This window comes from uncultured Sphaerochaeta sp., from assembly GCF_963676625.2.
Lineage (GTDB): Bacteria > Spirochaetota > Spirochaetia > Sphaerochaetales > Sphaerochaetaceae > Sphaerochaeta.
Window position 1 is genome coordinate 115,343 of sequence record NZ_CAXXYB010000009.1, and the last position, 57,671, is coordinate 173,013.

Sequence of the window (57,671 nt, forward strand, 5' to 3'; positions counted from 1 at the left end):
CCTCTGGCAGCAGCCTCAAATACCAAAATAGGAGTCTGGTTATCGTCCGAGGTGCCGGGGATCTTGCCACCGGGGTGATTATCAGGCTAGTCAATGCAGGCTACAAGGTATTGGCTCTGGAGACTGACAAACCTACGGTCATTCGCTGCACGGTAAGTCTTGCCCAGGCAATGTTTGACAAGACCACCACAGTGGAAAATATAACCGCGGTACGTTGCGAGAATATGGATAAGGTATTTTCAATCATCAAGGAAGGAAAGGTCCCTATTCTTGCCGACCCTGAAGGCGAGGCCATACGGCAACTGAGACCACTGTGTGTCGTCGATGCAATTCTGGCAAAGAAAAACCTGGGAACGACAATGCAGGATGCTCCTTTGGTAATAGCGTTGGGGCCTGGCTTTACGGCGGGGGAAGATTGCCATGTAGTTATCGAAACCAAACGGGGCCATACCCTGGGAAGTATCATTACAGAAGGGAAAGCCATTGCCGATAGCGGAATCCCCGGAATAATCGGAGGATTCGGTGCAGAACGGGTAATACGCAGTCCTCAGGCAGGTATTTTCCATTCAGATAGGAAACTGGGAGATATTGTCCAAAAAGGAGATTGCATCGCCCAAGTAGATGACCAACCTATTTTGGCAACCATAGATGGAATGCTACGTGGACTTCTCAATAAGGGGCTTCCTGTTACAAAAGGATTCAAGGTAGCCGATATCGACCCAAGGGGAAAAGAGGCGCAATTCACCACTTGCAGCGATAAGGCAAAGGCAATAGCAGGAGGAGTTCTGGAGGCACTGGATCATTTTAAAAATGGGTTATGATACTGATTTACTGAAAGACAATCCTGTTCTTCAAACCACAATGATCACCCTCTTTACAAAGGAACTGAATTTACAGATTATGTGCCTATGAATATCCTGAGGCGGTATGTTCATACATACAGGACGCCTTTTATCCTTGCAATCATCGCGGTTGCCTTGGAGTCATTATGCGACTTACTTGGCCCCACCTTCATGGCAAGAATCATAGATGAAGGAATACTGAAGAACTCCATGGAAGCTGTCTACCATTGGGGTCTTTTAATGCTTTTTATCAGTGCCCTGGGAGCACTGTTCGCACTAAGCCGTAATTTTCTTTCCAGCAAGGTTTCGCAAGCCTTTTGCGCTGATCTTCGCCATGACCTGTTTTCCAGTATTTTACATCTCTCCATACCCAGCTTTAATACTCTGGAAACCGGTTCCCTTATTACTCGTATGACAAGCGATGTACAGCAAGTAACCCAGGCCGTCAATGGAACAATGAGAGTTTTCATCAAGGCTCCGGTAACTACTGTAGGCAGTATTATTCTATCTACGATGCTCAATGCTCGTTTGAGCTGCATCATCTATGGTATTGTCATCATTCTGTTTCTTTTGATTTATCTGGGAATGCACATTTCCTATGACCGATTCACAAAATTGCAAAAGGCATTGGATGCAATAAATAGCCGTGTAGAGGAATATCTGCTCTCAGTACGTCTGATCAAAGCTTTTGGCACCTATACAAATGAACAAGCTAAATTCGAAAACATCAACCAGCAGTTGCAATTCGATAGCGTACAAGCACAGATGATCATTACGTTTCTCACCCCTCTGCTAAGCTTCATAGTAGGACTCGGAACTTTGGGAATCCTGCTGTTGGGAAGCAAGCTCTTTTCCCTTTCCTTGGTCAATGCCGGGGATATCACGGCATTCACTGTTTATATCACCCAATTGCTTGGGTCTATATTGATGATGACCAATGTCTTTAATATTCTCATCCGTACGAAAGCCTCCCTCAAACGTATCGAGGAAGTCTTCAGCAAAGAAGCACTTAGTGAAATTTCCCAGACCAATTCTGATATGCCGCCTGTAACAGAACTATCTTTTTCTCATGTAAACTTTTCCTATGTAGGTCAAAAAAATTCAAAAACCCTCGAGGAAATTTCTTTTTCCATACAATCAGGGCATAGTCTTGCCATCATCGGCCCCACCGGAGCCGGAAAATCGACTATCGCCTCTTTGTTATTGCGTTTCTATGATGTACAGGAAGGCAGCATCAGAATAGGGAATACCGATATCAAGGATATCGACAAGCATAAGTTGCGCCAAGCCATAGCCTTCGTAAGCCAAGAACCCAGCCTTTTTTCAGGTACCCTTGAAAAGAACCTCACCTGGGGCAAGAAAAATGCAAATAAACAAGAAATGAAAGAAGCCCTTTTTTTAGCGCAAGCTCTCTTTGTGCAGGATATGGTGGACAAAGAACAAAGCCATATAGGAAGTGGAGGAGCCACTCTTTCAGGAGGTCAAAAACAACGCATTGCCTTGGCCCGTGCCTTACTGAAAGACAGCCCCATCCTTTTACTTGATGATACCACCAGCGCTTTGGATACAATCACTGAAGCAAAAGTACGCACTGCCCTTCTGTCCCATAAAGAAAACAAGATACTCATTTTCATAACCCAACGCTGTTCCCTGGCTAGCAAAGCCGACAATATCCTGGTGTTGGAAAATGGAAAGCAAATGGGCCTGGGTACCCATGCACAATTGCTTTCCAATTGCTCCGTCTATCGGGAGATCTTTGTATCCCAAAATGGGAGGGAAACTCATGGCGCAAGCTGAAATTCCCAGAATTGACGGAAATCGAGTCGGTGGAATGAACCGTTTCGGCTCCAATTTAAAACCAAGAGATAAAAAGCATACCTTGCATAGGCTTTTGCAGCTGTTTTTGAATTATCGTCGTACCCTGATTTTTGCCATTTCACTCAGCTCCTTTTCTGCATTTTTTACCGTAGCCATTCCCTATCTGGTCGGAAAAGTCTTTGATACCTTTTCTGCGACGACAAGAAGCGTCGATCACCAATTGCTCAATCGATTATTGTTGGCTCTTTTGGTGTTGTACATAACCAATGCTCTGGTAACTAGTCTCAGCCATTATTCGATTTTAAGGATTTCCCAAAAATTGGTGAAAAGCCTACGCTCACAATTCTTTGCCAAATTGCAGCGGCTTCCCCTTGCCTTCTTTGATACAACCTCCTCTGGGGATACCATGAGCCGTATTACCAATGATATTGACATGATCAGTCAATCGCTTGCACAGGCAACAACTCAATTGCTTGAAAGTTTTTTGACACTTTTAGGCTCCCTTTCGGTAATGTTCATACTCAATGTACCGCTTTCCCTTTGTATAGTATGCTGTGTTCCCTTTGTATTTCTCCTGACCAATTTCATCTCTCATAAAAGCCGATCCTATTTTCTTAGCCAACAAAAGAACCTTGGGCAAATCAACGCACTGGTGGAAGAGAGCATCCAGAATCTCAGGATTATCAAAGCCTTTTCCAAGGAGGATGACATTGACAAGGAATTCTCTCAGCTCAACTCCCGGCTATGCAGTTCAGGGACTTCTGCACAGACATATGCAGGCCTCTTGATGCCACTGATGAATGTGCTGAACAATTTCACCTTCGCTATAGTAGCCATAGTCAGCGGAATGCTTTGTACCAAGGAGGGGATGCTGATAGGAACAGCCATAACATTCCTTACCTATTCCAAGCGATTTGCTTCCCCCTTGAATCAAATGGCCGGTTTATTCAACACCATACAAGGAGCCCTGGCAGGAGCCGAACGGGTTTTTGATGTGCTTGACCGTTCTGAAGAAAAAACCGATGAGAAAGATGCAATTGCTTTGACCCATATAGAAGGAAATGTTGTCTTCAAGCAGGTAGATTTTTCATACGATGCACAAAAGCAAATATTATTTGATATTTCTTTTCAAGCCCAAAAGGGACAAGTCATCGCCTTGGTAGGTGAAACCGGATCAGGGAAAACAACAATCGTAAATCTACTTACCCGTTTTTATGACGTGGATAGCGGATCAATTACCTTGGATGGAATTCCCATCCAGCATATACGACGGGAAAGCCTCAGGCATTGTTTTACGGTAGTATTGCAGGAAAGTTGCCTATTGATGGGAACCATTGCCGATACCATCCGCTATGGCAGACCTGAGGCGACAGACGAGGAAGTTCTTCAAGCCGCACGACTAGCTCATGCGGATCATTTCATACAAAAACTTCCGCAGGGTTATCAAACAATGATTGCACCTAACACTCAACTCTTGAGCCTTGGAGAAAGACAACTGCTTGCAATTGCCCGTGCAGTGCTCTCCAATAGCCCGATTCTTATCCTGGATGAAGCAACCAGTTCCGTGGACACAAAAACAGAAAAAGAAATTCAGATAGCCCTGACGACCTTGATGGCAGGACGCACTAGTTTTCTTATAGCCCATAGACTCTCGACCATCAAGGAAGCTGACCAGATATTGGTAATTTCCCAAGGTAGAATTTGCGAGATGGGAAATCATGAGACCTTGATGGCACAAAAAGGACAATACTATGAAATGGTGCAAAGCCAAGGCGCTTGGTAAATAAGGGATTGCAACTAGTCCGCTCAACTATTTCTGGATTCTCCTGATAGGAAAATATAAATAAAGCTGACCATTTTCTTTCGGACTCATATATTCCTGCACGGCACCTACAAGAGAAAGCCCTTGCCTCGAGATATAGATAAGTCCCTCTGAAAATGCCAATTGGTAATCTCCAATAATTTTTATCGTTAAATATTCAAAAGCAGGAATAGTCCATTTAGTCCAGGTTGCCGATGCTTCTTCATTGTTACCCACTTGAACCCCAGCCAGATACAATCCCTTTGTGAAATGATCCTCCCAAGGTAAAAATGATACAGAAAAATCTGACATAGCACCCCAGAATCCCAAGAGGTTGCCTTCAGCATCCTTACTAGCCAATGATGAGATCTCATCAAAATGCGCATTCGCACTAGCCCAGACTGTTTGCACCATATCCTTGCCATCTTGTGTGGAACCAAGTTTTCCGATCACGGAAAAAGATGGCTTCGTACATCTCTCAAAATTCATTCAAAAGCCTCCTGCTGGTAAACAAAAGTAAATCTTAGGTTCATCACCCCGGTTATAGTACCTCTTGCAAGGATATCAATTACAGAAAAAATATTGAATCTTTAATTACAAGTATAGAATATCTGAATCCCACTGATTAACAATACTTTTTATTCTTTTCTTTATAATTATTTACATAGTTTCCATTGCTTTTTAACTGACATGCGACATCTCCTGCCTGCAACTCATAACTATTGAAATAATATGAAAGAGATCCCTATGGAATTTTTGTAAAAAAATAATCTTTTTTTGTCTTTATCTTCAAATTAATTCACCTTGAAAATAGTATTTCTGGTAGTACGGAATACTGCTTTTTTCAAGTGCTTTGTAATGCCTTTCAATGGTCCGTTGCAGTTATTCATTATCTGTGTTATAATTAGGTTACAGCGAAAATGTTAATGCCTTTTTAGGGGATAGCGTAAGCAATAGTATTGCTTGCAAAGTCGTGTCCCAAAAACAGCCCGAAATGTACGTACCGTGCATTACCTCCAAGGAGTTTTTCTTATGCCTTTTTCAGAATCACAACAACAAATCATCGATCGTTTCGATACAGTCATAGATCATGCCCATTGGCACGATTGGAAATGGCAGATCAAACATTGTATCCGCGATATAGCTACGTTTGAGACCTTGTTGAATTATTCCTTTCCCGAGAAACAACGAAAAGACATTGAAAAGACCATACAAAAATTCCCCATGTCCATCACCCCGTACTATCTTTCACTGATCCAAGTCGACCCAAATGAAAACGATTCCATCGAGAATGACCCAATTTTCAAGCAATCGGTTCCCTCAGTACAGGAACTGAAAATCATGGATTGGGATATGAAAGATCCTCTTCATGAAGATATTGACAGTCCTGTCCCCGGGTTGACCCATCGTTATCCTGACAGGGTTCTCTTTCTGGTCAGCAATACCTGCGCCATGTACTGCAGGCACTGTACCAGAAAACGAAAAGTCGGGGATATCGATAGCATACCTGATCGTGAACGCATCGAAGCGGGAATTAAATATATCGCTGACCATAAAATTGTCAGGGATGTCCTGCTCAGCGGAGGGGACCCTCTTCTGCTCAGTGATGAATATCTTGACTGGATCCTTACTGAATTGAGAAAAATAAAGCATGTCGAAATCATACGGATCGGTACCAGGGTTCCAGTTGTACTTCCTTATAGGATTACCGATGAATTGGTAGCCATGCTCAAAAAGCATCACCCTTTGTTTCTCAATACGCAATTCAATCATCCCCGTGAAATGACCGACTCTTCCAGAAAAGCGCTGGCAAAACTTGCTGATGCCGGTATTCCTCTGGGAAACCAATCAGTATTGCTCAATGAGGTCAACGATTGCCCTCGAATCATGAAATCCTTGGTGCATAAGTTGGTACAAAACAGGGTACGTCCTTACTATCTCTACCAGTGTGATCTTTCCGAAGGACTTTCCCATTTCAGGACTTCCGTAGGAAAAGGCATAGAAATAATGGAAAGTCTGCAAGGTCATACCAGTGGGCTCTGTGTTCCTACCTATGTCATCGATGCACCCGGAGGTGGCGGAAAAATTCCGGTAATGCCCAATTATCTCATTTCCTGGTCCACCAACAAGGTCATCCTGCGCAACTACGAAGGTGTAATAACTACCTATCAGGAACCAAGGACCTACGTTCCCACCACGTGCGATCGAAATTGTGAGAAATGCAGCCTAGAACTCAAGCTCCAGGATGCCGATGAATACAAGGCAATAGGAATAGAGCGACTGCTTTGCGATTATGAAGAGAGTTACTCCATGACTCCCGAGGGTCACGAGAAAGCAACTCATGGGTATCAACAAGAGGAGGCTGTCATTGTATGATGTAACACTCACGCTTAGTGGAGCCCTGCTACAGCATGGACATAATAACAGCCGAGTATATCTTATGGATATCCACGATGCAGACCCTCTCACGCTCATCGGCGAAATGAGTAGTCTTGCAAAGAAGAATGGGTACGGCAAGATTTTTACGAAGGTTCCGAAATCAAAGACTGAACCCTTCCTGCAGGCAGGTTTTTCCAGGGAAGCCTTGGTCAAAGGACTTTATGGCGGTCAAGAGAACGGTTTGTTTCTCAGTAAGTATATGAATCCTTCGAGGGCCAATGAAGAAAACAGCTTACAATATGCCAAAGTGCTTACCATGGCACAGGAGAAAAAATACGCAACCTTGGCCCCATTGAAAAAGGGAACGAAAATCAGGCTTTGCACATTGGAAGATATTCCACGTATGTCTTACATATACAAGCAAGTATTTTCTTCCTATCCCTTCCCTATTGATGATCCTTCATTCATCGAAGCCTCTCTTAAAGGCAGTACCGTTTTTGCGGGAATCGAAAAGAACGGAATGCTGGTTGCCCTATCCTCGGCCGAATGTAATTTTGCACAAGATCATCTGCATGCAGAAATGACCGATTTTGCAACGTTACCTGACTTCAGGGGAAACGGGTATGCTTCCCATCTCTTGCGTTTTCTCGAACACGAAACCAAAAAAAGAGGAATCAAGACAGCCTTCACCATTGCCAGGGCAATATCAAAGGGAATGAACATTACCTTTGCCAAGTCCGGGTATGTGTACGGGGGAAGACTCAAGAACAATACTGATATAGCCGGTACAATTGAGAGCATGAATGTCTGGTACAATGATTTGACGGAAAAAGCCGTATAAACTTTTATATATCCTACCCCAGAAGTTTTAATAACCTCTGGGGTAGATTTTGCGCTACTACTACATAGCCAATTTACCACATAACCTGATCAAACTAGCGAATCTCTATGATTTTCCCTGGGTTCATGATCATCTGGGGGTCAAAGGCTTTCTTCAAGGTACAGAACAAATCATATTCGGCATCGGGGATTACTTCCCTGAGAAATTCCCGTCGCTTGATACCTATACCATGCTCACCGCTAATTTTTCCTCCTAACTTCCCTACGATAAAGGCATAGAGTTCTCGCAATAGCTTTGGTTCGATATCATGCCAATGCCCAAGGGTAGTCTTGGGGTCTTTTACTATCGTCGCATGGAGGTTGCCGTCGCCTGCATGCCCATAGCAAGGAATGGTCACCCCATATTTTTCGGACAGTCTGGTAAGTTCCGGCAATACCTGGGGAATGAATCCAATGGGAACCACGATATCTTCCAAGCTCTGGACAGGACTATAGACCTTCAAAGCCTCGGCAATGTTTCTTCTCACTGCCCAGATACGCTCTTGGGTATTCTTGTCCTCTGCAATGTAGACTTCCATCGCCCCGTTTGCCTCACAGATATCCCCTACTGCCATCAACTCCTGTTCCACCTGCCTATCATCGGTACCATCAATTTCAATAAGCAACATCGCACCGACACCTTCAAGAGGCAGTGTTTCATTCAGATAAGTACAGGACATGTCCAGGGAAGTCCTGTCCATGAACTCCATGCTTGTAGGTATCAGTCCCTTTTTCATGATCACCGAAACGACTGCTATTGCTTCCTCTGGAGTCTTGAACGGTACAAGAAGATCGGATTTCGCCTTGGGCATTCCCAAAAGCTTGATCGTTGCCTTGGTAATAATTCCCAAAGTCCCCTCCGACCCTATATACAGTTGTTTCAAATCGTATCCACTGACATCCTTGGTTACCTTTCCACCAAGTGTAACTATCTTGCCCTCAGGGGTGACCACTTCCAAACCCAAAACATACCTACCGGTAACGCCGTATTTGACAGCCCTTCCCCCTCCAGCATTCTCGGCGATATTACCACCTAAAAAACACGTTTCGAGACTCATGGGGTAACCGGCGAAAAACAACCCATGGGAAATAAGCTGATTGTTCAATTCATTGGTAATTATTCCAGTCTCCGCGGTCACAGTCAAATTGCTCTCATCGATTTCGAGAATCTGGTTCATTCTCTCCACGGAAAGGACAATTCCCCCAAAAATGGGAATTGCTCCCCCGGAAAGCCCTGAACCGGCACCTCGGGGAGTCACGGGGATATGCAACCGGGTAGCCAATTGCATAATCTGGGCTATTTCCTGCGCTGTCCTTGGTTTGACCACCACTTCAGGCATATGTCCATAATCAACGGCGGAGGTCTCGTCATGTCCATAATTTTCCATTCGTTCCAGATCACTGATAATATTGCCCTTACCCACAATCTGTGACAGTTCTGCAACAATTTCTGGGGTTATCTTTGTATATGTATTCATTTCTCTCTATCCTGTGTGCCAAGGCGCCTTAGCAATTCTGGGATGATTGCAAACAGATCCCCGACTATCGCAAAATCGGCAACCTGAAGCAGATTTGCATTTTCATCGTTGTTGATAGCTACAATGCACTCCGCAGTTTTTATTCCTGCCAAGTGCTGGACTGCTCCCGAAATGCCGATACCTATATACAGCTTTGGAGAAATCGTCTTTCCCGATAACCCAACTTGATGTGGATAACTTTTCCATCCACGATCGACTGCATCGCGAGAAGCTCCGACCTGGCCACCGAGACAACTTGCCAGCTCGTCTACCAGATGAAAATTGTCCCGCTTCTTCAACCCTCTTCCCCCGGCAACCACAATATCAGCTTCTTCCAAGGAGACTTCATTGCCGATTTCTTCACGAGTCGAAAGAACTTGCACCCTCTTGTCATACCAGGCAGGATTCCATGTGATGTGGACCAATTCCCCTGTCCGTTTTTCATCCTTGGCAAGCGCCCTGCAGGACTTTGGCCGTACTGTTGCCATCTGGGGTCTATGATTGGGAGTCTTGATGGTAGCCATGATATTCCCACCGATGGCAGGGCGTGTCTGCAAAAGATTTCCTGTTCCCTTTTCAATGGCAAGTTCCGTACAATCGGCGGTAAGCCCCGTCTTTATCCGGACTGCCAGATAGGGAAGAAGGCTACGTCCTGTAGTTGTTGCCGCACTAAGCAATACTTGCGGTTTATATTCACTGATCAAATACGCCAGTACGTTGGCATACGTTTCGCATACAACATCACCAAGACAAGGATCCTCTACATAATAGACGATGTCGGCACCATGGTGAAACAGTTTCGACAATTCTGCTTCTGTACACTTATTTCCCAGGATGACCGCACATAATTTACAACCAACTTCATCTGCCAAAGCCCTGCCTCTTGCCAGCAATTCAAAGGAAACATCCTTGAGTCTCCCCTCATGTTGTTCCGAAAGTGTCCATATATCGTTCATTTGACTTTCCTCATGGTCAGCAAATCCTTACTGGATAGGAATTGCAGCAGTTCATCCACGGCACCCGGTATGGCTTCTTCCTCAGAAGCCGTCACAACCTTACAGGATCTGGTAAGTTTGGGACTCTCAATTTTCACTACCCTGGTTGGAGAACCCAACAGTCCAAGATTCGTGGAATCAAGATTAAGGTCCAAGGCTCCCCACAGAGGAATATCCATGGCCATTGCTCGTTTTTTCCCCCTTAGTGTAGGCAACCGGGGAGAGGCAATCTCCTTTACTACCGTCAAAACAGAGGGAAGCATCGCCTTTACCTTTTGATATCCTTCCTCCACCAAACGTTCCGCGACAATATAGGTGTCAGTCAACTCTTCGATAGCAGAGGTATAGGTTACCAGGCTCATGGAGAGCCAACTGGCAAGGCCTGGTCCAACCTGACCGGTGTCTCCATCGGTAGCTCTCTCCCCTGCGATAACCAGATCAACATTGCCAAGTTTTTTTATTGCCTCTGCCAGCGTATAGGAAGTAGCCCAGGTATCGGATCCTCCAAAAGCCCTATCCGATAGATGCACTGCATCATCACAGCCCATGGCGATGGCTTCCTTGAGCACCTTTGCAGCATTGGCAGGTCCCATGGTAAGAACGGTAATTCTTGCACCCGTTTTTTCCTTGATGCGCAAGGCTGTCTCCAAGGCATAGAGATCAAGGGGATTTACTATGGCATCGGAACCAGAACGAATCATGGTACCGGTTTCGCGATCCATCTTGACATTGCTGGTTTCCGGAACTTGCTTGATCGGAACGACTATATACATGTTTCCCTCCTCCAATTCACTGACCTGAAAGCGTATGTTTCAGTATCCTCTTCAGGTATGGTAATATATTTTCTGAAAAGAACTTGCTATCTATATTCCTACCAAAATTCACATAAGTCCCATTCTTTTCGTGTCTGGTTCATGAAAAGAATTTTCAAGGCAATGGTCGTCAGGCTTTGCCACCATGAAGAAAAACCAGAGAGAAACTGCAGATTTGGGCAGCCAGCTTCCAACATGATGCAATCATAGCATCGGTTATTATAATTGGCAATTTCTAAAAATATTTTTCATATACATCAAATTTTTACTAAAACATAATTTTATTTTTTCTTGACAAAAGATAACTTGGAGCCTCAAAATCATTCATATACACGGCAATTTTCTTCCACTACAAGAAATCACAAATCAAGGAGAAGTTCAATGAAAAGAAATGTAATTGCTTTCCTGCTCATTTCACTGCTTGCCACCGGTACTTTGTTTGCAACGGGAACAGTCGAAACAAGTTCTGCCGATTCCGCAAAAAAAACAGTTTTGCAGTTCTGGACCTGGCGTCCTGAGGATGTTGAGTTCTACGATAACCAGATTGCAAAATTTGAAACTGAGAATCCTGACATCCAAGTGGTACAGACTGCCTATAAGAACACAGAATACAATACCATATTGGCAGCTTCCCTCTCAGGAGGTTCAGGGCCTGATGTCTTCCAAGGTAGGGCCTACGGCGGCTTGGCCACCTATGCTGACTCTGGATTTCTGGAACCCTTGGAACAATGGATGCCTGAACTCAAAAACTACTCGGCAACTGCTTTGTTGGGAGCTACCTCACCAACGGACGGCAAGGTCTATGGAAGCCCTGCGGTAAGCCAGACCGTATTCATGTATTATAATATCGATGTATACAAGAAACTGGGACTCTCTGTTCCCAAGACCTGGGACCAACTCATCGCCAACTTTGATGCAGTTGCAAAGGCAGGTTACACGGCCCTGGGCAACGGTGCCAAGGATGGTTGGACCCTTGAGACAATGCTGGGAGGCATGGGACCCGTCTTCTACGGCGGAACAGACTTCTTCAATGCAGTTGTTACAGGAAAAAAGAATTTCCAGGATCCATCTTTCATCAAGATGGTGGAAAAGATGAAATCCCTTACTGCCTATATGCCCAAGATGTACATGGGTATTGGGTATGATGATATGAGATCGAACTTTATTAATGAAGTCTCACCTCATTTGATCGCAGGCTCCTATGAGGCAGCCTATTTCAGGGCACAAAATCCAAATCTCAACTTTGGCATCTTTGGCATTCCTGGGGAAAAGGCAACAGATCCTGCCTATGTCTCAGTATATGCAGACATGAACTTTGCCATGAACGCCCATAGCCAGAATAAGGAAGCTGCCGTAAAATTCATGAAATTCCTTTCTTCAAAGGAATTCGGGAAGTCAATCGTCTCGGACATGAAGATGGTAACCTCTGTACCAGGGGTTGATGCTTCCTCCGATCCGTTCATCGCCCAGGTCCTTGAGCTGCAGAAAAATGCAACTCCATATCTCTTCCTTGTAGGTTTTCGGTATAACCAGCCAACAGGATCTTCCTTGTGGCAAGCTGCCGCACAAGGAGTAATGGCAGGAACGATTAGCCCCGCCGATGCTGCAAAGCAAATTCAAGATGGAATAGCTTCATACTACAAGCCTTTCCAGAAATAGATCTATCCTAGGGAAAAACCATACAGGCCTGTTGAAAACTACCTGTATGGTTTTGAATCTTCATATAAGGAATTACCATGAACCAACGCAAAATACAGAAGGCCTCGTGGATTGCCTTGTTCATTACACCGGCTTTGTTGGTTGTGGGGATATTCATCCTCCTTCCTCTGTTTTTGACGCTCTATAACAGCCTTTTTTCCTGGAACCAGCTTATCAGAAGCGATTTTGTCGGACTGGATAATTTTCATAAGCTTCTTGGCTCCTATCCTTACAAGGAACGATTTCTCAATGCCTTGGGAAACAACCTGACATGGTTCGTATCCACGATGCTCATCCAAAATTCCTTGGGCCTGCTATTCGGCTATTTATTAAGCAGGAATATTCCCTTCGCCCAAGTATTCAAGAAACTTTTCTTCATCCCGGTTCTCTTTTCTATAGTTGCTGTCGGTTTCTTATGGGGTATCTACCTCAAACCCTCCGGGCTCTTGAATAATTTCTTGCAACTCATAGGACTTGAAAATCTGCAACGCGCCTGGCTTGGTTCAGAACAACTGGCAACCCCTTCCATTATCCTGGTAAACATCTGGCGCTGGGTTGGTTTTCCCTCTCTTGTGTTCTTGGCAGCCATTGACGGGGTACCCCAGGAATGCCTGGAGGCCGCTTACCTTGAAGGCGTCGGGGAATGGAAGCTTTTCTGGAAAATCATATTTCCCCTGATTATCCCGGCGATTACCATCATTACGGTTCTTACAGTCATAGGAAGTCTCAATGTCTTTGAACAAGTGTATATCATGACAGGTCTTGATGGTGCTCCCAACTATTCGACAGATACCATCGGAACTTTATTTTACAGGACGGCCTTTGGCTCCGTAGATGCCGGGGTACCTTCAATCGGGATAGGATCCGCCATCGGGTTGATCATTTATTTGCTTACGTTTGCAATTTCCTTGGTCTCTGTGTTTTTTACCAAGCGAAAGGAGGTCCAGTTATGATAACCGATTTCCATTACAAAGGAGCCTCACCTGGCAAACGAATATTCATCACTGTCATGATCATTATCATGTGCCTCTATGGAATACTTATCATCTACCCTTTATTCAATATGTTTACGTCTTCTTTCAAGACCAATAGAGCCATTCTCTCCACTCCCTTCTCACTTCCTTCCGAATTCTCTTTGCAAAATTTCAAAACAGTCTGGATTGACAAGGGATTCTCCCATTTCTTTTACAACAGCATCCTGGTTACCCTGGTCTCCATGTTTTTTGTCATTCTATTTGGATCAATGGCTGCCTATGGGATTGCCAGATATACGTATAAGGGAAATACACTGGTCTACATGCTTTTTCTCAGCGGCATCATGCTCCCCTTGAAAGCGGCAATCATTCCGTTATTCCTGATTATCAAGAGTATGGGACTCATTAATTCACGCTTGTCTGTCATCATGATTTTCATGGCAATGGGACTTCCTTCCACCGTCTTCATACTCTCGGGGTTCATGAAATCTGTTCCTGTTGAGCTGGAATATGCCGCCAGAATAGATGGTTGCAATGATTTTACCATCTATTGGAAGATTGTCATGCCCATGGTAGCCCCTGCCCTTGCCCTGGTTACCATCTACAATGCAGTACCTATCTGGAATGATTTCTTCTTTCCCCTGGTCTTTTTGCAATCCAATGCGATGAAGACCCTTCCTGTTGGATTAAGTACCTTCTTTGGACAATATAGCACTAATTGGAACCTTCTCTTTACAGGACTATCCATCGCAATTCTGCCGATGTTGATACTATATCTTTTCATGTCCAAGTATTTCATCAAGGGCATGACAGCAGGGGCAGTAAAATAAAAGGAGTCCTTACGTGAATTCTATGTTACCAACCACCGAGCAAAGAAATCCTGCTTCCTATAAAATCGATACAAAATCTACGTTGGAAATTTTACAGATCATTAACAATGAAGATAAAAAAGTACCTGTTGCCGTGGAACAGATGCTCCCGACAATCGCAAGCTTGGTTGATGATATCGTTGTTTCCTTCAATGATGGCGGAAGATTGTTTTATATTGGGGCTGGAACCTCAGGCAGACTGGGCGTCCTGGATGCCTCGGAATGCCCTCCTACGTTCGGGGTTCCTGTCGATATGGTGCAAGGACTTATCGCCGGGGGGATTCCTGCCTTGACCTCGGCTGTAGAATCAGCTGAGGATGACTTTGAAGCTGGAGTCACGTCCCTCAAGGCAAAAGGCTTTTCCAAGAAGGATGTATTGGTAGGAATAACGGCTTCCGGGCAAGCTCCCTACGTAATAGGGGCCATGGTTTATGCGAAGGAACTTGGTTCAACGGTAGGGGCAATCTCCTGTAACGAGGAATCACAAGTTTTCTGCTATGCAAAGCATAAAATCTTTCTCTCAGTGGGTCAGGAGATCATAACAGGTTCGACTAGGATGAAATCAGGGACTGCGCAGAAATTGGTACTCAATATGCTTACAACTGCAGCCATGATCCGTATCGGAAAAGTATATAACAACCTTATGGTGGATTTGATGCCCCTGAATGCAAAGTTAGTCGATAGGGCAAAACGACTCATCGATGAAATTACCGATTGTGGACCGGAAAAAGCGGCAAAGCTGTATGCAGAAGCCAATGGAAACGTAAAGATTGCCATAATAATGTCCAGTCTGCAGATTACGGCATTGAAAGCAAGCGAATTGCTTGGAAAGAATGCGGGAAGTATCAATAGGGTGCTGGATTCCAGGAAAATCCAATAGGCTTGGGTTCCTTTTCATGTAGGCTTTTTCCACATAACAAAAGGGATTCTAACTGTAAACGGTACAATCCCTTTTTTATCTCTCTAAGTTTTTTTTAAAACAGTACTACATAACCAACAAAGGCTTGTCACCCTTTTTTTGAACATACCCTATGATTGGGAATCCCGTCTTCTTGCTATAAGCCAATCCATCTTTTTTTGGCATGCTAAAAAGCAAGCCTCCTGAAGTCTGGGGATCAAACAGGACATCCTTGAGGCTTTGCCTCACCAAAGGATTCATATCAACACAAGGACCGATATAATCGCGGTTGTTATACATACCTTCTGGATTCAACCCAAGATTTGCATAGTCCTCTGCATAGGGAAGCACTGGTACCTTTTCACTTTCAATAACCAACTGCACCTCACTGGCCACAGCCATTTCCTGACAGTGTCCGAGCAAAGAGAATCCGGTAATATCGGTAGCAGCATGAACGATATGGGACAAAGCTTCATCCCTGGCTCTTTTATTAAGAGTCGTCATACTCTCAAGAGCAGCCTGGGCAGCGCTTTCACAAGCCATTTCTGCCTTTACCGCAGTATTTATGATCCCTACCCCCAGGCTCTTGGTAAGAACAAGGAGATCCCCTTCTTGGGCACCCTTGTTCGCCCAGACTTCTCCTTCCTTGGCAAAACCCGTGACACAAAGCCCATACTTTGGAGTTGGGTCTGAGATGGTATGGCCCCCGGCAATCACCGCCCCGGCCTCGGTTGCCTTGCTCAAGCCACCAAGAAGGATCTGTCGCATCACATCAAGATCAAGACAAGAAGGAAACATCATCAAGTTCATGGCAATCTTCGGCTCACTGCCCATGGCATAGATATCACTCAAGGCATTGGCGGCTGCCACTTGCCCAAAAGTATACGGGTCATCAACCATAGGCGGGAAAAAATCAACCGTCTGGATTACCAAAGTCCCATCATCCAACCGATAGACCAACGCATCATCACTATTTTCAAAACCACCCACCAGATGCTCATCATGCATTGAAGGCAAGCTTTCCAGAACCTCATGCAATTGGGCAGGTGGAAGTTTTGCAGCGCAGCCCGAGGTTTTTACCATTGAGGTCAATTTAACCATGATTACTCCTTGGCCTTGAAATATACCTGAATCTTTTTTGCCTCGTCGATACCATAGATGCCTTCCAAGGCCTCATCGACAAAACCAGTATCCCAGGTTTTTGCCTCATAGCGGGCACAAGTCCCGCAGGAGGAAGACAAAACCCTGGGAACTGGCATCAAGGTACAGTCAAACTGTTCTTTTTTTGCAAATTCCCTAAATTGGATTGCACCAAAATGGGTGAAAAAAGTCGCATAATAAACCATCAGATCCTACTGAGATAAAGGGTCCATCCCTCTCCCTCTTCCTTGGTTTCCACTGAATATTTTGCTGCATTGGCATAGCGGGTAACATTTTCCAAAGCTGCCCGGTTATCGACCAAAACAGTCAATTTTTCCGGTTTTCCATCCAAAACTTTTTTTGTCTCAATAATCGGCTGTGGGCAGGAAAGCCCTCGTGCATCAACTTCCATATTGTTTTCCTCCTAGTTCTTTGCTTTTCGCATCACGGATGCGGCAATCAGTGAAATAACTACAAAACCAACGATTACGGCAACCTTTCCATTGGTTGTAGCACCGGCACCAGAGGAAGCAAGCCCAAAATTGTGGGCAAAAGCAGCTCCTACCAGCATTCCAAGTACGCTCATGGCACTATCACTGCTTCCCTCACCGGCAAGGATTGTCTGTCTGAGTGGGCAACCACCGATCAAGACCGAACCATACCCTACCAAAGCCATGCCCAGGAAATTCCAAAGGGAATTGGTATGGGCTATTGGTTGATTTGCAAAGGAGACATGGAAATCCCCAGTGATCAAATTAAATATCAAGGCAGCCAGGAATACAAACAAAGAACCAATGAACAGGGTATTGTCCTTGAACAAGAAGAGATCGCGGATGCCTCCAGCCATACAGAATCTGTTGCGCTGGGAAAGGATCCCGACGACCAAGCCACCGGCGAGAGCGAGTAAAATAGGTGCATGCAGGCTACCAGGACCTTTTTCGCTGAATTTCAGCAAAGCAGGAATAAAGAGAAGGATTGCCAACAGAGCCAATGTAGCAAAACTAATTGCAGAACCTTCCACCTTGCTTTGCTTGTAGCTTCTTCCCAAGGAAAATCCTTTGCTCAACAAAAGAGAGCCAACAATAATACCACTTGCGAAGCCAAAGAAGCCGACGACGGCATTCAGGTCGCCACCTGCAAGGCGGAGCAATAAACGGAAAGGACAACCAAGGAAAACCAAGGCTCCGATCATGACAAAAAACGAAATTACAAACCTTGTGAACGGAGAAGATCCCCCACGTGGTTTGAATTCTCCCTTGACCATACTGATGATCAAAGACCCAAGCAAGAGACCCATTACCTCTGGCCGAGCATATTGGACGGCTGCAGCGGAGTGCAAGGAGAGTGCTCCTGCAGTATCTCGAATGAAACATGCTATACAAAAGCCCATGTTCTTCGGATTCCCCAACAAAACAAGAATTGCTGCAATACTACCTATGATAGTTCCGGCAATCGCAAGATTTCTTTTTTCTTTCGTGACAGTCATTGCTTTCCTCTTCCCCTTTTAGAAACATTCTGCAACAATTTAACCATTATTCTCGCAAAACTGCAATGGAAATTTTTAAAATTGTATGGTAGGCTATTCCCATGCATGGAATTTATTTGGATAACGCTTCCACCTCTTGGCCAAAGGCACCCACTGTCGCTTCGACAATGAGTGAATATATCACCACCTGTTCAAGCAATATTGCCAGGGGTGGATACGAAAGTGCTTATGATACAGCCTTGGTTGTCCATCAAACCAGGGAATTGCTGGGATCTCTTTTTGGCTTTTCGCATCCTGAGTGCACGGTATTTACCACAAACGTCACCCAATCGTTGAATATGGTCATCAAGGGGCTATTCACCAAGGAAGACCATATCCTGGTCAGTTCCATGGAGCACAATGCTGTCATGCGGCCGCTCGTGCAAACCGGCATCCCTTTTTCGAGAATTCCCTGTGACCTTATGGGACGCTTGAATATAGACTCAATCCACTCCCTGGTACAAAAGAATACCAAGGCAATCATCATCACCTTGGCCTCAAATGTATCGGGAACGGTCATGCCAATAGAGACGGTTGCCTCGCTATGCAAGGACCTTGGGTTGCTTTGTATCGTGGATTCTGCCCAGGGAAGTCCGGTAATTCCCCTTTCCATGGAAGGTATGGGTATAGATGCCATTGCCTTCACCGGCCATAAGGGTTTGCTGGGCCCCCAGGGAATCGGGGGGCTCTTGCTTACCCCGGATCTTGCAAGACGAATCGATCCATTGGTAACAGGGGGAACCGGCAGCATGAGCGAAAGCGAAGAGATTCCCCCCTATCTTCCTGACAGACTTGAGGCAGGAACCCTGAATCTTCCGGGTATCATTGGTTTGCACGCAAGTTTGCAATATTTCTTAAAACATAAAGATGAGTTGATCGCCCGGGAAATGGAGGCAACTTCGCAGTTGCTTGAATTCTTTCTCTCCTGTCCACAGGCAAAACTCAAGGGGTTACCTACCATAGAGGGAAGGACAAGTGCAATCAGCATTGATTTTCCTGCCTTTGACAATGCAATTGTATCGTATAAACTACAAGAATTGGCAGGCATCGAGACCAGGGTGGGCTTGCAGTGTGCTCCCAGCGCCCATAAAACCTTGAAAACCTTCCCAAGGGGAACAGTACGTTTTAGCCCTGGATATTTTACCCTTACTGCTGAAATAAACGAAACCGTTGCAGTTTGCAAACGGGCATTGAAGGAATTAGGAGAATAATCGGAGATGAAACAATATTACCAAAAAATGCTTGAGGCTTTGCAGTCAGGCGATTTGATACGAAAGACAATTCTCACAGGAGAATATACAGGAACTGAATTATTATATTCAGAAGGAAAAATGATAGCCTCCCTACCCGAATTGCCGGTTTCTATGGATACTATGCAAGTAATGGAAGAACACCTCGGGACTAAAGTGCATCTAGTACTTTGCGGAGGAGGGCATGTCGCCAAAGAACTATATGAGCTTGCCAGGCTGATGGAAATGGAAGTCTCCATCCTTGACGAGCGGGAAGAATTCTGTAATGAGGAGCTCTATCCCAAGGCAGAACTTCACTGTGCCCCATTCATCGAGACCTTGGAAACTCCACAACCGTGGATCAAGCCATATTATGTAATTGTCACCCGTGGACATGGTTTCGATCAGGTATGTCTTGAGAAAATCCTGACCCTCCCCCATTCCTATATTGGGATGATAGGAAGCAAGAGCAAGGTAAAGATTACCTTTGAAAACCTTCGCTCAATGGGATTTTCTGAGGAGATCCTGTCTACAGTCCATGCGCCTATAGGACTTGCCATCGGGGCAGTGACGGCAAGCGAAATAGCCATCAGCATCATGGCAGAGATAATCAGTGTCTATAGAAAGGACGAACCAGGAGTCAGGATCGATCCTAGGTTATTGCAAAAGCTAACCCAGCAAGAGGGATATATTCTTGCCAGGGTCATCGAAAAGACAGGTTCGGCACCTTGTGATGTAGGGTTCCAGATTGCAGTGTTTCCTGACGGAAAAACCTTTGGCACCGTGGGTGGTGGCATGGTGGAAGCAATGGCTATACGCCATGCAGGGACGATGCTTTTGTCCAAAATCAAACAAGCGGAGATTGTTCATTATGAGCTGGACAATACCAAGGCAGGCTCACTGGGCATGATTTGTGGCGGGAATGTGAAAATACTTTTTCAGGTTCGATGATATCCTGGCTCCACCATTTCATAAGCAAAAAGTTCGTTAGTCAATTCTTCATCAAACGAATAATCCCAACAACCCATTCGATGGAATATCGTACCTCCAAACCCCTTCTTGAAAGTATTGAGGCCATGCATCGGATGGGATTGTTGCTCTGAAGGTGCAATTCCAAACATGTCATATTGGGTACAACCCCAAATTCTTGCCTGTAGAATTGCATTCCACTGCAAAGCATAGGTGCTCATGCTATTTCTGTTCCTTGAAGAAGAGGCCCCAAATAAATATGTTGCCCTGTTTGCCGAATGAGTCAGGAACATGGCTGAGAGAGGAACTCCATCCAATTCCGCAAGAAAAAGGGAAAAACCTGCTTCATTTCCACGCACACCAAAAAAAGAACTGAAGTAGGAACTATCATGCAAATTCAACGAATTTCGGACACAGGTCTCCTTATATAATTCGTAAAATAAAGGCAAATCCTCAAAAGTTCCTTTTCTGACCACAACACCTTTTTTTAGGGCAAGCCTAATGTTGTAACGAGTTTTTGGATGCATTCGTGATAAAATATCGCTTTCACTTCCCTCGATGTCTATGAATATTGTGTCAGGCGGCAATTGATCGGTACAGGACTTTCTAAGCAGTTTTTTCTCGGTTCCCCAATTAAGCCTGAGTTCTTGCAACATGCGTTGCAAATTTTCCTCTTCCCAAGGTCGTTTCCAAGGCAAGTCATATCGGAGCAAGACGCAGTTTCGAGGAAGCCTATCCCTCAACTGTTCTGAAAGCTCTTCCAGGAAGGAGCCCATTTGTGACTCCAAGGGACTTAATACTGGTCCATAAGGTACATAGGCAATTGAATGTTCACAACTGATGGGAGAGAGCAAGATAAGTATATCATCCAAGATAAACGAAGACCCCGGTAATCCCAGGATATCGCTTGAACGGGCTTTTATATCATATGCCAAGGGTTTGAATCCTTGGTTCCTTTTCACTTGCGACCAGAAAGAACTCTGGTGCAACAAAGGGGTTTCATACAGGAAAGAAGGGGGCTTCTCCTGCAAAGTAAGGTTCATCACATCCTCCCATGCCATGGTACTGTTCTCAGTACCATAGCATGTATTCCCCTGAGGATAAACCCTAGTTCAATTTTGGTCGAATACTATCAATGGTGAACACCATCCATTCACAAATATTGGTTGCATGATCTCCCAGTCGTTCCATTTCCTTGGTCAGATAGAAACATTTATACAGGGCTACCCTCTCTTCATCCGAAGTACTCTGGTAGTCAAATAAAAGCTTGTTGATCATATCCCGCTTGGCATCGATGGTATCATCCATCTTGGCAACCAGTTTTACAGGATCTGAAGTCTGGCTATCCATGGCATCAGCAACACTGCGTGCCATCTTTGCCCCTGAAAGCGCCATTTCACAAATAAGCGATACGATGAAATCAACTTCCTTGCTATGGGGCAGGGAACTTCCTACCTTGGCAAGATGGGAAGCATAGTCACCCATTCGCTCTATTTCTCCCGCTATCTTTAAATCAGAAATCGTCTGACGCAGGAAATGGGCATAGGGGCGTTCCGTGACCAATAACATGATTCCATCATGCTCTGCGTTATCGCGCAACGTATTTATAGCCTGATCATGGGCAATGATCTGATTGGCAAGGGCTCCATCTCGTTTTCGGGTAGCTTCTACAGCCAAAAAGATGGCCCCTTCCACTTCATTGAGCATCTGTACAAGCAACTCATGATAATAATGCAATTTTTCTTCCAACTGCGTTGTCTTCATATCATTTTCCCCTATCAACCGAATTTTCCGCTAATATAATCTTCCGTCCGTTTGTCCCTTGGGTTGAAAAACACATCCTTTGTGTTTCCGTATTCAACGAGAAATCCGCACCTTTGTTCATCCACCAAGAAAAACGCCACATCATCACTGACTCGGGAAGCTTGCTGCATATTATGCGTCACAACCACGATTGTATATTGCTCTTTCAAGCTTACCATCAATTCTTCGATTCGTGCAGTAGAAATCGGATCAAGTGCACTGGTAGGTTCATCCATCAAGACAACCTCAGGACCTGTAGCCAGGGTTCTGGCCAGACAAAGACGCTGTTGCTGACCACCAGAGAGACTCATGGCGCTCTTATGCAGCCGATCCTTTACATCATCCCACAAAGCACTTTGTCTCAGGCTTTGTTCCACCAAGTCAGATATGTCCGATTTGTTATAGCGTTTGAATAAACGTGGACCATAGGCAACATTGTCAAAAATACTCATCGGAAAAGGGTTTGGTTTCTGGAATACCATCCCCACTCTTCGCCTAAGTTCCATAGGTTCATACTCTGTATACAGATTTTTGCCCCCGAAAAGGACGGTACCGGTTGTGGTGACATTTCCGATAAGATCATTCATTCTATTGAGAACCCGAAGAAATGTGGATTTACCACAACCAGAAGGGCCAATAAAAGCGGTAATGGCCCGCTCCTCTATCTTCAGATTTACTTCCTTGAGAGCCTGGGTCTGACCATAGAACAAGTCAAGGTTCTCCACTTCAAACAAACTCATTGCATCTCCTTCTTGGAAAACAAGCGAGCAATACGATTGGTCAACAGTACAATTACCATCAATACCAAGGATGCGGCGAAAGCTCCGTCCAAGCCTCTTCCCTCACTTACGGTAAGATAGATGTGCATTGCCAGTGATCGTGCAGGACTGAGCAACCCTTTCGCTACTTCCGTCCCACTTCCGATGGTATAGATAAGTGCTGCGGTTTCACCTGCAGCCCTTCCTATCGCCAGAATGATTCCACCTATAATTCCTTCCCTTGCATTGGGAATACTGATTTTCAATATTGTTTCGATCTTTGTTGCTCCAAGAGCGATGGAACCATCGAATAAACTCTTGTCCACGCTTTTGATTGCTTCTTGACTGGTTCGTATTATTGTGGGGCAAATCATCAGGGCAATGGTCAGGCTACCACTGATCAAGCTGAAACTCCAGCCAAAAGTCTGGACAAAAACCAACAATCCAAATAGACCAAAGATAATGGAAGGGACACTGGCCAATAAGTCTATTCCACTTTGAATAAGAAAAAGTAACTTTCCCTTATGTGCATAGAGACTGAGATAAATTGCAGCTCCCAATCCTACCGGGGCAGAAAAAACAATGGAGAGAATGATCATAAAAAAGGTATTTACGATAATAGAACCTATTCCTCCATATTTCCCTCCCTGGATTGCAGGTGTGGACATGAACCGAAGCGTCAGGTTATTTGTCAGGTGAGTACTTCGGATACTCAGGAGGTCGACACCTTTCAAGCCGTATACCTTGTCCGCCGTAGTTATGAAATATCCTCCATCCGTCTGGCTCACTTCATCAAGACTGGTACATCGCTGCACGGTGAGATTAGCTCCATTGAGGGAAGACCAGTTTACGATTGTCCCGTCTTCCAGCTCTTTCAAATTCTCGAAATCTATGATGCCAACCTTCTTGTTGGCCACAAGCGCAGTCACTTTTTCATTCACTGCGATTACGGTGGTCAAGAGTGACACCTTGCTGAAGTGACTGGGTTTTGCAGAAGAGGCAAGTGTAAGATAGAGACTTCCCTTCGGATGTTTGAGATTTGCATCAGCAGCTGTTACGATTTTTGCAGATTCAGAAATAGACTCTTCTGAAAGAGAAAAAATGGAAGAGAGCATAGGCAATGCAGCTTTATCTACATAAAGCAGGATATCATCATCATATCCACTGATTGTCCGCATGGAGAAAAGTCGACCATCCAAGATGGTTCTTGCCTGATCCCAGGTCAGACGCTTTATATTGGAGTCACCGCTATAAATCGCGATTGCCTGATTTTTCGTTTCACTATAGGGACTGATTGAAACATCTTCCTTCACCAATCCCCTGAAGGTTAAATAACCTATGAGAAACACCAAAATAAACAATGTGGAAAATGCAAGGATCTTTATAGTAGTCAAGGCGATGGTATTGGCTCGTACCCGTTTATCTGGCATCATTCTTATCCTTTCCCAATTTCATGACTAGGACATTGAGGCCCAGGACACAGACAAACAGAAGTATGGCCGTGGCAAAGAGAGATTGTAAATGGGTCCCTGCCGCATAACTCATATCAGTTACGATATTCATAGTCAACGTCCGCCCCATATCCGCCAGATTCTTTGGAAACAACGGAGAATTTCCGCCTACCAGCAATACTGCCGTCGTCTCCCCGACCGCCCTTCCCACTCCCATGACCAAGGCAGTGACAATTCCAGAACGACTTGCAGGAAGGACTACACCCTTGATCGTCTGCCAGGAGGTAGCTCCCATTGCTATGGAAGCCCATTTCAGGTCCTCCGGAACATTTCGAATCGAAACTTCACTTACGCTGATAATCGTAGGAAGAATCATTACAGAAAGAACGATTGCACAGGCCAGGAGGCTATACCCATTTCCACCAAAAAATAAGCGGATAAGGGGAACGATGACAACCATTCCCACCAATCCATAGATTATGGAAGGAATGGAAGCCAACAATTCGATTGCACTTCGCATAAGACGGGCACTTTTTCCCTTTGCAAACAAGGCTAAATAGATTGAGGTTGACATGGCAATGGGAAGGGAAAATATAAGGGCAAGGAGCGTCACTATAGAAGTGTTGAATAAGAAAGTCAGGATACCGAAACTTGGCGTATCGGCAGTCGGACTCCAGTTAGTCGAAAACAGAAATTGTACTAAAGGAACCTTTGAAAACATTGGAAGCCCCTGGAAGAGTATGAACCCTCCCAGAAGCAATACGGCTACAGAGCAAACCAGTGCACTGGCTGTAATGACCAAAGTCGAAGCCTGATCTATGGTTTTTCTTTTTCCCATGATCTTAGAGGCTTACGAATCCAACTTCACTTACGATAGCCTGTCCCTTCTTGGAAAGCAGGAAGTCAAAGAAGCTCTTCTGGACACTGCCAGCTACAAAGTCACCCTTTGTCACTACATATAGTTCGCGTCGGATAGGATAGGTACCATTCTTGACATTGGCTTCGGAAGGATTTACTCCATCGATGGAGAGAATCGTTCCACCTTTTTCTGTTACCAGATGATTGAATGCCATTCCGATATATCCGATGGAATTGGTTGTGGAAGCAATCTTTGCTGCAAGTTCACCATTTTCCCGGGCCACAATTGCATTCTTGCTTGGGGTTTTCTTCTGGGAGTCAAGGACAATTTCCTTGAAAGATCCATAGGTACCGCTACTTTCGTCACGAACGATCAACACAATCGAGGCATCTTTTCCACCGACTTCCTTCCAGTTGGTTATTTCACCGGAAAAAATAGCGGAGAGTTGCTGGATTGTCAGGTTGGCGATTCCAACAGAAGAGTTGATTGCTACACTCAGGGCATCAAGGGCAATGGTGTGGGGAATCAAGCCAGCAGCCAATTCAGAACTCTTCAATTCACGGGAAGAACCTGCGAGGCTCAAGGTTCCTTCCTGAAGCTGTTTGATACCAACAGAAGATCCAAGAGTCTCATAGCTGAGTTTTACACCTGCATTCTCTTTCTGGTATTGTTCGATGGCGGCCTCTGCCACGGGAGCTACGGTGGACGATCCACCAAAAGTATATTCCTCAACAGGTTTTGCTTCGCTTGACCCATTAGCAAACATTGGGGAAATAGCGATTGCTAACATTACGAGAATAATCATTGTCTTTTTCATAATAATTTTTAGTTCTCCTTGTCTGCGAGCATGCATTCAAATTGCGAGTAAGGCATCAAGAAAATGTTAAAAAACTGTTAATATGGCTTTCCTCTTTCACGTAACAAGAGTACGTTTAAAAAGGAGGCTCCATGGCAAGAAAAATATACTTCTATCACTGCCCCATTTGCAACAGTGTTGTCGAGCTCATAGAAAATGGCGGGCATAGCCTGACTTGTTGTGATCATCCCATGGAACTGATGAAAATTCAGGAATCAGGAGAGGGACAGGCCTATCATCTTCCGGAGCTCCGCCATAAGGATGGACTCCTGTATGTAACCATCGGGTCAAAGATGCATCCTCAATCCGAGGATCACTATATTGGATTCATCGTATTTGTAACCAAGCAAACGGTGAGAAGAAGCGATATCAAGACCAATGGACCACCGACAGCTGTCTTTACTGACAAAGACCATGGCGATGTGTATTCCTATTGCAATCTACACGGCATTTGGAAAACCTCGTTCTGAGTCTCTACTTAATTAGCATAGATAGGCAAAAGAGCTTTGTAAAGAGTTCCCTCGGAACATAGCAAGCTTTTCGAGAGGTATTCCTTGTTGCGGATATAATTTGCGCAACAGACAAGTAATTCTCGTTCTCTATGTTTTACCCTTATTATTGAGCTGATAGTCGATAATACGTGACTGTTTCGTAACCAGTAAAGAAAATCATGGGGTAAATTCATATGCAAAGGCTTCCAGCCAAATCGAAATAAAGTAATATTTTTTCTCGTCTTCTCGATAGACAAAACTGATAGCCCCTTGTACGATTAAGTCATGGACATACTCACAAGGAGCATTTTGATGGAACATTGCTTGTCTTATGTATTGATCACTCCCTATACTGTTGCAAAAAGTCGCACAGGTGGAGTTCTCTCGCGTTTACTTTCTCGTATAGATCTTGAGTTGGTCGGGGCCCAAATGATTGCCATGGATACGGAAATCGTATCTGCCTATGCACAGTTAATCAGGAAAAGAGAAAAAAGTGAAGGCTTCAAGTCTTCTTCTTTATTGGCCGATTATGTAGAAAAGAATCTTGGACCTTCTGACAAGATTCGCCACAGGTCCCTGCTTCTTGTATTTCAGGGCAAAAACCCTTGCAAGCAACTTTCTGAAGTTTGTGGGAAATTTCAGGGAGAAAACTCAAGGCCAGGAATGCTCACAGGAGAATCAATCCGTGACACCTATGCCGATTTGCTATTCGATAGCGAAACTAGTGATCATGTTTCCTATTTTGAACCAGGGGTTCTTACTGCCCAGACCCAAAAAGAAGCTGATGCTACCTTCGAATTGATTTCCAGCTGGCTTTCGACACAGGCCAACATCATTGAAAAAATGGCAGGCACAGAACAACAGGGAACTGAGCGCACCCTTGCAATAATAAAACCTGACAACTGGAAGTACGCTTCATCTCGTCCAGGTATGATCATCGATATGTTTTCCAGAACCGGTTTGCGTATAGTAGGTATCAAGGTCTTGAGGATGTCCGTAGCCCAGGCGCTTGAATTCTATGGCCCCGTCAAGGAAAACCTCAAAAACAAACTTGCTCCGATCTATGGACTCCAGGCAAAGGAATTGCTTGAAAGTGAATTCAATATAATATTGAATGAAGATATCGAAACAGTACTTACAACTAGCTTTGGCGCAAACTATGCGAATGAGCAATTTGAACGAATCGTTGATTTTATGTCGGGGATTCGCCCAAGTGCCTGTCTACCGGAAGATCTTGACAAACCTGGTCTGGTAAAATGCATGGTGTTGATCTATGAAGGCGTTGATGCAGTCAAGAAAATTCGTGATATCCTGGGACCAACGGATCCTACGAAAGCCCCTGCGGGCACGATCAGACGTGATTTCGGGACCAATATCCAGGTAAATGCTGCGCATGCCTCAGATTCTGCCGAAAATGCACTGCGTGAAATGGGAATCCTTCGTTTACAAGACAACAATTGTTCGAAGGAAATAAAAAATTATCTGGAAGCACTGAAACAAGAAAAATAAGATGATGCTTGTATTTTTGACCTGAAGTAGATTCCTTTTTAAAAACCAATACATCCACTACCTGGAGCCTGAATACGGCATCCAGGTTTTTATTTTCACCTGCTTTGCTCAATTTTCAAGAAAAGAAGTAAGATTGTTGCCTTCAGACCTACGAAAAGCAACTCAAATTACGTCAACTCGCCAAGGTTGCCGTCTCACGCAACATATCCTGTATTTGGTCTTGGACAGTCAGGAACGTTGTATAGACGACAGGATCAAAATGGGCAATCCGTTCATATTCCAAAACACTCATTGCTTCTTCATGGCTAAGTGCTTCTTTGTATACCCGCTTGCTTGTCAAGGCATCATAAACGTCAATAATTGCCATCAGACGACCGGAAAGTGGAATTCTAGTTCCTTTCAGACCCAGGGGATACCCGCTGCCATTGAACCATTCATGATGAGACCCTATCAGCTCCTTGGCAGTTTCGATGAAACTGTGTTTATCCCTTTTTTCACTTGTCCCGAATTCCAGGGCTTCTATACCAAAAACTACATGTTGCTTCATGATTTCAAATTCTGAAGGATTCAATTTTCCTGGTTTGAGCAGGACACTATCAGGCACTCCTATTTTTCCAATATCGTGCAAAGGGGCTGCATGGATCATGTCATAAACCTGTTGTCGGCCTAGGCGATAGCCTGAAATATTAAGCGAGGCCAATTTATTACAGAGTATCTGCATCATTGCCTTAGTTCGCAAAGCATGATTGCTCGATTCTATATTCCTGATTTCCAAAAGTCTCACAAGGGCATTTATTGTAATCTCGTTGGTTTCCTTGATTTCGAGCGTACGCAAGCGTACAGTTTCCTCAAGGAATTTATTGTACTGCCTCACTTGCTGGGTAGATTGTTTCAATCTCAATTGAATCTCAATCCGTTTATTCAAGGCAAAAGGATTCAAAGGTTTTCGGATATAATCCACGGCTCCCAATTCAAGACCTTGTATTTCTTTTTCAACGTCATCTGCATTGGAAAGAATAATGACAGGAATTTCATTTTGCCATTCCCGTAACGTTTTCAAAATCCCAAAACCATCAAGCAGGTGCATAGGAAGATCAAGGAGAACGATATCAATCGAATTCGGTAGAGTCATCAGATACAAGGCATCAATACCATTTTTTGCAATTTGAATGGTGTAAGACTTGAGCATATTGGCAATCAGAATACAATCGGTTGGCAAATCGTCGATAAGAAGAACGGTATTCACCTATTCCTCATATTTTTACGCATTTTTATAAGCATCCTTATAGTATATCATCAGGAGATAGCAACGTAAAGGTATCGTAATTTTCTGCATTGTAATTAGTTAATTATAATTATTAAGCATTATTGCACGAAGAGTCAAACATGATGAAAGCATGACCACTCCTTCAATAACAGATCTGATGGGATAGTTGAACCGTTGCTATTTTTTTCTACCAAAAGTACAGTCATGAATATGAAGAAGCTGATCCTTCCAAGCCTCATGCTCTTGCAAGGGTGCCTATTGTTTGCTACGGCAATTCCTTTTTATAACCAAAGGCCTCTAGCTATTTCAGGAGAAATCTTTTTCAATCAAAGTACAACTAGTACAAATGATACAGGTTTCCAAATTACGTATGCATCAAATCATGGACAATGGCTGTGGGAAGGAAGTCTCAGACATCAAAAGCCAGAAACTAATGCGACTTTCGCATTCTTTTTTCTGCAAGGAAAGCCGGAACAAAGAATATCTTCTTGGGTTGGAACACAAATCAACTATTTCCAGCATGGTTCATCCAATGGTTCTCTTGCCTTGTCAGAATCGTATACCCTTGCCATCCAAAGCACTGCCCTGCACAATTGGACGCAAATTTGTGCAGGTACAGGAGTACAGGCAATCAATAGCTGGTCAGAGTATCATGAACTTCCCCTATGGGGAGTTTCCCCCTATCTTCATGTAAGCATCACCCAAGCTTTCCGAAATCGTATTTTTTGCTCAGTTTTCATTGGTTCCAATACACTTACCCTTTATAAAAGTCAACTTTCCTATTTTTATGGAGGTTCCCTATCAGTCAGGATATCAGACAATATTCTCCTGAATCTTCGACCCTTGGTTCACCTCTCGGATCTACCGTCGGAATCCACGGTAATTACCATGAGACAGCTAACCTTGGCTGTCATCTGGTATGACAAAGAAAAGGAATCATTTCTCTTGCACCGATTGGAGGAACTTTTATGAATAAATATTTTTTCCCCCTGACAATACTATCGCTTGTTTTATGTACGGCCTGCGACCTACCCTCGTTCTCCCTACTTGAAAATTCTGAAGCCACTTTGAAAACCAATACCTTTGAACTGCAGGCTTCAACGGAAATGCTTGCCTCATGTTCCTTCCTTTTGATGACCGACCAACACTTCACTCGGCAGGATACAGGTGTTTGGTATGCCCAAGATACTTTTTTTTCCTGGCTGCAAACCTATCAAGAGACTACAGCAGGGCAAGATGCCAGGCATCTCGACCTTATGCTCTCCCTTGGGGATGTTACCGAGGACTCAAGGGAAATTGAATTCTCCCAATATTCACAATTCCTTGCAAAACTGAAAACCTATGGAATAGAGACTCACTCAATAAAGGGCAACCATGACATTCGCTCAAAGGAAGAGAGCAACAACTACTGGGACACCTATGTCCAGGAACCGCTTTTTCAGGCTTTTTCCTACCATGGAGTTTCTTTTTACCTACTTGACACTTCCTGCAGGACGTTGGGTATAACCCAACGAGAAAAATTGGAGAGGGCACTTGCAAAGGATGGCCAACCTAAAATTTTTCTGACCCATATGCCACTGTATGGGAAACCAACGCTTCTCTATTATTGCTTGCCAGATACCCAGGAACGTGAAGAAATACTGAGAATAATGAACCAATACTCCGTAGGTCTCTATATAAGCGGACATCATCATCAAGGGGATATAACCTATAGGTTCACCGACACTCTCTCGGAATTTGTTGCCGGAGCCTTCAATGGCAGAACATCCTTGGTTGAAACTACTTTACCCCGATGGTATATCTGTTCTTTCGATGCATCTACATCCGTTATTTCCATAACACGTTATGCAGTACATAAAAGTACCCTGAGTGTTGATTCCACCCTCCTAGGTACTTTTATCCTGCCTTGAATGCATGTTTTCCTACAACGTCACTGTCACCACCTTCTTTTTGCTATGCTTGGCAGTGAAATTCCTAGAGCCATCCTTTCCATATGCCAAGAGAACCTTGAAGGACTGACCCTTTGTAAATTCTATGCCAGAATCCTTGCCCCAATGCAAAGGCAGACGAAAGACCAGAGTGGTAACCGAGTTATCCTGGGTACCGGAAATTTCCGTGATTTCCTGGTTTCGACCAAGATCCACTACCGGTTTATGGGAAAAAAGTCCGGTTCCATAGTCTTGTCTGACCACAAGTTTTCCATCCTGGACATACCCCAGAACATATTCGGCGTCTTTCATCATCTTCGTTGGATTGAACCCGATGGACACCCAGCCGGTGGTAGGTGCCATGAGCGTGAATTCAATATTGTTGTCGACAAACTGCCAAGCAATCGACCAATCAGGAGAGACAACCAATTCTGAAACATTTGCATCCGCAGCAAATCCCAGGGAACCAATTAACAGTAAAATCAGCATACTGATAAACGTATAGTTGAACTTCATAACAACTCCTTTCAGAAAAAAACGTCATAGTATTGTACGACAGTTATCTCTGGGAGAAAAGAAAAATTACCACTTCTGTAAATACCATCACTAGCATACATAAACCACTTGTTTCTTTTTATATAAACAGGTATGGATAGGGCTATGGAAAAAGCAGTAAAAAACTCCTCTATCTGGAGCCGAATCAAGAAAGAAACAGGCAATGCAGTATATGCCCTATATCTGCTCAAAAGTATCATTGGCACCTGTATATGCTATGCCTTCTACAAGGCAATTCCTGAATACCATCTCTATTGGTCCATAATCTCCCTCCTCTTGGTCCTTGCTCCCGATTGGGATAATTCCATCAAGTTACCCTTGAACAGGATTAAGGCAAACCTTACAGGGGGAATAGTAGGACTCTTATGCTTCTTCATTCCTTTTCCCCAGCTTTTTACACTCTGCCTTGGGGTTATTGCAACCATTCTGGTCTGCAGTATACTGAATTACTCAACGGCAACAAGGAGTGCCCTGGCTGCCTTGGTAATCGTATATATCCAGGAGTATGAAACTGCAAGTTGGATTGTCTCCCTTGAGAGAATATTTTCCGTAATCCTGGGTAGTCTGGTCGGACTTGCCTTGACCCTACTATTCCATGCAATTGAGTTGAAGGTTGCAAGACTGAGAAAAACCCGAAAGGAATATTCATAAAAGTTTTTTATACTGAAGCTCCATTTTTTTCAGGTCCTTTCCATCTGAAGGTTCCAAGCGTCAGCTTCCCGATTTGTATAGCTTCTGCAGGACAATTATTGATACAGCGCATGCAAATGATGCAAGTATCGGAAAAATGTACCGTCTTGCCTTCTACCTTGATATTCGAGACGGGACAGTTCTTCTCACACAGATGACATCCAATGCAGGCATCGTTTGCCCGGAATTTCTTTTTATACCAGTTTGTAACCAACCCAAACGATACATGCATCAAACCGCCCACGACCACACCCCCGAGATGCAAGGGAGCTATCTGGGACAGGGTGGGAACTTTTTCATTGGATATACTCTCCACCATCGAATCAATTGCCTTTTCAATATCCTTGTCATGAAAGAAATCCCGTTGTTGTAGATTCCTGACATATTTTGATTGCTTTTTCATGAAAACCAGCCCATCAGAACCTGGCATTCGAATTTCGGCTGCATATAAAGGTTGCATTCCCCTTTTGATAAATTGTTTGGATATCGTTCTCATTCCATTTCCGCCATAGAAGCCAAGCGTTGAGAAAAAAACAACTTTCTTGGTCGTGGGCAAGGCTAGTTTCTGACAATATGCCGAAAAATTTTCAGGCATGGTACAGGCGTATACAGGGAAGCCCAAGCAATAGAGATCATACCCCGTATAGGTTTCAGCAGGATTATCTTCCATTGAAGCGAGAGTTACCTCATGATGCTCTTCCTTCAAGGCCTCAAAGAGTCTTTTTGCAATGAATCGCGTATTGCCCGTACCACTGAAATAGAGAATTAAAATATTCATATTCATGTTCATTATCCTTGTCTTTTGATCAATCAAGAAACTACGTTAACTTTTCTGTATTAGGTTCTAGCATGTATGCACTACAAATCCAATACTTCATATAGTAAACTATATTGTTGAGTTCCTTGTAAAGGATAGCTTTTAAACGTTATGCTGAAATTACTACCTTGGAGGTATACATGTTTCACACAAAACAAATAAAGATATTGGCTATGTTCTTATTTCTCATCCTGGTAATGGTGGTCTTGACTTCCTGCCTTCCAGGAACCCTTGCCCAGCAAGACCTAAAACCGGCAGGTTTTTTAATGGGCGTCTGGCATGGTTGGATTGCGCCCTTCTCCCTTATCATCTCAATCTTCAGACCTGATGTAAGACTCTATGATTCCTACAACACCGGTTGGTGGTACGATTTTGGATTCTATATTGCCATTATCAGTGGATTTGGAGGTTTGTCGTTATTCAGGAAAACCTCAGCAAACAGAAATCCTCGATAATCATTCCAGCCCAATATAACAGAAGAAACCCTCAAATTCAAATGAACTTGGGGGTTTCTCAGCTACTCAGGTACTACTGACTTTTTTTCGTCAGGCGACAAAAATTTGTCATTACTGCGGAAGGAGTTCAGCCAATTTTGCCTTGACTTCCGAGAATTCCGTGCCTTGCTCTGATACAAAATCCTTGATCGCCATGTCAAGATTCGTTACCTTGCCCACAATAGCTTCTATTTCCTGTAGTGCATATCCTGCGTCAAGCAGTTCCTTGAAGGTAGTTTTCCCGGTAATGGAAACGGTAGAACCAGAAGGAATGGAAGGAACGGTTGCATCAGAAGAAAGAATTGGCTGCAAAGGTGTATCTTGCGAAATCGATACGGCATTGCTTGCTATCGAGGCAAAATCAGGAGCAGTGGTTTTTCCCCTTGCTTCCAGCAAGGAAATTGCAGAAGTTGGCAAAATGGTTCCGTCCTCTATTGTATGAGGCAACCCAGTATAGAGGGAAACAAACAACCTGACCGAATCGGTACCGATCTCGACCCCTTCAGGAAGTTTTCCCAAATAAAGAGCTTCCAGGGAATTTACCTTCTCTTCGCTTGAAGTTGCACCGAATGCTTGAGTTACATCTTGGACAGGAATATCAAACGCCTTCGATACATCCGCCCAACTATAGGAGCCTCGTATATCCGAAGGACTGGGAAGCCCTGCAAATTCACCTTCCTTGATCAAGGCAGGTTGTTTGGAGGACTCAACATTCCACAACCCCAGCAGCATGGAAAAGCCGATGCCACCAAGCAAGATAAGGCTTGCAGTAATTCCTAGGGTTCGCAAGTGCATGGATTTCTTTGCTTTCAAGGGAACAAACTCAACAGTGTTTTGTACGGGACAGGCAGTTTCGCTGGTACATTGCATACAAGAGATACACTGATGGTCATGAACAACAGAACCATGGGCAACATCGATATTCATGGGACAAGATCGAGAACAGGCATTGCAAGAGATACAGGTTGTTTCATTCCGCTTGATCTTGAAAATCCTGAAGAAATTGAACAACCCCTGGAAAGCACCGTACGGACAGGCGTATTTACAGAACGGACGTTCGACAAACAAGGACAGCACCATTACGATGCCAAGGATGACAAAACCGGAGATAGCAACTTCACTTCTCCAGAAGTTGAATAAGGCATAGTAAGGATCTACATCCTGAAAAATAAGTTTTCCAGTTATGACTGTCATATAGGAAACCCAGGCAAGAACCAGATAGCGGGCATACCGCAATATTTTATCCAACTTGGTAGGAACAAAATGGTTATATCGTTTCTTGAAGATTTTGCGACCAATTTTTCCAATCCATTCCTGAAAGGTTCCGAAAGGACAAATCCATCCACAGATAACAGGTCCAAACAGAAGAGCCAGGAAAAGTCCCAAAACAGCAAGAACGACAGAAGAGTCATGGACCTTTTTTACCAGAGTTCCCAAGGTTGCGAGATTCCAGAACGATACTACACCACCAAAAGGACAAATGGCATGCAGTGAGGCACCTCCGAGAAAAGCGGGCAATGTAATACCTATCTCTGCCAATCCATTCATGGTGGCAATAAAGGCCACCAAGACAAAAAACCCGATTTGGATCCATTTTCTCCAGGACTGTACCCTAGCCTTGCCTAGTTTTTTCTGTTTCATCTTTTTCCCCTTCAGAATTGAAACTCCATTTGTTCTCTATCAGTAGACTATCTCAGTTATATGAGGATAGCAACTTTTGAGTACCGGAGATTTCTTTGAAAGAGTATTTGTTTACCGTGTGAGTTTTGTGAAGATATAATAAACATGCAGTAAATGAATGCAATTAAAGCAGAAAGATCTCAGAAAGTTATTTTACCAAGTGAATTTATGCAATAGCAAATCCTAACCTGGCCAACCATTCCTGACTTGCAAATACTGTTTTCCCATTTGACTTTACACGAGAATAATTCAAAGCCATACTGCAAAGAAAGGAGACAAAAAATAGATGAAACGATACTTGCTACTACTCTGCTTTTTGTCAGTGGGGTCTCTTCTTTTGGGAAACGGGTACAAAGCTACAGAAAATCCCAAGGTTTCTTCCATCACTGAGAGACCTATGCAGATTTCCGAGTCTTATTTCAAAGATTCCGTCAACCAATTCTCTGATTCACTTTTCCTTTCCTCAAGTAAAAAGACAGGAAATATCATGGTTTCACCCATCTCTGTTTTCCTTGCCCTGGGCATGACAGCAAATGGAGCTGAGGGACAAACAAAAGAGACCATGCTCAAGGTTCTTACCAATAGCGAGTATCCTCTGCAAGCACTCAACGAAAAAAGCAAATCCTATCTGGATTCAATAGAAGCTCTCGACAATTCGATAACGCTGAACATTGCAAACAGCCTCTGGTTGCAAAAGAATCTTAAAGTAGGCAAGCAATTTTTACAAAGTAATAAAGACTTTTTCAGGGCATCTGTGGAATCCCTCGATTTCTCCAAGGCTCAGTCAGTGGATATTATCAATAACTGGGTGAATGATTCGACCAAGGGCGCAATCGACTCCATCCTTGATTCTCTTGACCCCGGAGCAGTCATGTATTTGATCAACGCAATTTATTTCAAGGCTGACTGGAGTACGCCCTTCGAAAGGTCAAGTACCTATGATGAGACATTCTTTGCACAAAAGGGAGAAATAAAAACTCCTTTCATGTACCGCAACGGGACATTTCTCTATAGCAAGGTTGCCGACAGCCAAGCAGTGGTACTTCCCTATGAAAATGAACGTTTTGCCTTCTTCGCATTACTGCCCGATTCCCCCTTTTCCGTACGACAATGGCTGGAAAGACAATCTGATTCACCGCTAAGTGCTTTACTTGACTCCATGATGAGAGAAAGTGCTCATAAGCAGATAGCTCTCAGTATCCCAAAATTCGAAGCAAGGTATAAAGATAGCTTATCTGGTGCCTTGAAAGGCATGGGAATGTCCATTGCCTTCAATTCCCAGTTGGCAGATTTTTCCCTAATGACCGAGAATAAAACAAAGGACATCGTACTTGACGAAATCCTTCATAAAACCTTCATACGCGTTGATGAGAAAGGATCTGAAGCGGCAGCAGTGACCGCTGTAATGATGAGAGCAACATGCATGCCCATAATAAGCATGCCGCTTATCTTTGACAGACCTTTTTTGTACGGAATAATGGATGTAAAGGAGGGAATTCCACTCTTTCTGGGCATAATGGACAATCCCTCTCAGCCATGAATCAGGAGGGTAAACCTTCTTCCAAGGTTTGGGTAAGCCTATACTCTATGGGATGATCCTTATAGAATCCCCTTTTTTCCTTGGGCATGAGCTCAGCCAATCTCAACATGATTTCGTCAATTACTTCTTGGCGCATGGCAGCATCGAGCCGACCACCCTTCTGGATAATTTCAAAGGGCTTCCCTACTGCAATGGTTATCGGTCTGCGCCTGAAAAGTCTTTTCTTGTAGGAAGGATCGTTAAATCCATATACCGCCACAGGTACCATGGGTACTTGCTTCTTATGGGCTATATAGGCAATTCCAGCCTTCCCCTGCTGGAGGTTTCCATCAGGGCTTCTCGTCCCTTCAGGGGCCATGGCAAGGGTATCTCCATGGTCAAGGATGGAAAAACACGCTTCCATGGTTTCCCGTCCCATATTTTCGCGGTCAACAGGGATGCTATGCCAAGAATTCATAACATAACCAGTGAATTTTTTTTCCCAAAGTTGTTTTTTTGCCAAGGCAACCAATTTCATGGGCTGCAAAAATACATACAGCATGGGACCATCCAAGGCAGAAGTATGATTGACCATCATCAAATAAGGACCTTTTTTAGGAATCTTTTCCAGTGCCTTTAGATTTATACGAAAAAACATCCTGAAGAGGGCACGAAACAATGCATTCATAAATCTTTCTGATAATTTCATGTCATAACTATAGCAGAGCAAGAAATCCTGCGAAAGAGGAAATCACAAAATCTTTATAGAAAACAGATTCAAAAATCTGGAATCCCTTATTGCAGTTTTGGGTTCTTGGAACTGGTATTGTTTTCTTCCTGTTTTCAGAATTCCTGTAAGAAAATATTAAAAATTTGACCTAGGGACAAATCAAGATCTCCTTCTTCTCTCTGGGATAAGGGGACTTGCCACTAACCGGGAATACTATGGTATGCTATGAACAGAATTATAAAACGAGAAGAAAATACCACATTCCTTTCGTTGTTGACCAGGAGGATACTATGGAAAAACGTACATTTGAAAAACTGGGGATCAATACCTCCTTGTTGGGATTTGGGGCAATGCGCTTTCCTTTGACCGAAGAGGGAAAGATTGATGAACCTCTGTCAAAAAAAATGATTGCCAGGGCCTTGTCCTCCGGAGTGAACTATATCGATACTGCCTATCCGTATCACAGCGGGGCAAGCGAGCCGTTTGTGGGGAAAGTTTTGAAGCAATATGAAAGGAGTTCATTTTACCTGGCTACAAAGCTGCCTCATTGGTTGATTCATAGCTTGGAAGATGCAAAACGCATCTTTGCCGAACAATGTTCCCGTCTGCAAACAGAGTATCTGGATTTTTATCTGCTTCATGCCATGAATGGTGAAGCCTTTGACAAGATGGTATCACTGGGAGTGGTCGACTACCTTGAAGAAATGAAAACTCAGGGAAAAATCAAATATTTTGGCTTCTCCTTTCATTCTACCTATGAGGACTTTGAAAAAATCCTTGCCTATAAAGATTGGGATTTTTGCCAGCTTCAATTTAATTATATGGATACTGAGGAACAGGCGGGGGAACGAGGATATGAGCTTGCCAGAAATAGAGGTATCCCGGTAATTGTCATGGAGCCGGTAAAGGGAGGTTCCCTGGCCTCCTTGCCCCCTGACCTAGACTCGCAGCTCAAAGCCTTGGACCAGAAGGCATCTGCCTCCTCCTTTGCCTTGCGATGGGTGGCTGGGCATTCGAATGTAAAGGTAATACTCAGCGGGATGTCTACAATGGAACAACTTGAGGATAATATCACGACTTTTTCCCCCTATGAGCCCTTAAGGGAAGACGAATACAAAACCCTGGCTTCCATTCGCGATACCATGAAAAGCAGAGTCGGAAATGGTTGTACAGGATGCAAATATTGCATGCCTTGTCCTTTTGGAGTCGATATTCCCGGCAATTTTTCCATCTGGAATACCTATAGGATGTTCCAGAACTATGAAGGGGTAAAACGCAACTGGGAAGATAAGGAAAGCCAATCCAAAAGACCTGCTTCTTGCACGGAATGTGGCAGATGCATACCACTGTGCCCCCAACATATAGATATTCCCGGGGATCTGAAAAAGGTTCTGCAAGAAATGAATATTTCTCGTTAGTACGGTACCAAGTACTCGTTATTTTTCTAAATTTACCGTATGGTACTCACTGGTCAGTGACCTAGGAGATTTTGTACATGGAAGAATTGGATAGAGTTAAGGGAGCCTTGCTGGGCTTGTTTGTCGGTGATGCCCTGGGAACGCAGGCTGAAGGTTTGCTCGAAGCCGACCTTCTTACAGATTTCCCCCAGGGAATCGGGGAAATGTATACAAAGGATCGTATTTTTGGCGATTGCGGAGAAATATCCGATGTAAGTGAACTGGCAATCCTGGTTGCGCAAAGCATTCTTCTGAACAGCCGTTTCGATGCTGACCATATAAAGGCTACCTATCGTAAATGGTTGCAAGAAGAACCTTCCTTGACTAAGCCTTCCCTAAAGACAGCAATCGAGACTGCCCCTCTTTCAAAAACAGAGGCAAATGGGGTCTTATCCCGAATCGTTCCTGTTGCGATATATGGAATCGATCTGCCCTTGAAAAACCTGATGGAAATGACAGAATCAGAATGTATGATCACCCACCAGAGCCAAGTCTGCATTGACAGCAGCAAACTCCTTGCCCTTGCCCTTGCAAAAATTATTAGTGAGGAAACAGGTGGAGAGGAACTTATAGGATACCTGAAGGTCTGCGCCATGAAATATCATTTCGATGAGCGTATCCAAAATGTCCTGAAAGGGGCTGTCAAGACTAATGCAATCTCCTGTGATGGCAAGGACAAGGATTCTGTTCTCCTTTGCTTGCAAATTGCACTCAAGACGCTTTTAGGATCGTCTTCCTTTGAAGAAGGTATGCAGCACATTGTGATGAAGGGAGGATCTGCCTGCACCAATGCAGCAATCTATGGTTCTCTTGCCGGAGCATTCTACGGAGTAGAGGCAATTCCCGATCGCTGGATTGATGAGTTGCAGGCCCCTGACAGTCTCTCCAGGGTCATGAGAAAACAAGCCGCCCATAGAAGATTCAATATGGATCTGGAAACTATGGCAAATGACCTTGCAAAGGGGCTGCTCAAGGAATAAGGAACGTAAAGGTTTAAACATTACAAGGCATATCAGGTCATTTAGGAACCTGTTATGCCTTTTTTACCATTTCAGAGAGTTTTTTGACGGTATTCCAGTTTCTGGCGGTTGTCGTGACACCTAAGGCTTTTTCAACAGAGTAAGCAAGTCTGGAACGACCGATTCCTTTTGGCGCATACAGATAGAATACCTTGTCTGTGAGCTTGAACTCCTCCGATTCAATTTTAATAAATGACAACCGCTCGATATCCGGTTCCTTTGGAGGTGACTGCAGGAAAAAGAAATGCAACTCTTTGCCTGAGTTGATCGGAAACGGATTTTGCAAGATAGCGTCTTCCAGTTGCCTTTGGTCGAGAACGTATATAGCAGGTTCAAATCCAATTTTTTCATAGATTCGCCGGCTCATCCCAACAATCTCTTTCTCATTGACCACTTTGTCACTTTCAAATACTACGTTGCCACTCTGCATATAGGTCCGGACATTTTCATATCCCAAGGTACGAAAAAATTTTTCAAGCTCTTTCATGGGTAAGATATTTTTTCCTCCGACATTGAGTGCCCTGAACAAGGCAATATAGGTGTTCATGCTACCTCCATTGTAATCTCGTATGAAATAAGCAATAAACGGGGTTAAAATCCCTGTCTGTTTTCATCCGGTACAATGGAATCAGGATAGCTTATAGGTACCTGTTGTTGAACCTATATACTTATATTTCTTCTTTATCCAAGTCCTTCAGGTAGGTAAGAAAAAGCTATCCACATGTCTTGAACAACCTACGAATATTTCGCGATTTCCAATAATGGGATAGCTTTTTCATTTCCAATCAACCTATAAAAGCCAACCAGATAGGGAGGAACTAGAAATTTCTCACTGCGCGGGATAACATCGTGTAATCCTTAGAATAAACCCAATTAGGATCATAAGAAGCAAACGTTACTCCATGGGCATTTTTAGCTGCTGAATACCCTGACTGAGTAGATTCAGAAGAACACCAATAAACGGATCCATCATTGAAAGTACCAAGTGTATTCCTACTATCTCTCAATTTTTTCAGTTCATCCCATGAAGGCAGGAACCAGTCGGAATACCCTCCTCCATCATACGCACGAGCTATACCTGCGGCATAGGATGAAGCTGAGGCACCAAGGGAACTAATTATCTTAGTAGTATTTGTTGATCCAGTTCCTATTGCTGTCCCCGTACCTATTGTAGTAGTCATGTCATCAGACCATTTAATTCCATGGGAAGAATTCAAATCTACTTCAGCAACCAACAAACCATGAAGCTGTCCATTTACGTATCCAGTATTTGAAGAGGTGAAAAAGTAACCAACAAGTCCTCCCTGATAGTAATCACCAACGGCAAGAGCTTGGCTAGTTACCGAAAGTAGCTTGTCAGATCCTGCATACGCAGTCGGAGTCTCTTTTACCCTGATCTTGACCTTTGTATTCGCCGAAGCATCTGATGACAAATTGATTTTTGCCCTTCCCCTACTATCTACGGGCAAGTCAGCATATGCGCCATACGTAGTTCCTGAAAGAGCTACGGCTGCTTCAAGTCCCGTGGTATTTGCCGTAAAGGACACCAAGTTTATTATGTCTTGATCAGACAATGACGTAGGATAATATGCCGAGATATTATCACTAAGAGCTGCTGGTCCAGCAGTTTTTACTACTGTTGCAGTTGATGAACTGGTAATTGAGCCTGTGAAATTCACTCCATCTGCTGTCGCGGTTACCGTTATAGCCGACCCGATGTCAGCGGTAACCAAGGTATAGGTTGTGCCGGTTGCACCGCTAATCGCAACTCCGCCACGTTTCCATTGGTAAGTCGGCGTCCCCGCGTTGGTCAGATTTGGCACTGCTGTCAAGACCTCACCGTACTTTGCGGTTCCTGAAATCGACACACTCCCTGTCATGGTCGCCTTGGTAATTGTTGCGGTAGTCGTAGCAGTTGTAGATGAAAGGGAATAGTTGGAGGCCTGTGCACCAGCAAGCGTTATTCCAGAAACGTTGACTGTCTTCGAGTTGCCGGCATTTGCGTCGGTGAAAGCATAGGTGCCTGTTGCACTTACACTATCCGAACCGATGACCCCTGCCAGAGCCAGGCTTCCAGTGGTACCGGATGTCCCATCGTAGACCTTGCCTGCAGCTGTCGCCGTAACGGTAAGAGTCTTCTTTCCAATCGTCAAGATTCCCGTGTCATTGACATTGAAACTGTAGTTATCGGCACTACCGCCCGTTATGGTGATAGCATAGGAGCCAACGCCAGTAGCGCTTGTAGCCGTGGAAGAAGCAATTGGAGCGCCATAGCCACTTGCAGTGGAAGCACTCTCGTTATTCACAAAGCCATTCACCGAAACGGTGAACGTAGGATTAGCCTCGCCATAGGTCTTGGAGGAGTCCTCTACCGTCGCAACTAGGGCCTTTTTGGTAATCGTTGCGGTTTTACTTTCATCATTGTTGATAATATAGTTACCGGAATCATTGCCACTCAAAGTATAGCTGACAGTAACGGCTTTATTTTCTCCTGCAGTAGATGAACTGTAGGTTGCAAGAACTCCGCTCAGCGCAACACTTTCACCTGTGATTATGCCATTCAAGGTTCCATTGGAGGTGACCGCAATAGTAGTTGAACCGTCATACACCTTGGAAGGCGTAATTGTCGTTCCCGAGACCGTGAGCTGCTTCTTTTCGATGACTCCTGTTATGGTTCCATCGACAGGCTTCAGGTAATTGTCCTTATCAACACCGCTGAGCGTATAACTTACAGCGATGGTCTTCCCGGTTCCTACGGACTTGTTGTCATAGGTTGCTGTTGCAGCCACTGTCACGGTTTCACCTGTGACTACGCCATTCAAGGTTCCATCGGAGGTAACTGTTGCGGTTGTTGAACTATCATACTCCTTGGAAGGAGTAATGGCTGTTCCCGAGACAGTGAGCTGTTTCTTTTCGATGATTCCTGTCCTTATTGTTGTATCGACAGGCTTTAGATAGTTGTCTTTATCAGCTCCGTTGAGCGTATAACTTACAGTGATGGTCTTCCCAGTTCCTACGGACTTGTTGTCATAGGTTGCTGTTGCACTGACCGAGACATCCTCGGTTGAGACCTTTCCCGAAAGACTCCCGGCGGATATAGTTGCCGTTGCATTGCCATCATATCCTTTGCTTTCAGTCAGGGCTGAACCGGTGACCGTAAGTTGCTTTCTATCAATTGCCGCAGTAAAGGAGGTATTGTTCCCAGGCGTTCCATAGTTTGCCGCATCGAGCCCTCCAAGCGTATACTGTACGTTGATGGATTTGGCGGTCCCAATCGTTTTGTCAGCATAGGTCGCAGTTGCAGCCACTGTTACGGTATCACCTGTGATTAGGCCATTCAAGGTTCCATTGGAGGTTACCGTTGCGGTATTTGAACCATCATACGGCTTGGACGTTGCCAATTCCGTACCTGAAACAGACAGGGATTTCGTGGTAATAGTACCTGTGAAGGTCGAATTGTCCACTGGTTTCAGATAATTTGATGCATCAGTTCCATTAAGTGTGTAACTGACAGTAATTGGCTTTCCGGTTCCTGCAGATTTATCGTTGTAGTTTGCAGATGCAGTGACTGTCACGGTATGACCTGTGATCATGCCATTAAAGGTTCCGTCGGAGGTAACTGTTGCAGTAGGTGAACCGTCATACACCTTGGAAGGCGTAATTGTCGTTCCCGAGACCGTGAGCTGCTTCTTTTCGATGACTCCTGTTATGGTTCCATCGACAGGCTTCAGGTAATTGTCCTTATCAACACCGCTGAGAGTATAAATTACAGTAATGATTTTATCAGTTCCGGCTGTCGCAGAATCATAGCTGGCTGAGGCACTCACCGATACGGTATCGGTTCCTTGAATTCCAATTAACGTACCAGATGTAATGAAAGCAGTAGTAGTTCCGTCATATTCTTTTGTAAGACCTGTTGGAGTTCCGATGGTCAACTGAATGGATTGGTAAGCAGGAATTGTTATCGACAAGGTTCCATTGGCATCAAAACTATGCTGTGCCGCGTACCTGATCATATAATTCCCGGGAGCCAGAAGAGTCTCCCCTTCACTACAGGCAACATAGGCATCATCGTCAGCAGAAGTAAGCTTGTATTCCATTTCTGCGGTTGTACCAGTCACCTTGCCTATGGCACTATCGTAGCGTTCAGGAGCATAAATGAAAAACAATGCAGAGTCTGGAGCAGAGAGAGTGAACGTAACCGATATGGAAGTCTCCAGTATCTCACCTTCATTTAGGGTAATTTCTTGGTGCCCCATTCCTATCTGGTTCTTGTCTGCGTCATAGGCAGTGACCGAGATGGTCCAGTTACCAGGTTTCAAGGAAGAAAGGTCAACATTCAAGGAAGTCACGTCATCCCTGACAAATGTCTCATTGCTATTTGCTAGGGTACCTTCCACTTTATAGGTGGCTACAGACACTTTGGGAGTATCTTCAAGCACAACATGAAGCGTGATATTTCCCAGTTTTGCCATCATGTCACTGCAACCGACAAGGAAAAGAACAGAAGATACAAGAAGGACGAGAATAACGATATATTTCTTATTGATATTTTGCATGACTGGCTCCCTAATAATTCTTCCTGATGCCCGCTTGACATCCGAACATCGTACCAATACTCTCCTTTTCAAAGAAAAGGACTCCCAACGGGGAGATGAATACCTTGTATTGATTTCCAAGTGCATAGGTCAGATCCATCGAAAAACGAATTTGTTGATCGGCAAATACTTGGAATTTTGAAACTCCATCCTCATCAAAATCGGCATCAACCAAATGGGCAAGAACCCCATAGCCAATCCCTGGAATAGCTTCAAAACCATTTCCCAACTGAATTTTATATCCTATTCCAATTGTTGCCCCGACTGCCTGCAAGGAATCTACCCAATCAGACTTTGAGGGCCCCAGACTGTAGGTGAAGGCACCATATCCAATAACATTGTCCAAACCTGCAATAGAAAAACTGACCTTGAGCTGGGTACCGAGAACATAGGAATAAAGAGTGGAACTTGTTCCATACGGAACCAATCCATACAACGCAACATCCAAGGAATCCAAAACTTTCACCTTTTTCACTGGGGGCAAGGAAATATTCCAGGTTTTTGCTGTTGTATCGTAGCGATATTCGTAACTATCGCTCCACGTGATTCGATCTTTCGTTTGCTGGATATACAAAATATCCTCTGAGCTGTCGAATCCCTTGAGTACAAGAACCGAGTCAGAAATATCCACTTCAGTCCATTTCCCTTCCGAATTAGGCCCTACTTGATAACGAAACGCCAGTATTGATTCTGCAACCGGTTTTATTCGAAGGCTGACATTATTCTCAGAAGCCATGATTTGTATCATGGACAGGGACAATAAAAGAACAATGCATACAGTTTTACGACCAAAAGAATTCATCATCACCCCCCAAAAGTGAAACTTGCAACCATATCAAATGGTTCAAGAGAAAATAATTTTGTAAATCATTCCAGTTTGAAAGCTTGCAGGCAATGAAGACCCAAAAGAGAATCAATGCACCGCTTTTGCGGATAAAGAGTAGCAAGTGCATCTCAAGAAGAGAGGAAATTTTCCTAAAAGACATGGTTTTCTACTTAAAAAACCAAAAATCAAAAAAAAGGGGGAGATAGAAATCAGACTAGCAACCTAACCCTGAACTGACCGTTGTCAACATGGTACAATAACTCTGCATTATGTGCAGCGGCAAACGCGATGATACTCTTGGTACCTATTCCATGACCAACCTGCTTTGTGAACGGCAATCCATTTGAGTCCAGTGTTACGGCCTCAAGGCAAGAGTTTGCAATCTCAATCAATAACCGTCCTACCTGCAAGCAGGTAAAATGAATGAATCGCTCCTTTCCTTCCGGCAAGAGAGCAACTCCATGGATGGCGTTTTCCATAAGATTCGATATCACCATAGCCAATTCAAGGGAGTCTGCATTCACTACGGTAGGAATGTCCAGATTAATTTTTACCTGAATGCCCTTTTGCTCTGCCATGTCTGCGTAATAACATACAACTGCATTTACGGCAGCATTTTCGCAATAACTCCTGCTTGAGGGCAACTGTATAGCATTCTGCTTAAGCAAGCACGTTTTGGCTTCTTCCACCTGCCCTTTCTTAAGAAGTTCCAATATCATGCCATCGAAATGATGACGATCGTGGGAGGCAAGACTGTTTTGATAGGCCACTTTATCCATGAATTGCAGCTTTTCGACCATGGTCGCAGCTGCCTGATGGAGCAGTACCGCATCATTCTGGATTCTCAAATTTTCCGTTTCCAAGGCATAGGTCGCCGTAATTTTCTTCAGGGAATAGAAAACGGTGCCATAGGCAGACACAGCAAGTAAAATCAAGAGTAAGAGGGGCCACTTTAAGGTAATCAAGGTATTCTCGATATCGTCTGTGAAGTAAAAACTATAAGCCAAATTAAGAGAAATCGATATTACCAAGATTAAAAATATTGGCCAGTTATTGACTACTGGCTGATACAATGAGAGCAACCTGCGTCGAAACAACAATATCACACCTATGTAGAAAACCAAGCGAATGAGGGTATTGAAATACTGAGGCTCTGGGAAAAAGCGACTCAGGTGGTAGCTGAGAATGACAATGATGATCATGATATTGATGGAAGTAAGGGTATTGAAGCACCATTTCATGAAACTGTCTTTTACCAATGGTTTGAGAGCCAACCCCATTACGATGAAAAATATTGTATCGAAACGGGACAGTGCCGTAAGATCTCCAATCCAGTAAAACCAGGTGTTAGTGGCAATATCCAAAAAAAATACAATACCAATGGCAATATACGTAGTTTTATGACCAAACCTTGGCTGAGACAGGGTAAGGAAAAGTAGTATATTCATGATTGCAGTGACGCTACCACGTAAGGTATTGAATATCAGTTCTTGCATCGGGCATGCTCTCTTGCAATCAGGTAGTCCATATAGCTATCCCGCATCGCACTATACTGCTTGGCAACAATAGGCACAGCATATCCACCACGAAGGATGAATCTGTTTCTGGAAAAGCTCTCGACATAATCCATGTTCAGTAGGTAAGAAGCATGTGGCCTCAAAAAACGTTCATCCTCTAGCAAGGAGGAGATATGTTGGGTAAAAGTACCTTTTAGAGTCATCGTAGTGATCGTCTTTCCGTATGCAAGGGTGTAAATAACGGTGTGCCTTGTATACTCACAACAAATCACTTCCGATAAAGTCAGCACACGCATTCCCTCAGGAGTCTTCACAATGAAAGTATTTTCCTGGTGGAGAGCCAGCTTGGGAATGATCAGGGCCAGCGTATCAAAGAATTGCTGTTTGTTGATTGGTTTGAGCAAATAATTGACGGGGTTGGCTACAAACGATTGCAAGGCAAATCCAGGTTCAGCTGTTGTATAGATAATCTGTGCTTCATGATCAAATTGCCTGATCGTCTTCCCGACCTCAATACCATTGACCATGGGCATCACGATATCCAGGATATAGAGTTGGAACCTCTGTTTCTCACAGGTATTCAGAAGGTCATCGGGATGGGAAAACTGATGGATTACAGCTTCGCAATGAGAAGTTTTCATAAACTCCGTCGTATACGCGGCGATAAGAACAAAATGCTCTGGCTCATCATCACATATGGCAATATTCAACATAAAGTAGTCCTCATGATAGTAGATCCTGAATTCATCGCACATACCGGGCTTATCTAAAATAAATAGTATGCCACCTTACATGCAATGGAATATTCCCTCCTGAACACTGTAATTTACATTGCCATTGATGTCCACAAGAATTCCTGCTCTCACTGTCTCTTTTCGTTCGCTTCCAAGGTAGTGTGAAAAAGAAAAATCGATTAGGTGTGCCCCCATAATAATTATGCGACTAATAGAACTGATTGTCCGATATAAAATGACTAACCATGCCAGATGTTAAAAATATAATAAAAGCGAAAAGATCACTGTTTCATCTTACTGATCATGGACCTTGAACAGCAAATCAATTCAATTGCAAAAAACACTTTTGGGCTTTCCAGCCTCCGACCTTATCAGAGCCTGGTAATCCAGAGAATCCTGGAACAGGACTCTGACAGCTCAGACCACAGGGGTATGCTGGTAATCCTTCCCACGGGGTCAGGCAAAAGTGTCTGCTTCATGTTGCCTTCATTATTGGTTACGGGACTCACCGTGATAGTCTATCCCCTCCTCTCCTTGATGAATGACCAGGTACGGAGGTTCGAGAAAGGCAATATACACTGTGTTTGCATTCGAGGAGGACAGACGAAGGATCAACGTTCCAAGCTATGGGAAACTTTGGAGAAGCAGAAAGCCAGTGTGGTTATCACCAATGCGGAATGCATGGGTACCCCTCAGGTCATTTCCCATCTTTCCTTGTTTTCCATCAGTCTGCTGGTTGTGGATGAGGCCCATACAGTAGTTCAGTGGGGAAAAAGTTTCCGACCTTCCTATCAGAGTCTGGGAACCATTATCTCTTTTCTGCGTGTCCGCCAGATATTGGCCTTTACGGCCACGGCCAGTGAAGAGATCACCACTGACCTTACGACCATGCTCTTTATGGGAGTTCCTCCACATCTGGTCAGGGGAAATGCAGATAGGGAGAATATCATCTACCATGCCCATGTGACACTATCGAAATCAAGGGAGATTGCCATGATCCTTGCACCCAGGAATTCTCGTCCAGCTGTGGTATTCTGTGCAACGAGAAAGGAATGTGAGCTTGCCTTTGAACAATTTCTCTCTGCCAATCCATTGATTCCCTGCCGTTATTACCATGCAGGACTTTCCAGGGAGGCTCGAGCTTGCCTGGAAACCTGGTTTGAAGGACAAGTTGAAGCCGTACTCTTTGCCACCTGTGCCTTTGGCCTTGGTGTAGATAAAAAAAATATACGAACGGTCATCCATAGGACCTTGTGTGCCAATGCAGAATCCTATCTCCAGGAAAGTGGCAGGGCCGGTCGGGATGGGGCCAAGGCTCACGCCTATGTCTTGCTAGGAACGGAAGAGACAAAGCGATATAGCAAGGGAACCCAAGCCTTTCGTTCCCTATACGAGATATTTTTTCTGCGTCAAGATTGTTTCCGTTCACAACTGGTGGCATTGCTCAATAGCGAAGTAGAGTCCTGCAATGGATGCGATGTGTGCAACAATCATTATTTCAGGTATCCTGACGGATATACACAAATACTTTCTGTTGTGTTGACCAGACCCTTGACCTATTCGCCAAGAAAACTTGCATCTCTTTTGGTAAACAAAGAGGATGGAGACAGCCAATCCGGCATACTCTCCTCCTGGGAAGAAGCTTCCTTGACCGAGGCAATCGAGACACTGGTAGAACAAGGAGTCCTAAAACTTGCAAAATTGCCCAGACGACGTCTGTATCCTTCTTGGACTACCCTAAAGACAACATTCAAAGAATTATGGGGAAAGCAAATTAAAGTAATCTCCAAATCAGGAAAAATCCAGAAGCCCTGAACTCAGACAGCAATTCGTTGACGATACCCTATAAACCCAATATGATAAAGTTCATGGATGAAAAACATCTTACTATCAAGGATATTGCACTGGAAGCAAAGGTTGGAATCGGTACCGTTTCAAGAGTATTGAACAACAGTTCGCATATAACCGAAACTACCAGGAAAGCTGTCATGGATGTCATCCATGCACATAATTACCAACCCAATGGGGTTGCAGCCAATTTGGCCCGGAAAACAAAATCGCACCCATTTATAGGCATTCTGTTACCAGATATTGCAAACCACTATTTCTTTGAAGTCGTTGAAACCATCTACAAAGTACTGAAGGAACAAAACATCCATTTGATCATCCTCAATTATGATGAAGAGGATGGTCAGGCAATCCCGAGAATCCTTGAAACCAATCTCTCTGCCTTGATGCTATTCGCGGTAAAACCCAGCGAACAAGAATTGAAACTCCTTACAGCACGCAATGTACCCTACCTGTACCTTGATTATTTTTTCCCTGAAGCGAACTGCATCCATATGGACAATCGTTTGGGAGGTAGATTGGCGGCCCAGTATCTGATAGATAAAAAGGTACGCCATCCTTGTTTCATTCATGGCGATTCCAAAGCCCTGACAGACCAAGACAGGTACAAGGGGTTTCGTGAAGCCGTACGTGAGGCGGGCTTAGAAGAGCCCTTGACCTATAATGCAGATTTCAAGGAAATTTTTGGATATCAGCTTGCAAAAACCCTGATTGCTGAAGGGAAAACAGATGGAATTTTTTGTTTCTGTGATGAACAAGCCATAGGCGTTTTAAAGGCAATAAGGGAAAGTAAGGCACCTATACGAGTAATCGGATATGATGGAATCAAGGAAAGTGAAGCCTGGGGATTATCCACGATCTCACAAAATCCTGTTACCATAGGACATCAGGCGGCCCAGGCCATAATAAACTTGATGAAGCAAAACCCGATTGCAAAGACAATAAATATTCAACTTACCCCTATCGTCATCGATAGGGATAGTTGAAAATGGTAAGACCTATTTTAGGTAATCGAGCCAGGGACGTTGTCTTTCAATCATGACTTCAACCAATTCCGGTATTTCCTTGCATCGATTTACCACAGGATTTGCCAGTAATGCCTGGATTGCATACTCCTTCTTGCCCTTGAGAATTGCTTCGGCTGTCAGATCATATACTCCAGTATAATTTCTTAGCAAGGCAGCAAATCCTTTTGGATAGTCAGGGAAGGCAATCCCCTTTATTTCTCCCTTCTGGATTATTGCAGGGACTTCGACGGCAATCCACGAAGGAAGGTCCGGAATAAGACTTCCGTTGGTAATATTGACAGCAGGCTCCTCATAGGAAGGAGAACCTCCGATCAGACCTTCGAGAATGTACACCAATCGTTCATGCACCTTAGTACCTATCTTATGCTCGGTTTGGGAAAGCATCATCTGATATAGTTGATAGAAATCCTTTATTCCCTTATGGTCGGCGACTTCCCAGGCCCAGGAAATATATTCTCCGATATGGCTGTCACCGGTTATGGGAAGAAGATGATATTGTTCCAAGATTGTCTTGAAGAGAGTTCTGTCAGCCCAGCTCTTGGCACTTCTCGTACCGGAAAGGAAAGAATGCTCATCATTCCCTTCTGTCTGTACGATATTCCCGCCCTTTTGCACATACGCAAGTATATCTGAATATCCTGGTTCTTTTTCAAAGAAGGCAGGGGCCTTGCGAAGAATATCAGGATAGGCATCCTTAAGTGAAGAACGATAGGAAGCGTCCAGCAAGACACTGAAATGATTCAAACCTGCCGCGCGCAAAGCAAGGTTCTCGTAAGGAGTTTCCAGGATGGACGGCACATAGCGCTTCAACGATGCTATTTCATGACACATACCTATAAATTTCAAATCTGGATATTTTCGTTTTACAGTCGTGACGATCGCAGTCATCGGATTTGAATAGTTAAACACAAAAGCTTGCGGGCATAATGCTGCCACATCGTCGCAGATTTCCAGAATTACCGGAGTAATGCGCAAGGAATGGAATACGCCACCAGCTCCCCCATTCTCTCCATATACCTGACTGATACCATATTGCTGAGGAATAGTCCAATCCTGGTCCCAAAGAGGAAAACGCTTGCCTACCTCAATGGAAATGACAACAACATCAGCTCCTTTAAGAGCTTCCTTCCTGTCAACGAAAGCTTTGAGTTCAAAAGGCCTTTGCGTTGTTCCCAAAAAGTCAGAAGCAATTTTCCTGACTTTTTCCAATGCCTGGGCATCAATATCCACCAAGTCAATTTCACTTCCTTCAAGAACTTCACTTTGGAAGATATCTCCCAAGGTTCCCAATCCAAACTGGGCACTACCTGCACCAATAAGTACAATTTTCATGAAAAACTCCTTGTAAATTGATGGAAGCACATGGAAGCGTTTCCATTACCTTAGGATACACTTCCCTCTTTCAATATGTCAAGAATCTTTCCTTGTTTTCCCGATCTTATGCTTGAAAGTATAAAACAGAAGAATTACAGCAATTGCTCTACAAATTGAATATTCACGCCATCGGGTCCCTGGATATAAAAGAATCTCACCTTTGGATTAGGTTGGAAAGGACCTGCCGTTACGGCAATACCCTTTTGTTTCATTTTCTCCAGTTGGGTATCCAAGGACGAGACTTCAAAACCAAGGGAAACAGGTTGTCCGACTTCTTCAACAACCACTTCTTTCTGACTAATGAGTTCCACCTTGGTTTCACCGTTTCCCAAAAAGACTATTTCGGTGCCATTGTCACTTATTACCCTGTCAGTTACTTCCAATCCAACGATTTCACGATAGAATGCTAAAGACTCTTCCATATTTCTGACTGTTATCGTACACCAGCAAAACTTCATAAAATCCCTCCAAGGTCATTTGATTTTACATTCAAGGATGAATAATTACCAGTTCAGGCTCCACCGCTGATCGCTTGACACTACCTCCGTTCAAAAGTGTGATCAATTGTGAACAAGCTGTCCTGTATAATACACCACTTTGAATATCGATGCTTGCAACAGGACCTTTGAAAAATCTATAGAACGGTGAGGCATCATACCCTACACTGGGCATGGTGCAATTGGTTTTCAACAATATCTCAAAGAGGGTAAGGTCATTGACTGCTGCCAAGCAGTCAATCTCATGGGTTTTAAAAACTTCTTCCAGTTGCGGGAGCAATACATCGATCGCATTTTCGCTTCCTATCTTTGCATCAAGGACTTTTGCATGGGGAAAGACAGACAGAAAACCTTCAATTCTTTGTTCATGTGACGCTACAGTATCAAGATACCCTGTTATATAAAGTGGCGATACACACCCAAGATTCTTCAGATAGGTCCCCTGCAGTTTACCACCCAGCCTGTTATCAGTATAGACACAATGCTCGCCAGGATAATCTGCAAGATGGTGGGACAATATAGAGGGAATGGGAAGATCCTCAAATAAAGTTGCTTCTTCAAGGGTATCCACATCATAAGCCAAAATCCCATCACATTGACCAGAGAGCTCAATCAACTCTTTTCTGGTGGAAACAGAATAGAATCTCAATTGCCAAGTTGAATCCTCAATGGCTTTCTGCACTCCCCTGAGAGCCCGTCCAAAAAACCAATCAAAGCTTCTCAGGTTTCCCCAATAATAGGGTCGCTCTTCCTTATTTACCTCGACAAAAGCAATGACCCCTGTCCCTCTTCTTCTCAGCAAACCCGCAGTTTTATTGGGGACATAGCCAAGTGTTTGGGCAGCTTGCAATACCGATTCCCGTAGATTTGGGGAAACGCTTGTCGGATTATTGAAAACTCTCGATACAGTAGCAGAACTGACATTTGCCAGATGAGCAACCTGGTCTCTTGTTGCGCTCATTGTTTCTCCTTTGCAGTATCCAATTGTAATGCAGTACGACAAAAATTCAATGTTGTTTACAAAAAAAACACCTTCCATATAATTGACAAGTCGGTTTCCACTTGCTAATGTACACGTGTACATATATATTGGCAATACATTGCAGGAGAGAAGGCCGTGAATATTCAGTCAGATACGCATAACCGTTTCAATCCTTTGCTTGGGGAGTGGATTAAGGTATCACCTCACAGAACCAAGCGTCCCTGGAATGGGCAGGTAGAAAAACAACCGGCCCAGAGTCGCCCTTCATATGATTCTTCCTGTTATCTTTGTCCGGGGAATACACGTTCTACAGGAGAAAAAAATCCACTCTACACTGATACGTTCGTGTTCAATAATGATTTTTCATCCCTTTTGTATGATACCGAAAATGGAATATTAGAAGAAGGCCCTCATGGATTGCTTCAAGCCAAAACAGAAAAGGGAATTTGTAAGGTCCTTTGTTTTTCACCTCGCCACGACCTCACTCTTGCTCGAATGAGTGTGGAAGGAATTGAAAAAGTCATCCTAAGCTGGATTGAACAATATGAGGAACTGGGAAGCAAACCTTTCATCAACTATGTACAGATTTTCGAAAACCGTGGGGCGATCATGGGATGTTCGAATCCTCATCCTCATTCGCAGATATGGGCAGAGGAAATAATTCCAGACATTCCTGTAAAAGAATTGGAGAATCAAGCTACCTATTTTGAAACGTATCACTCTTCCCTACTCCTTGACTATGCGCGCTATGAAGCTGAAAAAGAAGAACGGCTTATAACAAGCAATGAGGACTTCATTGCTGTAGTACCTTTTTGGGCGGTTTGGCCCTATGAAGCGCTCATTCTCCCCCTAAGGCGAGAAATTGAGAGCCTTGATGAACTGTCACCAACTGAACGGACAAATTTGGCCTCAATCATGAAGGATTTGGGAATTCGCTATGACAATCTCTTTGAAACAAGCTTTCCCTACTCCATGGGTATCCATCAGAAACCTACCGATGGGAAAACATATCCGGGAAATATTTTACATATTCATTACTTTCCCCCACTACTTCGTTCTGCCACGGTAAAGAAATTCATGGTAGGATATGAAATGATGGCAATGCCCCAAAGGGACATTACCGCCGAGGGTGCTGCAAAGACCCTCAAATCACTCAGCTCTATACATTACACTGAAAAAAAGTAGGAAAATCCATGGCAAACCTCAAGACAATCAAAAATGGCGAATTACATACTGTATATCCTTTATTATATGCTTCAAATTATGATGAAGCCGATATGGACAATAGATTTGCATCTCTATTGAAAACTCATGCAAACTTGTTTTCCAAGCAAGATGCATCGCTTTTTTCAACTGCGGGAAGAAGTGAGCTGGGAGGCAACCATACTGACCATAATCTAGGTAAAGTACTGGCTGCTACCATCAATCTCGATACCATTGCCGCTGTCGGTAAACGAGAGGATTCCAAGGTACTGCTTGTCAGTGAAGGCTATCCTCTTGTCGAGGTAGACTTATCGAACCTGGATAAACTTGATAGCGAAGAAAACACAACTCCGGCCTTGGTCAGGGGTATTGCCGCGGCCTTCAAACAACGAGGACTCACTATCGGGGGTTGGGAAGCCAATACAACCAGCAGGGTCCTCAAGGGTTCGGGGCTTTCCTCGAGTGCCGCCGTGGAAGTTCTGTGCGGTACAATTTTCAACCATCTATATAATGCTGATGTGCTCACCCCTGTCGATCTTGCAATTATCGGGAAATACAGCGAGAACGAATACTTCGGGAAACCTTCTGGTTTGATGGACCAGATTGCCTGTGCAAACGGTGGAATCGTAGGCATTGATTTCAAGGAGAGTGACAAACCAGTAGTTACCCCTGTTCCCTTCTCTTTTGGGGAATATGGATATGTCCTTGCCATTATCGATACAGGGGGAAACCATGCTGACCTTACCAAAGAATATGCCTCAATACCCAAAGAGATGCATCAGGTAGCAGCACAATTCGGCAAGTCAAATCTCAGGGACATAACCCTTCAGGATTTTGAAACCGAATTGCCCCGGCTCAGGAAAATCCTCGGTAATGACAGGGCTCTCCTTCGTGCCTTGCACTTTTTCAATGAAAACAATCGAGTTTCGGCAATGATAGAGGCCTTGTATAAAAAAGACATGGAAACCTATCTGGCTTTAGTAAGGGCAAGCGGCGAAAGTTCCTTTTGCTTCTTGCAGAATTGTTATCCGAGTTTCAGTCCTGATGAACAAGGCATTAGTTTGGCAATTGCCCTGACCAAGGATTTCCTGGGCGAACAAAGCACGGTTCGTATCCATGGAGGAGGTTTCGCAGGGACTATCCAAGTGTATGTCCCCATCGACAGCCTTGCCAGTTATACACTATTCATGGAGAAATTCTTCGGACGCGGTTCTGTTACCCCGATTGCCATTCGGCAACAGCCTACCTGTTGTCTATCAGAATAGCACTATAGGCGTTGCCTGCAAGTATCCAGGCAACGCTTTTCTTTATTTTCAGGCAACCAAAGCCTTACCCAAACTACCCTTTTGTCTCTTTGTATCCCTAATCCACGAAGCATATCGCAAGGTTCAGGTAATCTTAGCAAAAATCAATCATTGCGTTTGTGCTGAAAAACTCCAATAATAATGAATTATGTTCTGGTGAGGAGAGTTTTATGAAGAGAAATGTGCGTCTGTCAGTACTTCTGGCACTGTTGGTACTGGGAATTTTCATGAGTTGTCGATCCGTTGCAACAACAAAGGAAGTTGCAGCGAATCCAGAGAATGTTTCGGTGGAAATCGTCGCAACCAGCGACCTGCACGGCTGGTTTGTCCCTTGGGATTTTTCAGTTGACCAGGCAAGTACCTCAGGAAGCCTTACCTACCTTGCTTCCATGATCAAGGATGAAAGAAATAATAACAAAAACGTAATCTACGTTGATTGCGGGGATTCAGTCCAAGCCAATTATGTTGAATATTTCATTGATTCAGACAAGAATCCCATGGTTGAAGCCTTGAATGCCCTGGATTGTGATGTCTGGGAATTTGGCAATCATGAATATAATTTCAACCGTGCAAGACGACAAAAACTTATAGACGGTTTCAACGGTACGGTCCTTAGTGGAAATATATATGACACGACTACGAAAAACCGATACCTTCCCGCAACCACTGTTATTGAACGTGAGGGTGTCAAAATTGGATTCATAGGAATGGTTACGCCACTTATCACTGAGTTCGAGGCGGGCAAGGATTCTCTCGATGGCTTGAAAGTGAACAATCCCCTTGATGAAATCGGCAAGGCCATCCAGGAACTCCAGGACCAAGGGGTCGATGCCATCATAGGGGTCTTGCATATGGGCCTTGATGAAGAAAACAATGTTGAGGGCTCAGGCGTTGCTGACATTGCCCAGGCTTTTCCCCAGTTCGATGCAATAATCGCCGGCCATGCCCATGTCTTGGTCGATAAGAAGGACATCAATGGAGTATTGGTGATGGAACCCTATAGATATGGGTCTGCCCTTGGTTTCGTGAATCTATCCTTCCAGAAAAAAGATGGAAAATATATGCTCACGGCCAAGGATGTCACAGCCAAGAAGATTGCCAAGACAGAGGATCCAGAACTTGTTTCCTTGATGGAACCGTACAAGCAGGAACTCAGTGCGTATGTAAACACTCCCATCGGGAAATTGGAGAACAGTGACCTTTCAAAGACTGATGCAATAAAAGGTATCAGTTCCGTATACACGGAGTCGACGGGAATCATGAATCTCCTTTTTGCCGCTTCTCAGTATTATAGTGGGGCCCAGGCAGTAATTCTCAATACCGATGCAGAAAACGCAGGCTTTCCTGTTGGCAATATCAGTATCAAGAACATTTCCTCCTCCTATACGTATTCAGGCGGGGAGATTACCACGTACAACATCAGTGGTGCCGATCTCAAGGCTTTGCTTGAATATACCGCAGCATATTTCAACAAGATCAATCCAGGAGACCTTACGGTAAGTTATGCCCCTGACAGAAGAGAATCCAAATAC

Annotated in this window: 52 protein-coding genes (2 of these 52 running past the window's edge); 25 read left to right on the top strand and 27 right to left on the bottom strand. The window is 44.1% G+C overall.

Annotated features, from left to right (window positions below):
* The 3 genes from yqeB to ACHZBG_RS14480 all read left to right on the top strand — a co-directional run.
* Nucleotides 1-821, top strand: the 3' portion of a protein-coding gene (yqeB, locus tag ACHZBG_RS14470; protein WP_320130173.1) for a selenium-dependent molybdenum cofactor biosynthesis protein YqeB. Its footprint begins 985 nt before the window's first position; only the last 821 of its 1,806 coding nucleotides appear in the window; the start codon falls outside the window, past its left edge; it ends in the stop codon at nt 819-821.
* A gap of 87 nt (nt 822-908) precedes the next feature.
* Entirely contained in the window at nt 909-2,639 is a 1,731-nt protein-coding gene (locus ACHZBG_RS14475) for an ABC transporter ATP-binding protein (RefSeq protein WP_320130174.1), read from the top strand.
* Entirely contained in the window at nt 2,626-4,443 is a 1,818-nt protein-coding gene (locus ACHZBG_RS14480) for an ABC transporter ATP-binding protein (protein WP_320130175.1), read from the top strand. Before ACHZBG_RS14475 ends, ACHZBG_RS14480 begins: the two co-directional genes overlap by 14 nt.
* Before the next feature lie 27 nt (nt 4,444-4,470).
* On the opposite strand, the gene ACHZBG_RS14485 is transcribed toward ACHZBG_RS14480, so the two are convergent.
* Nucleotides 4,471-4,950, bottom strand: coding sequence for a GyrI-like domain-containing protein (locus ACHZBG_RS14485; protein WP_320130176.1), 480 nt, complete (start codon nt 4,948-4,950; stop codon nt 4,471-4,473).
* A 543-nt stretch (nt 4,951-5,493) separates the two neighbouring features.
* Here ACHZBG_RS14485 and ablA point away from each other — a divergent pair.
* Nucleotides 5,494-6,837, top strand: coding sequence for a lysine 2,3-aminomutase (gene ablA, locus ACHZBG_RS14490; protein WP_320130177.1), 1,344 nt, complete (start codon nt 5,494-5,496; stop codon nt 6,835-6,837).
* Nucleotides 6,830-7,681 (top strand): putative beta-lysine N-acetyltransferase, encoded by an 852-nt coding sequence (gene ablB / locus ACHZBG_RS14495; RefSeq protein WP_320130178.1) that lies wholly within the window; start codon nt 6,830-6,832, stop codon nt 7,679-7,681. The genes ablA and ablB overlap by 8 nt, the downstream gene beginning before the upstream one ends.
* Nucleotides 7,682-7,775: 94 nt before the next feature.
* Here the strand turns inward: ablB and ACHZBG_RS14500 are convergent, their stop codons facing one another.
* Genes ACHZBG_RS14500 through ACHZBG_RS14510 form a run of 3 tightly spaced genes read right to left on the bottom strand, consistent with a single transcriptional unit; the run spans nt 7,776 to nt 11,004 of the window.
* Nucleotides 7,776-9,197, bottom strand: a complete 1,422-nt coding sequence (locus tag ACHZBG_RS14500) for an FAD-binding oxidoreductase (protein ID WP_320130179.1) — start codon at nt 9,195-9,197, stop codon at nt 7,776-7,778.
* Nucleotides 9,194-10,192: an electron transfer flavoprotein subunit alpha/FixB family protein gene (locus ACHZBG_RS14505; protein ID WP_320130180.1), complete on the bottom strand. Its 999-nt coding sequence runs from the start codon at nt 10,190-10,192 to the stop codon at nt 9,194-9,196. Before ACHZBG_RS14505 ends, ACHZBG_RS14500 begins: the two co-directional genes overlap by 4 nt.
* Nucleotides 10,189-11,004, bottom strand: a complete 816-nt coding sequence (locus ACHZBG_RS14510; RefSeq protein ID WP_320130181.1) for an electron transfer flavoprotein subunit beta/FixA family protein — start codon at nt 11,002-11,004, stop codon at nt 10,189-10,191. The genes ACHZBG_RS14505 and ACHZBG_RS14510 overlap by 4 nt, the downstream gene beginning before the upstream one ends.
* A 420-nt stretch (nt 11,005-11,424) precedes the next feature.
* On the opposite strand from ACHZBG_RS14510, the gene ACHZBG_RS14515 reads away from it, so the two are divergent.
* The 4 genes from ACHZBG_RS14515 to murQ all read left to right on the top strand — a co-directional run bounded on the left by ACHZBG_RS14515 (nt 11,425) and on the right by murQ (nt 15,464).
* Nucleotides 11,425-12,702: an extracellular solute-binding protein gene (locus tag ACHZBG_RS14515; protein WP_320130182.1), complete on the top strand. Its 1,278-nt coding sequence runs from the start codon at nt 11,425-11,427 to the stop codon at nt 12,700-12,702.
* A gap of 77 nt (nt 12,703-12,779) precedes the next feature.
* Nucleotides 12,780-13,694, top strand: coding sequence for a sugar ABC transporter permease (locus ACHZBG_RS14520; RefSeq protein WP_320130183.1), 915 nt, complete (start codon nt 12,780-12,782; stop codon nt 13,692-13,694).
* On the top strand, nt 13,691-14,545 hold the full coding sequence (locus tag ACHZBG_RS14525; protein WP_320130184.1) for a carbohydrate ABC transporter permease: 855 nt from the start codon (nt 13,691-13,693) through the stop codon (nt 14,543-14,545). The genes ACHZBG_RS14520 and ACHZBG_RS14525 overlap by 4 nt, the downstream gene beginning before the upstream one ends.
* Nucleotides 14,546-14,567: 22 nt before the next feature.
* Entirely contained in the window at nt 14,568-15,464 is an 897-nt protein-coding gene (gene murQ / locus ACHZBG_RS14530) for an N-acetylmuramic acid 6-phosphate etherase (RefSeq protein ID WP_320130353.1), read from the top strand.
* Between the two features lie 105 nt (nt 15,465-15,569).
* On the opposite strand, the gene selD is transcribed toward murQ, so the two are convergent.
* From selD to yedE, 4 genes are read right to left on the bottom strand one after another with little or no spacing between them, the layout of a single operon-like run.
* The gene (gene selD, locus ACHZBG_RS14535; RefSeq protein WP_320130185.1) at nt 15,570-16,583 is read right to left on the bottom strand and encodes a selenide, water dikinase SelD; all 1,014 of its coding nucleotides are present in this window, start codon (nt 16,581-16,583) and stop codon (nt 15,570-15,572) included.
* A gap of 2 nt (nt 16,584-16,585) precedes the next feature.
* Nucleotides 16,586-16,828: a DUF3343 domain-containing protein gene (locus ACHZBG_RS14540; RefSeq protein WP_320130186.1), complete on the bottom strand. Its 243-nt coding sequence runs from the start codon at nt 16,826-16,828 to the stop codon at nt 16,586-16,588.
* Complete coding sequence (locus ACHZBG_RS14545) at nt 16,828-17,034, bottom strand: sulfurtransferase TusA family protein (protein WP_320130187.1); 207 nt, start codon at nt 17,032-17,034, stop codon at nt 16,828-16,830. Before ACHZBG_RS14545 ends, ACHZBG_RS14540 begins: the two co-directional genes overlap by 1 nt.
* 12 nt (nt 17,035-17,046) lie before the next feature.
* On the bottom strand, nt 17,047-18,108 hold the full coding sequence (gene yedE, locus ACHZBG_RS14550; protein WP_320130188.1) for a YedE family putative selenium transporter: 1,062 nt from the start codon (nt 18,106-18,108) through the stop codon (nt 17,047-17,049).
* A gap of 101 nt (nt 18,109-18,209) precedes the next feature.
* On the opposite strand from yedE, the gene ACHZBG_RS14555 reads away from it, so the two are divergent.
* Both ACHZBG_RS14555 and ACHZBG_RS14560 read left to right on the top strand, forming a co-directional pair.
* Nucleotides 18,210-19,358 carry an aminotransferase class V-fold PLP-dependent enzyme gene (locus ACHZBG_RS14555; protein ID WP_320130189.1) on the top strand — a complete coding sequence of 383 codons (1,149 nt, stop codon included), beginning with the start codon at nt 18,210-18,212 and terminating at the stop codon, nt 19,356-19,358.
* A gap of 6 nt (nt 19,359-19,364) precedes the next feature.
* A complete protein-coding gene (locus tag ACHZBG_RS14560; protein WP_320130190.1) occupies nt 19,365-20,327 on the top strand; it encodes an XdhC/CoxI family protein in 963 nt (320 codons plus the stop codon).
* Here ACHZBG_RS14560 and ACHZBG_RS14565 read toward each other — a convergent pair.
* From ACHZBG_RS14565 to ACHZBG_RS14590, 6 genes are all read right to left on the bottom strand, one after another.
* On the bottom strand, nt 20,315-21,388 hold the full coding sequence (locus tag ACHZBG_RS14565; protein ID WP_320130191.1) for a peptidoglycan bridge formation glycyltransferase FemA/FemB family protein: 1,074 nt from the start codon (nt 21,386-21,388) through the stop codon (nt 20,315-20,317). The two genes, ACHZBG_RS14560 and ACHZBG_RS14565, sit on opposite strands and share 13 nt — an antisense overlap.
* Before the next feature lie 64 nt (nt 21,389-21,452).
* Nucleotides 21,453-22,109, bottom strand: coding sequence for a phosphate signaling complex protein PhoU (gene phoU / locus ACHZBG_RS14570; RefSeq protein WP_320130192.1), 657 nt, complete (start codon nt 22,107-22,109; stop codon nt 21,453-21,455).
* 14 nt (nt 22,110-22,123) lie between these two features.
* Nucleotides 22,124-22,888, bottom strand: a complete 765-nt coding sequence (pstB, locus tag ACHZBG_RS14575; protein ID WP_320130193.1) for a phosphate ABC transporter ATP-binding protein PstB — start codon at nt 22,886-22,888, stop codon at nt 22,124-22,126.
* The gene (pstA, locus tag ACHZBG_RS14580; protein ID WP_320130194.1) at nt 22,885-24,339 is read right to left on the bottom strand and encodes a phosphate ABC transporter permease PstA; all 1,455 of its coding nucleotides are present in this window, start codon (nt 24,337-24,339) and stop codon (nt 22,885-22,887) included. The genes pstB and pstA overlap by 4 nt, the downstream gene beginning before the upstream one ends.
* Nucleotides 24,326-25,195, bottom strand: a complete 870-nt coding sequence (pstC, locus tag ACHZBG_RS14585) for a phosphate ABC transporter permease subunit PstC (RefSeq protein WP_320130195.1) — start codon at nt 25,193-25,195, stop codon at nt 24,326-24,328. Before pstC ends, pstA begins: the two co-directional genes overlap by 14 nt.
* Before the next feature lie 4 nt (nt 25,196-25,199).
* On the bottom strand, nt 25,200-26,033 hold the full coding sequence (locus tag ACHZBG_RS14590; RefSeq protein WP_320130196.1) for a phosphate ABC transporter substrate-binding protein: 834 nt from the start codon (nt 26,031-26,033) through the stop codon (nt 25,200-25,202).
* 131 nt (nt 26,034-26,164) lie between these two features.
* Here ACHZBG_RS14590 and ACHZBG_RS14595 point away from each other — a divergent pair, with 131 nt between their 5' ends.
* Both ACHZBG_RS14595 and ACHZBG_RS14600 read left to right on the top strand, forming a co-directional pair.
* Nucleotides 26,165-26,542 (top strand): desulfoferrodoxin family protein, encoded by a 378-nt coding sequence (locus ACHZBG_RS14595; RefSeq protein WP_320130197.1) that lies wholly within the window; start codon nt 26,165-26,167, stop codon nt 26,540-26,542.
* Between the two features lie 333 nt (nt 26,543-26,875).
* Nucleotides 26,876-28,072, top strand: a complete 1,197-nt coding sequence (locus ACHZBG_RS14600; RefSeq protein WP_320130198.1) for a nucleoside-diphosphate kinase — start codon at nt 26,876-26,878, stop codon at nt 28,070-28,072.
* A gap of 172 nt (nt 28,073-28,244) precedes the next feature.
* Here the strand turns inward: ACHZBG_RS14600 and ACHZBG_RS14605 are convergent, their stop codons facing one another.
* Nucleotides 28,245-29,318 (bottom strand): HD domain-containing phosphohydrolase, encoded by a 1,074-nt coding sequence (locus tag ACHZBG_RS14605; RefSeq protein WP_320130199.1) that lies wholly within the window; start codon nt 29,316-29,318, stop codon nt 28,245-28,247.
* A gap of 231 nt (nt 29,319-29,549) precedes the next feature.
* Here ACHZBG_RS14605 and ACHZBG_RS14610 point away from each other — a divergent pair, with 231 nt between their 5' ends.
* Complete coding sequence (locus ACHZBG_RS14610) at nt 29,550-30,311, top strand: hypothetical protein (protein ID WP_320130200.1); 762 nt, start codon at nt 29,550-29,552, stop codon at nt 30,309-30,311.
* Nucleotides 30,308-31,249: a metallophosphoesterase gene (locus ACHZBG_RS14615; RefSeq protein ID WP_320130201.1), complete on the top strand. Its 942-nt coding sequence runs from the start codon at nt 30,308-30,310 to the stop codon at nt 31,247-31,249. Before ACHZBG_RS14610 ends, ACHZBG_RS14615 begins: the two co-directional genes overlap by 4 nt.
* A 12-nt stretch (nt 31,250-31,261) precedes the next feature.
* Here the strand turns inward: ACHZBG_RS14615 and ACHZBG_RS14620 are convergent, their stop codons facing one another.
* Nucleotides 31,262-31,783 (bottom strand): DOMON domain-containing protein, encoded by a 522-nt coding sequence (locus ACHZBG_RS14620; RefSeq protein WP_320130202.1) that lies wholly within the window; start codon nt 31,781-31,783, stop codon nt 31,262-31,264.
* 144 nt (nt 31,784-31,927) lie between these two features.
* Here ACHZBG_RS14620 and ACHZBG_RS14625 point away from each other — a divergent pair, with 144 nt between their 5' ends.
* Nucleotides 31,928-32,473 (top strand): FUSC family protein, encoded by a 546-nt coding sequence (locus ACHZBG_RS14625; RefSeq protein ID WP_320130203.1) that lies wholly within the window; start codon nt 31,928-31,930, stop codon nt 32,471-32,473.
* Nucleotides 32,474-32,480: 7 nt separating this feature from the next.
* Here ACHZBG_RS14625 and ACHZBG_RS14630 read toward each other — a convergent pair whose 3' ends face one another.
* Nucleotides 32,481-33,290, bottom strand: a complete 810-nt coding sequence (locus tag ACHZBG_RS14630) for an EFR1 family ferrodoxin (RefSeq protein ID WP_320130204.1) — start codon at nt 33,288-33,290, stop codon at nt 32,481-32,483.
* Nucleotides 33,291-33,469: 179 nt separating this feature from the next.
* On the opposite strand from ACHZBG_RS14630, the gene ACHZBG_RS14635 reads away from it, so the two are divergent.
* The gene (locus ACHZBG_RS14635) at nt 33,470-33,784 is read left to right on the top strand and encodes a hypothetical protein (RefSeq protein WP_320130205.1); all 315 of its coding nucleotides are present in this window, start codon (nt 33,470-33,472) and stop codon (nt 33,782-33,784) included.
* Nucleotides 33,785-33,895: 111 nt separating this feature from the next.
* Here ACHZBG_RS14635 and ACHZBG_RS14640 read toward each other — a convergent pair whose 3' ends face one another.
* Nucleotides 33,896-35,464 carry a 4Fe-4S binding protein gene (locus ACHZBG_RS14640; protein WP_320130206.1) on the bottom strand — a complete coding sequence of 523 codons (1,569 nt, stop codon included), beginning with the start codon at nt 35,462-35,464 and terminating at the stop codon, nt 33,896-33,898.
* A gap of 325 nt (nt 35,465-35,789) precedes the next feature.
* Between ACHZBG_RS14640 and ACHZBG_RS14645 the strand changes: the two genes are divergently transcribed.
* Nucleotides 35,790-37,043 (top strand): serpin family protein, encoded by a 1,254-nt coding sequence (locus ACHZBG_RS14645; RefSeq protein WP_320130207.1) that lies wholly within the window; start codon nt 35,790-35,792, stop codon nt 37,041-37,043.
* 1 nt (nt 37,044) lies between these two features.
* Here the strand turns inward: ACHZBG_RS14645 and ACHZBG_RS14650 are convergent, their stop codons facing one another.
* Nucleotides 37,045-37,710, bottom strand: coding sequence for a lysophospholipid acyltransferase family protein (locus ACHZBG_RS14650; RefSeq protein WP_320130208.1), 666 nt, complete (start codon nt 37,708-37,710; stop codon nt 37,045-37,047).
* A 332-nt stretch (nt 37,711-38,042) separates the two neighbouring features.
* On the opposite strand from ACHZBG_RS14650, the gene ACHZBG_RS14655 reads away from it, so the two are divergent.
* Both ACHZBG_RS14655 and ACHZBG_RS14660 read left to right on the top strand, forming a co-directional pair.
* Complete coding sequence (locus ACHZBG_RS14655; protein ID WP_320130209.1) at nt 38,043-39,170, top strand: aldo/keto reductase; 1,128 nt, start codon at nt 38,043-38,045, stop codon at nt 39,168-39,170.
* Nucleotides 39,171-39,247: 77 nt separating this feature from the next.
* Nucleotides 39,248-40,189 (top strand): ADP-ribosylglycohydrolase family protein, encoded by a 942-nt coding sequence (locus ACHZBG_RS14660; RefSeq protein WP_320130210.1) that lies wholly within the window; start codon nt 39,248-39,250, stop codon nt 40,187-40,189.
* Between the two features lie 52 nt (nt 40,190-40,241).
* Here ACHZBG_RS14660 and ACHZBG_RS14665 read toward each other — a convergent pair whose 3' ends face one another.
* From ACHZBG_RS14665 to ACHZBG_RS14685, 5 genes are all read right to left on the bottom strand, one after another.
* A complete protein-coding gene (locus ACHZBG_RS14665; protein ID WP_320130211.1) occupies nt 40,242-40,775 on the bottom strand; it encodes a DUF1697 domain-containing protein in 534 nt (177 codons plus the stop codon).
* Between the two features lie 271 nt (nt 40,776-41,046).
* Entirely contained in the window at nt 41,047-44,787 is a 3,741-nt protein-coding gene (locus tag ACHZBG_RS14670) for a YDG domain-containing protein (protein WP_320130212.1), read from the bottom strand.
* A 10-nt stretch (nt 44,788-44,797) separates the two neighbouring features.
* Nucleotides 44,798-45,628, bottom strand: coding sequence for a hypothetical protein (locus tag ACHZBG_RS14675; RefSeq protein WP_394699410.1), 831 nt, complete (start codon nt 45,626-45,628; stop codon nt 44,798-44,800).
* Nucleotides 45,629-45,861: 233 nt separating this feature from the next.
* Nucleotides 45,862-47,148 (bottom strand): GHKL domain-containing protein, encoded by a 1,287-nt coding sequence (locus ACHZBG_RS14680; protein WP_320130214.1) that lies wholly within the window; start codon nt 47,146-47,148, stop codon nt 45,862-45,864.
* Complete coding sequence (locus ACHZBG_RS14685; RefSeq protein WP_320130215.1) at nt 47,136-47,882, bottom strand: LytTR family DNA-binding domain-containing protein; 747 nt, start codon at nt 47,880-47,882, stop codon at nt 47,136-47,138. The genes ACHZBG_RS14680 and ACHZBG_RS14685 overlap by 13 nt, the downstream gene beginning before the upstream one ends.
* A gap of 324 nt (nt 47,883-48,206) precedes the next feature.
* Here ACHZBG_RS14685 and ACHZBG_RS14690 point away from each other — a divergent pair, with 324 nt between their 5' ends.
* Nucleotides 48,207-49,718: a RecQ family ATP-dependent DNA helicase gene (locus tag ACHZBG_RS14690; protein ID WP_320130216.1), complete on the top strand. Its 1,512-nt coding sequence runs from the start codon at nt 48,207-48,209 to the stop codon at nt 49,716-49,718.
* A 53-nt stretch (nt 49,719-49,771) separates the two neighbouring features.
* Nucleotides 49,772-50,737, top strand: coding sequence for a LacI family DNA-binding transcriptional regulator (locus ACHZBG_RS14695; protein WP_320130217.1), 966 nt, complete (start codon nt 49,772-49,774; stop codon nt 50,735-50,737).
* A gap of 12 nt (nt 50,738-50,749) precedes the next feature.
* Here ACHZBG_RS14695 and ACHZBG_RS14700 read toward each other — a convergent pair whose 3' ends face one another.
* From ACHZBG_RS14700 to ACHZBG_RS14710, 3 genes are all read right to left on the bottom strand, one after another.
* Entirely contained in the window at nt 50,750-52,111 is a 1,362-nt protein-coding gene (locus tag ACHZBG_RS14700; RefSeq protein ID WP_320130218.1) for an alpha-glucosidase, read from the bottom strand.
* A 134-nt stretch (nt 52,112-52,245) separates the two neighbouring features.
* On the bottom strand, nt 52,246-52,611 hold the full coding sequence (locus ACHZBG_RS14705; RefSeq protein ID WP_320130219.1) for a VOC family protein: 366 nt from the start codon (nt 52,609-52,611) through the stop codon (nt 52,246-52,248).
* Nucleotides 52,612-52,642: 31 nt separating this feature from the next.
* Entirely contained in the window at nt 52,643-53,611 is a 969-nt protein-coding gene (locus ACHZBG_RS14710; protein ID WP_320130220.1) for a LacI family DNA-binding transcriptional regulator, read from the bottom strand.
* Nucleotides 53,612-53,767: 156 nt separating this feature from the next.
* Here ACHZBG_RS14710 and ACHZBG_RS14715 point away from each other — a divergent pair, with 156 nt between their 5' ends.
* The 3 genes from ACHZBG_RS14715 to ACHZBG_RS14725 form a co-directional block, all read left to right on the top strand.
* Nucleotides 53,768-54,817 (top strand): UDP-glucose--hexose-1-phosphate uridylyltransferase, encoded by a 1,050-nt coding sequence (locus ACHZBG_RS14715; RefSeq protein ID WP_320130221.1) that lies wholly within the window; start codon nt 53,768-53,770, stop codon nt 54,815-54,817.
* Nucleotides 54,818-54,825: 8 nt separating this feature from the next.
* On the top strand, nt 54,826-56,100 hold the full coding sequence (locus ACHZBG_RS14720) for a galactokinase family protein (protein ID WP_320130222.1): 1,275 nt from the start codon (nt 54,826-54,828) through the stop codon (nt 56,098-56,100).
* 209 nt (nt 56,101-56,309) lie between these two features.
* A protein-coding gene (locus ACHZBG_RS14725) for a 5'-nucleotidase C-terminal domain-containing protein (protein ID WP_320130223.1) crosses the window boundary here: on the top strand, nt 56,310-57,671 show its 5' portion. It continues 516 nt past the right edge of the window; 1,362 of the gene's 1,878 nt are visible here — the first part of the coding sequence; the start codon lies at nt 56,310-56,312; the stop codon falls past the right edge of the window.

Bases quoted from the DNA above. Each gene is read 5' to 3' on its own strand.
- ACHZBG_RS14475 (WP_320130174.1), top strand. From the start codon at position 909: ATGAATATCCTGAGGCGGTATGTTCATACATACAGGACGCCTTTTATC.
- ACHZBG_RS14480 (WP_320130175.1), top strand. From the start codon at position 2,626: ATGGCGCAAGCTGAAATTCCCAGAATTGACGGAAATCGAGTCGGTGGA.
- ACHZBG_RS14485 (WP_320130176.1), bottom strand. From the start codon at position 4,950: ATGAATTTTGAGAGATGTACGAAGCCATCTTTTTCCGTGATCGGAAAA.
- ablA (WP_320130177.1), top strand. From the start codon at position 5,494: ATGCCTTTTTCAGAATCACAACAACAAATCATCGATCGTTTCGATACA.
- ACHZBG_RS14500 (WP_320130179.1), bottom strand. From the start codon at position 9,197: ATGAATACATATACAAAGATAACCCCAGAAATTGTTGCAGAACTGTCA.
- ACHZBG_RS14505 (WP_320130180.1), bottom strand. From the start codon at position 10,192: ATGAACGATATATGGACACTTTCGGAACAACATGAGGGGAGACTCAAG.
- ACHZBG_RS14510 (WP_320130181.1), bottom strand. From the start codon at position 11,004: ATGTATATAGTCGTTCCGATCAAGCAAGTTCCGGAAACCAGCAATGTC.
- ACHZBG_RS14515 (WP_320130182.1), top strand. From the start codon at position 11,425: ATGAAAAGAAATGTAATTGCTTTCCTGCTCATTTCACTGCTTGCCACC.
- ACHZBG_RS14520 (WP_320130183.1), top strand. From the start codon at position 12,780: ATGAACCAACGCAAAATACAGAAGGCCTCGTGGATTGCCTTGTTCATT.
- ACHZBG_RS14525 (WP_320130184.1), top strand. From the start codon at position 13,691: ATGATAACCGATTTCCATTACAAAGGAGCCTCACCTGGCAAACGAATA.
- murQ (WP_320130353.1), top strand. From the start codon at position 14,568: ATGTTACCAACCACCGAGCAAAGAAATCCTGCTTCCTATAAAATCGAT.
- selD (WP_320130185.1), bottom strand. From the start codon at position 16,583: ATGGTTAAATTGACCTCAATGGTAAAAACCTCGGGCTGCGCTGCAAAA.
- ACHZBG_RS14540 (WP_320130186.1), bottom strand. From the start codon at position 16,828: ATGGTTTATTATGCGACTTTTTTCACCCATTTTGGTGCAATCCAATTT.
- ACHZBG_RS14545 (WP_320130187.1), bottom strand. From the start codon at position 17,034: ATGGAAGTTGATGCACGAGGGCTTTCCTGCCCACAGCCGATTATTGAG.
- yedE (WP_320130188.1), bottom strand. From the start codon at position 18,108: ATGACTGTCACGAAAGAAAAAAGAAATCTTGCGATTGCCGGAACTATC.
- ACHZBG_RS14555 (WP_320130189.1), top strand. From the start codon at position 18,210: ATGCATGGAATTTATTTGGATAACGCTTCCACCTCTTGGCCAAAGGCA.
- ACHZBG_RS14560 (WP_320130190.1), top strand. From the start codon at position 19,365: ATGAAACAATATTACCAAAAAATGCTTGAGGCTTTGCAGTCAGGCGAT.
- ACHZBG_RS14565 (WP_320130191.1), bottom strand. From the start codon at position 21,388: ATGAACCTTACTTTGCAGGAGAAGCCCCCTTCTTTCCTGTATGAAACC.
- phoU (WP_320130192.1), bottom strand. From the start codon at position 22,109: ATGAAGACAACGCAGTTGGAAGAAAAATTGCATTATTATCATGAGTTG.
- pstB (WP_320130193.1), bottom strand. From the start codon at position 22,888: ATGAGTTTGTTTGAAGTGGAGAACCTTGACTTGTTCTATGGTCAGACC.
- pstA (WP_320130194.1), bottom strand. From the start codon at position 24,339: ATGATGCCAGATAAACGGGTACGAGCCAATACCATCGCCTTGACTACT.
- pstC (WP_320130195.1), bottom strand. From the start codon at position 25,195: ATGGGAAAAAGAAAAACCATAGATCAGGCTTCGACTTTGGTCATTACA.
- ACHZBG_RS14590 (WP_320130196.1), bottom strand. From the start codon at position 26,033: ATGAAAAAGACAATGATTATTCTCGTAATGTTAGCAATCGCTATTTCC.
- ACHZBG_RS14595 (WP_320130197.1), top strand. From the start codon at position 26,165: ATGGCAAGAAAAATATACTTCTATCACTGCCCCATTTGCAACAGTGTT.
- ACHZBG_RS14600 (WP_320130198.1), top strand. From the start codon at position 26,876: ATGGAACATTGCTTGTCTTATGTATTGATCACTCCCTATACTGTTGCA.
- ACHZBG_RS14610 (WP_320130200.1), top strand. From the start codon at position 29,550: ATGAAGAAGCTGATCCTTCCAAGCCTCATGCTCTTGCAAGGGTGCCTA.
- ACHZBG_RS14615 (WP_320130201.1), top strand. From the start codon at position 30,308: ATGAATAAATATTTTTTCCCCCTGACAATACTATCGCTTGTTTTATGT.
- ACHZBG_RS14620 (WP_320130202.1), bottom strand. From the start codon at position 31,783: ATGAAGTTCAACTATACGTTTATCAGTATGCTGATTTTACTGTTAATT.
- ACHZBG_RS14625 (WP_320130203.1), top strand. From the start codon at position 31,928: ATGGAAAAAGCAGTAAAAAACTCCTCTATCTGGAGCCGAATCAAGAAA.
- ACHZBG_RS14630 (WP_320130204.1), bottom strand. From the start codon at position 33,290: ATGAATATTTTAATTCTCTATTTCAGTGGTACGGGCAATACGCGATTC.
- ACHZBG_RS14635 (WP_320130205.1), top strand. From the start codon at position 33,470: ATGTTTCACACAAAACAAATAAAGATATTGGCTATGTTCTTATTTCTC.
- ACHZBG_RS14640 (WP_320130206.1), bottom strand. From the start codon at position 35,464: ATGAAACAGAAAAAACTAGGCAAGGCTAGGGTACAGTCCTGGAGAAAA.
- ACHZBG_RS14645 (WP_320130207.1), top strand. From the start codon at position 35,790: ATGAAACGATACTTGCTACTACTCTGCTTTTTGTCAGTGGGGTCTCTT.
- ACHZBG_RS14650 (WP_320130208.1), bottom strand. From the start codon at position 37,710: ATGAATGCATTGTTTCGTGCCCTCTTCAGGATGTTTTTTCGTATAAAT.
- ACHZBG_RS14655 (WP_320130209.1), top strand. From the start codon at position 38,043: ATGGAAAAACGTACATTTGAAAAACTGGGGATCAATACCTCCTTGTTG.
- ACHZBG_RS14660 (WP_320130210.1), top strand. From the start codon at position 39,248: ATGGAAGAATTGGATAGAGTTAAGGGAGCCTTGCTGGGCTTGTTTGTC.
- ACHZBG_RS14665 (WP_320130211.1), bottom strand. From the start codon at position 40,775: ATGAACACCTATATTGCCTTGTTCAGGGCACTCAATGTCGGAGGAAAA.
- ACHZBG_RS14670 (WP_320130212.1), bottom strand. From the start codon at position 44,787: ATGCAAAATATCAATAAGAAATATATCGTTATTCTCGTCCTTCTTGTA.
- ACHZBG_RS14675 (WP_394699410.1), bottom strand. From the start codon at position 45,628: ATGAATTCTTTTGGTCGTAAAACTGTATGCATTGTTCTTTTATTGTCC.
- ACHZBG_RS14680 (WP_320130214.1), bottom strand. From the start codon at position 47,148: ATGCAAGAACTGATATTCAATACCTTACGTGGTAGCGTCACTGCAATC.
- ACHZBG_RS14685 (WP_320130215.1), bottom strand. From the start codon at position 47,882: ATGTTGAATATTGCCATATGTGATGATGAGCCAGAGCATTTTGTTCTT.
- ACHZBG_RS14690 (WP_320130216.1), top strand. From the start codon at position 48,207: ATGGACCTTGAACAGCAAATCAATTCAATTGCAAAAAACACTTTTGGG.
- ACHZBG_RS14695 (WP_320130217.1), top strand. From the start codon at position 49,772: ATGGATGAAAAACATCTTACTATCAAGGATATTGCACTGGAAGCAAAG.
- ACHZBG_RS14700 (WP_320130218.1), bottom strand. From the start codon at position 52,111: ATGAAAATTGTACTTATTGGTGCAGGTAGTGCCCAGTTTGGATTGGGA.
- ACHZBG_RS14705 (WP_320130219.1), bottom strand. From the start codon at position 52,611: ATGAAGTTTTGCTGGTGTACGATAACAGTCAGAAATATGGAAGAGTCT.
- ACHZBG_RS14710 (WP_320130220.1), bottom strand. From the start codon at position 53,611: ATGAGCGCAACAAGAGACCAGGTTGCTCATCTGGCAAATGTCAGTTCT.
- ACHZBG_RS14720 (WP_320130222.1), top strand. From the start codon at position 54,826: ATGGCAAACCTCAAGACAATCAAAAATGGCGAATTACATACTGTATAT.